The organism is Gracilibacillus oryzae (assembly GCF_009498735.1).
Classification (GTDB): domain Bacteria; phylum Bacillota; class Bacilli; order Bacillales; family Amphibacillaceae; genus Gracilibacillus; species Gracilibacillus oryzae.
In genome coordinates this window covers 25,195-82,865 of record NZ_ML762429.1, presented here as the reverse complement: position 1 = coordinate 82,865, position 57,671 = coordinate 25,195, and the positions used below count along the sequence as shown (strand labels likewise).

Below are 57,671 nucleotides of genomic sequence, written 5' to 3'. Positions count from 1 at the left end.
TTCCGATCCCCACACATTCACCAATTATTTCAACAGGTTCAGTGGTCATCTGCAATAATTGGCAAGCTTGCTTGATTCGGCGTATCGTTATATATTCAGTCAGACTGCTCCCAACCTCACGCTTGAAAACTCTCGAGGCATAAGATTTTGACAGATGAAGATCAGCAGATAATTGATCCAGATCAAACGGCTTTGTATAATTCTTTTCAATCCAGTTCATCATTCTCTCAGAGTGGCGAAGCGGACGGAGACTGTTACTGAACCTGTCTGTTTTCGATTCTTCAAGGTTTCTGCGAATACATGAAAGCATTTGCATAAGAAAGAGCTGGCTATCTTCCTCCCAGTGGCTTGTCTGCAATGAATTATTAAGTGATTCACATATTTCATAAACATATTCAAATTCTTTTTCTAAGTCAAATGCCTGTGGTTCCATTACGCCATTCTGCAGTCGGTGTAACAAGGTATGAAGACTTGAAAACAGATGCAGATGCGGTCCAAGTGTTTTCGGATCAAAGTGCATAATACTGCGTTCATAGGGAGTATGGGAGGATACTTCCACATTTATTTTGTGCAGCTGAAATGGCTGAAAAAAGAAAAGCATTCCTTTCTTTATTTCATAGGTTTGCTGATTTACAATTACTTGTCCTTTTCCTCTGTAGACAAATAGTAATTCACAGCCTTGATGCCAGTGGTAGAAACCGTTGAAATTCGCATCAGAAATCCTCCGGTAAATCCAGTGAAATGGCTTCAGGTCGATCTGTTCAAACAGTTTATTCATTTCACCCCTCCTTAATGAAACAATGATTTCAGGCGAAAATATACGAAGCATTTATAGAACAACAGAACGATATTATTAGTTATTATACAACAACTTTTATGCTGTAAGACCAGTTATAATAAAAACCTGTATAGAAAGCGCTTACCTATACTGCTACTTGTAGAAACTAAGGAAATATATTGATTAGAAGCAGGATTGAGTTATTTTACAAGTGAAAAATTGTGAAGGATGTGAACAAATGGCTTACACAAATGACCGGGAATTTTGGTTAACAACAATGCTCCAAATAGCGGACCCTGTTTTGCATTCTCTGGCAAATCAGCAGTTAAAACAGCAAATGCCTGTGGAAGCAATAATGGAAGATCGGGGAGAATACACTTATTTAGAAGCATTTGCCCGTTTAATATGCGGAATGGCACCATGGATAGAAAATGGACCGGATGAGGGAGAAGAAGGAGCCTTAAGGAAGAATTATGGCGATCTTATCAGGCAAGGAATGAAAGAGGCAACAGATCCCCAATCCCCTGACTATATGAATTTTTCCCATGGACTACAGCCTATTGTGGACACAGCTTTTCTTGCCCATGCGATAGTACGGGCCCCTAATGAACTGATGCATAAATTAGAACCAAATGTAAGAAATAATGTCATCAATGCATTAAAGCAAACACGTACACGAAAACCGATCTTCAACAACTGGCTATTGTTTGCAGCGATGATTGAGACAGCTCTATATTTGTTTGATGAAGACTATGACCAAATGAGAATTGATTTTGCATTAAAACAACATGAACAATGGTATTTAGGCGACGGCTTATATGGAGATGGACCTGCTTTTCATGCCGACTATTATAACAGTTATGTGATTCAGCCGATGATTGTTGATATAATTGACACTGTTGCTGAATTATCACCAGATTGGAAGATGTTACAATCTAAAATTCATGAACGGGCGATCCGCTATGCTGTGATTCAGGAGAGGAATATTTCACCAGAAGGTACATTTCCTATTGTAGGAAGATCAATTGCTTATCGCTTTGGAGCCTTTCAGCATCTTGCTCAAATGGCCTTGCAGCACAGGCTGGATGCTAGTCTGAAGCCTGCCCAGGTCCGGTGTGCTCTAACAGCTGTGATTCGCCGGATGATCGAGATTCCGGGAACCTTTGATGATAATGGATGGTTAAGAATTGGTTTATGCGGACATCAGCCAGAATTAGGCGAGCCATATATTTCAACAGGCAGCTTATATTTATGTGCGGCTGTATTCCTGCCGTTAGGATTACCTGCAGATGATACCTTCTGGCAAGGAGAGGAAGAATGGACAACAAAGAAGGCCTGGTCTGGAAAGAATATTTCTATAGACAGTGCATTAATATAACGGAATATATTTTTCAGAGACAGTAGGGATTCAAAGGGAGAACAAAATGATCTCTTTTAGCAAACAAGAAATTCTTCCTGTCTCCGTTCTTTTATTCCCCCCTTTTCGTCAGTTATCTTAAAAAAGTTTTTAAGTAAGGAGTGAGAGGATTGTTAAAATGTAAGCGCTTAAGTGAACGAACTGAAAAGATGAGTGAAAAACGGAAAACCGTTTTTATAAGATTTCTATTTTCCTATTTCATCATATTGCTTTTGCCTATTATTATTGGCATTATCCTATTTAACAGAGTGGAGTCAATATTAATCGATAATGCCAATAAGTCCAATACAGCACTGCTAGAACAAGTAAAGCAGGTAGTAGATAATAAATTGAAAGAAGTAGAACAATTATCATTACAGGTTTCCTTAAACCCGAAGTTAATTGAGTTAATAAATCAGCAGAATATGAGAAATTATAAGTATATTGAATTTATCAATGAGCTTAAAAGGTATCAAACGGTAAGTACAAACATTGATGATTATTATGTATACTTTTCCAACTCTGATGTATTACTCTCACCAACAATGAAAACAAATGCCTCCTTATTTTTTCATCATATTAAGCGTTATGAAGACACCTCCTATATTGAAATTATGAATAAAATGTCGGGTTTCCATTTAAGAGATTATTCTCCCTCAGAGAAAGTAATCACAAATGCGGGGGAAGATAATGTGATTACATTTCTTCAATCATTACCTTATGGAGAAAGGGATAATATTAAAGGGGCACTGATGGTTCACATTGATGAATGGCAGGTTCGGAATATGCTACACAAGATTGAGGGATTAAACAGCGGTGTTATGTATATAGCAGATCAAAAGGATAATATAATGATGTCTACAAGTGATGATACCAACTCCTTTGTAAATATAAAGCCTTTACTGAACAAGGAAGCTGGTTTTATTACAAAGAAGATAGATGGTCAGGAAATGATCGTATCCTTTACTACCTCAGAAGAAAATGGCTGGACTTACGTATCTATTGTCCCAAAGGAAATTGTCTTAACTCAGGTCAATCACGTTAAATCATGGGCGTTTGGAATGCTGCTTATTTCGGTTGTTATTGGAATTATTGTCTCTTATTATTTAGCAAACAGAAATTATCGCCCAATTCGGGATGTAGTGAATACGGTGATAGGAAATAATCAGCCAAAAGGCCCTTTTAAAAATGAATTGGATTTGATCAAACAGTCCATTGCTGGCTATATACATAAACAAAGCCAGTTAAATCGTCTTATCGCCCGGCAGGAACCTGTCATTCGATCTGACTTTATTTTGCGGATGGTACGTGGACAAGTAGATGTTACAACAATGTCGGAAAGAGAGTTACATTTCATGGGAGTTAGATTTACGCAAGATTTTTTTAGCACGGTCTTAATTCAGATTGATGATTATTGTCAATTTACCAAAGAAAATATTGATACGAAATGGGTGCTAAGCCGTTTTATTATCGCTAACCTTAGCGAAGAGTTATTTGATGGAGATGGTTACACCATTGAAATTGAACGTGATAAGCTCATCATCGTGAACAATCATCAAGATAATTCAAGTCAGGAAGAACGAAAGCAATTACGCTTTATCAAGGAATTGAAGGGTATTCTTGAAGAGAGGTTTCATATTAAGATTACAGTAGCTATCAGTCAAATTCACCATGGACTGCACAAGATTTCTGAATGCTATGGAGAATCAGTGATGGCGTTGGATTACAGGATGATAAAAGGGCCAAATTCAATTATTGCATATAATGATATTAAAAATAACAGCGGTTGTGACTATCACTATCCAACAGAGACAGAAGTTCAGTTACTCAATTTTGCGAAGAACGGTGACTATGCAAATGTAGAGAATACACTTGAACAGATTTTAGTTAACAATATGCGGCAACAGGAAATGACGCCAGAAGTAAGTAAATTTCTTGCTCATGATTTATTAAGTACATTCATCAAACTGCTCAGCACTTTAGACTTGGAAGAAAAGAAAAACTTTATCGAAGAAAACAAGCCTTTTCATGTTCTTTCAGGATGCAGGACAGTTCAGGAAGTGCAGGAAAATATTAAATCATTATATTCCAGCTTTTGTATTAAAATACAAAACAACCACAGTAATCAGGGGGAACGACTGTATCAGGATATAATCCATTTTATTGAGGATAATTATGGTGATAACATGCTCAGCCTCAGTATGATAGCAGACGAATTTGGGATGAACTCGTCATACTTGTCGACATTCTTTAAGAAACAGCGAGACCTTACTATCTCCGATTTTATTGCAAAAGTAAGGATAGAAGAGTCAAAAAGGATGTTGACTAATCAAAAGCTGACAATAGCCGAGGTTGCGAAAAGGGTAGGCTACGCAAACAGTGTTGGTTTGATTAGAGTATTTAAAAAAGTGGAGGGTGTAACTCCAGGTCAATACCGCAAAATCACTTCATGATTTCAATAGTTTACGCAAATTAATAATTAAGATTTGCTCTGCCAGTGTTATCAAATACGATGGCAGAGTTTTTTATTCAAACTGGCTGGATTGCTGTTTAGAAGGCGTAAGAACAATCATCTGTTAATGGAGACAATAATCAGATAACAGTACATCTAATAATTTGATAACAGATCTAAAAATTGTATTATATCCAGTTTGCTCAGGATAACTTATGATTGTTGTGAGCAAGTTTTCAGGCAGTAAACCGAAAAAAGGGGAGGATTAAAATGATCAAGAAAAATTTGAAAGCGTTATCAGTTTTGTTTTCGCTAATCGTAATTCTATTATTGGCTGCAGGGTGCTCTAATAATGAGGCCTCCAATGATGCAGAAGAGAGTGGAGCAGATGTAAGTAAGTCTCCTGAAGAAGTAGAATATCCAGATCAATTTACTTATTGGACTGCAATAGATCCCAATGTTGCCATTACTTCAGAAAGTTTGAACAGTGTAGGTGTATATCAAGAGCTTGAAAAAATTACAGGTACAAAAGTTGAATTTAAACACCCATCAGGTGAAGGAACACAGATTACAGAACAATTTAACTTAATGGTTGCTTCCGATCAGCTGCCTGATGCTATTGAATATAACTGGCGGAAGGTTCCAAAAGGTCCGGATAATGCGATAGAAAATGGAACGATTATTCGTTTAAATGAGTTAATCGAGAAATATGCACCGAATTTAACCAAATATTTAGACGAAAATCCGGAAATTAAAAACATGGTTACAACAGATGATGGCAACATGTATGCCTTTCCGTTTCTGCGCGGCGATCAATCCTTAATGGTTTTTATGGGTCCTATTATACGACAGGATTGGCTTGAGAATCTTAATTTAGAAAAACCGTCAACCATTGATGAATGGGAAACGGTGTTAACAGCATTTAAGAATGAAGATCCGAACGGGAATGGGGAGAATGATGAAATACCATTACTGTTAGAACTTAATCATATAAAATATTCAGGAGCTTTTGTCAGTGCTTATGGAATCACTCCGGAATTTTACCAGCAAGACGGCAAGGTAAAGTATGGCTCGATCCAGCCGGAATTTAAGGAATTTTTAACAAAGGTAAACAGCTGGTACGATAAAGGGCTGTTAGACCCTGACTTTGCTGCAATTGACTCTAAGCTGCTGGATGCAAAAGTAACAGGAGGGCAGCTAGGCAGTTTTTATGGCTTTACAGGCAGCGGAATTGGAAAGTATATGGGATTAATGGCAGAAAAAGATCCTGACTTTATTTTAGCTCCTTCTCCTCATCCTAGTCTGAATGAAGGGGAAAAAGCGGCAAGAGGACAATTGGATCCTGCCTATTCTGGTGTTCATAGTGTAGCGATTACTAGCTCTGCGGAAAATCCTGAGGAGCTTGTAAAATGGCTGGATTTTGCTTATTCAGAGGAAGGCCATATGCTTTTTAACTTTGGTATCGAAGGAGCCAGCTATGAAATGGTAGACGGCTACCCTGCTTATACAGAAGAAATTACGAATAATCCAGATGGTTTACCGATGACACAAGCATTAGGAAAATATGTGAGATCACCCTATGGTGGTCCTTTTGTACAGGATAAACGTTATGTAGAACAATATTTGACATTACCTGAACAGCAAGAAGCAGTACAGCTTTGGGGAGATTCAGCGGAGAACAATATTATTATTCCACCAGTAACACTGACAGCTGACGAAAGTGAAGAGTTCAACTCGATTATGAGTGATCTGAACACCTATTATGATGAAATGGTAATTAAATTTATTATGGGGGAAGAGCCTTTAGATAACTTCGATGAGTTTGTGGCAACATTACAAGGTATGGGAATTGAGCGGGCGATTGAACTTCAGCAAGCAGCATTAGACCGTTATAATTCAAGGTAATTTCTTGTCTATATGCTGTCGGGGTGGGGGGTTACCTTATCTCGATGGCATATTATCCATCTTGAGATAATGAAAAGAGGTGAAGGAAGTGGAAAACTTAGAAAAAGATGTGAAACTTCAAGATAAACCGAAAAGCAATTTCAGAAGGAAAGTAGGAAACTTCAGAAAAGATGTGGTGAAAGATTTTAAAAGGAATAAAATTATCTATTTGATGGTCTCACCAGTAGTGTTATATTATATTATTTTTCAATATGGACCGATGTACGGATTGCAAATTGCGTTTAAAGATTATTCTCCTGCACTTGGTTTTTCCGGGAGCCCTTGGGTTGGCTTTGATCATTTTATAGAATTTTTTAACAGTTTCTTCTTTTGGCGGCTATTGGTTAATACCATTCTCCTTAGCTTCTATACGTTACTATTTGCATTTCCTGCCGGGATTATCCTTGCACTGCTTTTAAATGAAGTAAGAGGAAGAATCTTTAAACGAACAGTCCAGACGATTACGTATATGCCTCACTTTGTTTCACTAGTTGTTATTGTCGGTATTTTATTCGATTTTCTGGCAAGAGACGGTGTAGTAAATGATATTCTGGTATTTTTGTTCGGTATGGAGCCAATTGCTTTTATGAGAGAGGCAGAATGGTTCAGGACCCTATTTGTAGGTTCTGATATCTGGCAGAATGTAGGCTGGAGTTCGATTATCTTCTTGGCCGCAATGTCAAACATTGATCCATCGCTTTACGAAGCTGCGAAAATGGACGGAGCAGGCCGGTTTAAACAGATGTTTCACATCACCCTGCCTGGAATCATGCCGACTGTTGTAATTTTATTAATTCTGTTAATTGGAAAATTCATGACTGTAGGGGAAGAGAAGATCCTCTTAATGTACAATCCAACCACATATGAGACAGCGGATGTAATAGGGACATATGTGTACAGAAAGGGTATCTTAGAAAGTAATTTCAGTTTCAGTGCGGCAGTAGGTTTGTTTAAGGCGATGATTGCCTTTACATTGCTAGTGATTGCTAATGGAATAGCCAGAAAAGTAAGTGACACAAAATTATGGTAAGGAGGGAAACATGATGAGAAGGTCGATAGGAGAGAGAATCTTTGATTACACAAATATCATCTTTTTAGTTCTTTTATCACTTGTAACATTGTACCCATTACTCTATATATTATTTGCCTCCATAAGTGACCCGACTTATGTTGCACAAACGAGAGGCCTTATGCTATTCCCAAAGGATCTGACACTTGAAGCATACAGAATGGTATTCAAAAATCCTATGATTATCACTTCCTATATTAATACACTGATTTATGTAGCTGTTGGAACAACGATCAATATTTTACTAACATCCCTGGGGGCATACGCTCTTTCCCGCAAGAAGGTAATGTGGGGCAACTTGATTATGTTTATGATTGTTTTCACTATGTTTTTCGAAGGAGGACTTATTCCTCTATATTTACTTGTGAGTGAGCTCAATTTAATTGATTCACGCTGGGCGTTGATTCTTCCTACAGCTGTCAGTGCATTCAATCTGATTATTATGCGTACAGCATTTCAGGGAATCCCTGACAGTTTAGAAGAGTCAGCCCGGATCGATGGCGCCAAGGATTTTACCATCCTTTTTAGAATCATTTTGCCGTTATCATTACCTGTAGTAGCTGTAATGATTTTGTTCTATGGAGTATTTCACTGGAATTCCTGGTTCCATGCCATGATTTTCCTGCAGGATAGAGAGTTGTTCCCTGTACAGTTGATTTTAAGAGAAATTCTGATCGCGAATGATACAAGCAACATGACGACTGGTGTCAGTTCAGTTGATGCAATGCCAATCGGAGAGACAGTTAAGTATGCCACAATCGTTGTCGCAACTGTGCCAATTCTTTGTTTATATCCATTTTTACAGAAATACTTTGTGAAAGGGGTTATGATTGGCGGGATCAAAGGGTAGAAAATTACCTGTAAAAAATGGATAGAGGCAGCACAGGAAGTATCTTTCCGTATTGTCTGGTTGTTTGAGACCAGGTGATTCGACGGAAGAGATACTTCTTTTTTAATGTTATCGAATCACTTTACTAAAAGTCAGATATAGCCGATATAGTAGGAGATGACTAGATTACATTCAAGCTTGGCGGATTATGTCATAATAAGCAGCACCCTGCATTGAGAGGAGACACAGCGTCTATTATTTTTAAGGTATTAAACTGTAAATAATCAAGGAAAAAACATCCTAAGAAGAAGGAGCAACAAGAGTTATGACAATAAGTAAGAAACTGTATATTTTAATAGCAATTCCATTTATAGCCGTAGTTCTATTATCAGCAATAGGCATCATAAGTCAAATGAATACAGTAAAACAGTCTGAGAGATTAAATGAGTTAATTACTTTATCTACTAATCTAAGCGCCTATGTCCATGAAATGCAGAAGGAACGCGGGGCAACAGGAGTGTTTACCGGAAGTAATGGACAAACATTCCAGGTTGAATTGAGTGAGCAGCGAGCGTTAACTGACGGTAAATTACAGGAGTTAAATACCTTTCTGAAAAGTTTTGATGCTAGCAGTTATGGAGCTGAATTTTACGAATCATTACAGGAAGCAATTGAACAAAAAGATCAATTACAGTCCCACCGTGAAGCAGTGGATAGTTTCAGTATTAATGATAGTGAAGCAACAGGGTATTATTCCACTCACAATTAAAAGATGTTAAATGTAATAAGTTTCGTCTCTAAGATCTCCACAAATGCTGAAATAGCGAATGATATAAATGCCTATGTGCTCTTTATGAAAGTAAAGGAAATCGCTGGGGTGGAGCGGGCATTAATGAGTACAGTCTTCTCAAGAGACAGTTTCCTGATTGGGGAATCCCAGAGATTGCATTCATTAATTACACAGCAGGACACCTATTTAGAATTATTTGAACTAAATCAAAGTAACAAAGAAGTTCTTGATCTATATGAGCAGCAAATGAATCTTCCAGTGAAAACTATTGTCCAGGAAATGCGTGATAACGCTTTAACTAATACTTCAGATTTCCAGGTTGAAAGCACCTATTGGTATGACCAAGTGACAGAAAAGATTAATCTATACAAAGAAATAGAAGATAAGATAGTTTCTGTTATTAAAGGAAAGTCAGTTAGTTTAAAAGATGAGGCACAATCACAGTTAGTTGTTTCAACAGTTACTATTATTGTATTGACTATTATTCTGATTGTTTTAGGGATAATTACTGCTCGTTCGATTTCAAAGCCAATTCAAAAAATAGTCCTATCCATTCAAAGAATTGCAAAAGGTGATTTGACAGGTGATAAGGTCAACTTCAAGGGTAAAGGAGAGATTGGCCAGTTAGCTGTGGCAACTAATGAAATGCAAGCAAGTTTACGAGATATTATTAACAGTGTGTCACAAGCTACCGTTAGTTTATCCAATCAGAGTGAGGAATTAAATCAATCTGCCAACGAAGTTCAAGAGGGCAGTGAGCAAATTGCTTCTACTATGCAGGAACTCTCTTCAGGGGCAGAGTCACAAGCAAATAACTCTACTGATTTATCAGAAATGATGGAGCAGTTCGTAACACAGATAGAAGAAGCTCACAAAGGCGGAGAAGGAATTGCTGCAAGCTCAGACCAAGTACTAAAGTTAACAGAACAAGGCAGCCAATTCATGAAAACGTCTGTTACACAAATGAAAACAATTGATCAGATTGTACAGGATTCCATTACTAAAGTCCAAGGACTGGATAGGCAATCACAAGAGATATCGAAGCTTGTACAAGTAATCCGGGATATTTCAGAACAAACCAACCTTCTATCACTAAATGCGGCAATTGAAGCAGCGCGGGCAGGAGAACATGGAAAAGGTTTTGCTGTTGTGGCAAATGAAGTAAGGAAACTAGCAGAACAAGTATCCAATTCTGTTGGAGATATAACAAAGATTGTAAGTACTATTCAGCATGAATCCGGAACGGTCGTTGTTTCATTAAAAGAAGGCTATAAAGAAGTTAATGAAGGATCTAAACAGATAGAAGTTACTGGTGAGACATTTGAATCTATTCATTCTTCTATATCTGATATGGTAACAAGGATTAAAGATATTTCCGTTAGTTTACGAGGTATTGCTAATAACAGCCATGAAATGAATACATCGATTGAAGACATTGCTTCTGTATCAGAAGAGTCTGCGGCAGGGATTGAACAAGTGGCAGCTTCTTCCCAACAAACAAGCAGTTCCATGGAGGAAGTTTCAATACGTGCTGATCAGTTAGCACAGCTGGCCGAGCAATTGTCACATCAGGTTAATAGATTTGAGCTTTAGGAGAAGACTGGTAAATAGGGGAATGGGACAGTAAGCCTGTCCCATTATCTTATATATCTAGCTTGATATACCTTTTTCGCTTCAAAAGATGGCATATCCTTATCAGTGAAAATCGGTACATTTATCGTTGAGTTCGTTATGTAGTCTTCAATATCAGTAATCAAAACCTGTTGCCATTTGTCTATATTGTAATAATCGTTAAAGGGAATGGAAAATAATATCTCATCAACTGCACCATTCACTTCTTGTTCTGGATAACTTTGTCCCCAAAATCTGGTATTACTTTTTATAACTCCCCCATATAATGATCGAAGGATGACATCAATCGATTCCGTTATTTTATTAGGACTTATCTCAATATCTGCTGTTAGATCTTCTTCCTTATAAAATCCATTACTCGTCATCTGAAATGAGAATTGCACATATTCATCAAAAATAAATTTAACATCCTGATAAAATTCTTTCATTACTTCTTTTTCCATATAAACCCTCCTAATTTATTATTGAAAGTAATTGCAATTAAATTAATAATAATACAAATGACCTAAATAAACAATGTGAAGTGGTAATATTGGTTTATACGAAAAAATATATGAATTTTGTTAATGCTTTCAACGTTGGATAATTTGTTCAAAAGGGATAAATGACCTGTTATTTCGGTATTTCCCTGGAGAAACGCCGATTATTGATCGGAAGGCCTTACTGAAATAATTCCCATTCGCGTACCCTACCTTCAGAGCGATTTCCTCTATAGTAAGTTCCTTATTTTTAAGTAGCTTTACTGCCTGCTCCATTCTGATTTTAACGACATAATTGAGTGGGGTAATATGCATGGTTGCATTAAATAATCTGGAAAAATGATATTTGGATACCCCGGATGCTTCAACAATATCATCTAATGCCAGGGGTTTTGAATAATTGTTATGGATAAATTCAATTGCTTTCTCAACCGGCTTTGGATATTTCTTTGATAATCCTGCTTTACCTTTAGATTTGATGGCCCGTTTTAACTCCATCAAAAAAGTATAAGCATTAGACGATGCTTGATAAACATCCGAAATGCCATTATTAACAGCTTCATTATAAAGATTAAAAATAATCTGAATTGGAGTGGAGTTCTTGTCCAGTGTTAGTATATGACCATCTGACCTTGTAATTTCTTCAAAACTCCTTAAAGCTTCCTGGCCGTACAATGTGATATGTACAAATTCCCATTCTTCACTGTCCTCGGGGAAATAGTATTGATGATTACTGGGGACAGTAACAAAAAATGCTTCACCAGCCTTTAATCGGGTTGTCTGATTATCAATAGTAATTTCTCCTTCTCCCTTTAACGTATACTGGAAAATGACTTTGCCCAATTCACTGCGTTCCAATCCATCCCAAAAGTAGCTTGCACTGTTTCGCTTTTCCCAACCTAAGGTATGAATACCCACAATACGGTCCTGAGAATTATCTGTGAAGTTAAAGAAATACGTTCCATTACTAGACAGCAATATTTTACCCACCTTCCTAATAATCTTACCATTGTCCTAGATTTCCTCAAAATCTATAATGATTATAGCAACAACAAATTAGCTTATAAAGGTGATTAATGTAAAGTTTTTGTAAGCAATATGTGAAGGGGGCATGTTCAATTATCTATTTTTAATTGGTAGATATATGGTGAGAATTTGTGATATCGATATCAGATTTTTATATGGAAGCTCCAATTCTACCACGATATATTAATCTGCTTGCAGCAAAAAGTACAAAGCTGATATAAATTTATTAATAATAAGGTGGGTGAAAAGATTGAATGAACAACCAGCAATGGAAAATATGACACTACCCACAAAGGTTAAGAGAAAAGGAAAGAAGCTTAAACGTATCCGTAAAAACTGGGATTTGTATTTGCTTATTCTACCTGTGATTATTTACTTTATTATATTTAAATATGTTCCTATGTATGGAGTGCAAATTGCATTTAAAGATTTTATCTCAGTTGAGGGAATACTAGGCAGCCCCTGGGTAGGGATCGAACATTTCACAAGGTTTTTTGAAAGCTTTTACTTCGAAAGGTTACTTTCTAACACATTACTTATTGGATTATATGAACTTGCAGTAGGTTTTCCGATTCCTATAATCCTTGCATTACTTATTAACGAAGTTCGAAACAGATATTTTAAATCCTTTATTCAAACAGTTACATATGCACCGCATTTTCTATCAGGTGTAGTAGTGGTGGCACTTCTCTTCTTACTTCTATCACCACAGACTGGTATTGTGAACCAAATCATTGTCTTATTTGGCGGAGAACCTATCTCCTTTATGACAGAACCTGAATGGTTTAAAACCCTCTATGTATTTTCAGGAGTTTGGCAGAATATGGGCTGGAGTTCGATTATCTATTTAGCCGCTTTAGCTGCAGTTGATCCTCAGCTGCATGAAGCAGCAGAAATAGATGGTGCAAGCAGATTACAGCGTATGTGGCATATTAATCTGCCAAGCATTAAACCTACTATTATTATCATGCTGATTTTGCAATGCGGAAGTATTCTCGGTGTAGGTTTTGAAAAGGTATTCTTAATGCAAAATAGTTTAAATATGAGTGCTTCGGATGTTATTTCAACCCATGTTTACCGTACAGGGATTCTAGGTTCGCAATATAGTTATTCGGCAGCCATAGGATTATTTGAATCTGTTGTAAATTTAATTATCTTATTAATGGTAAATTATATGGCACATAGGGTAAATAAGGTGAGCTTATGGTAAGCGAATGTGTGTGGGAGGTACAACCAGATGTTTAAAAAGTTAAGCTTAAGAGATAAGATGTTCACAATTTTTATATACTCCATCCTGATAGTAGTCGCTTGTCTGATGCTATACCCGCTGATTTATGTATTAAGTGCATCTTTCAGTAATCCAGAACGGACAGTGTTAGGAGAAGTATGGCTGTTACCGAAGGAATTTAATATAGAGTCCTATTTGACCGTTTTCCAGAATGAAGATGTGTTGATAGGATACAGAAACACTATCATTTATACGGTTTTTGGAACAGCTATTAATATATTGTTTACTATTCTGATTGCCTATCCTCTGTCACGCAGAGATTTCTATGGCAAGGAGGTGATTACAGGGTTCATTATATTTACCATGTTTTTTGGTGGAGGTATGATACCTACCTATCTATTAATCAAAGATCTGGGAATGCTGGACACTATCTGGGCTATCGTTTTGCCTGGAGCAGTATCTGTATATAACGTTATTATTATGCGAACCTTTTTCCAAAGTATCCCAGATGAACTGCGAGAAGCTGCTTCGATGGATGGTTGCAATAATATAACCTTACTGGTTCGAATTATTCTGCCGCTTTCTATGCCTATTATTGCAGTAATGGCATTATTCCATGGGGTTGGACACTGGAATTCGTATTTTGATGCACTGATTTATCTGTCAGATGAAGATAAATTCCCGCTTCAATTATTTTTAAGACAAATGCTGATTCAGGAAGACATGTCTGCGATGACAAGTTCAGGGACAGATGTTCTTGCCGAACACCTTCTCCAAATAGAAGGTTTGAAGTATGCCGTAGTAGTAGTTGCAAGTTTACCAATGTTAATCATTTATCCATTTCTACAGAAATTCTTTGTTAAAGGTGTAATGATTGGTTCATTAAAAGGATAATCAAATGGGAGGTTATTTTATGAAAAAAAATCACTTGCTTTACATTTCATTGTTAGTTTTATTATTTGTCTTAACAGCATGTAACAATTCAAGCGCCCAGGAACCAGAGGAGAATGAGAGTGGAACAGAGTCTTTAGAAAATGTGAACACAGAAGGATTTCCTATTGTGAAGGAACCGATTGATTTGACATTTTTCACAGGGAAGTATGAAGGAAATTTAGATGATTATGAAGAAACGCTTGTTTTTAAGACATATGCCGAAAAATCTGGCATTAATGTCAATTTTGATGAGGTACCGTTTGGAACGTTGACAGAAAAACGAAATCTGGCATTAGCGAGTGGGGATTACCCTGATGTGTTGTATTCTGCTCGTATTCCATCTGCAGACTTATACAACTATGGGAAACAAGGAGTATTTATCCCATTAAACGATTTGATCGAGGAATATGCGCCAAATTTCCAGGCAGTTATGGAGAAACATCCTGATATTAGAAAAGGACTTACGATGCCTGATGGAAATATTTATTCTTTGCCATCTTATTATAGCCCTGAATTTATGCCAATGCTGATTGGAAAACCAATTTGGGTCAAAGGGTCATGGCTTGAACAGCTGAATATGGAAGAACCTAAAACAATTGATGAGTTCTATGCTTATTTAAAGGCTGTTAAAGAAACAGATTTAAATGGGAACGGAGAGCATGATGAGATTCCGTTTAGTGCAACAAGTACAAATCAGATCATTGACTCGATTAAAGGATCATGGGGAATCGGTACAAGAGGTGTAGGAAATAAATATGTCGATGTAGCACCAGGTACTGATGAATTACGCTTTATTCGTACAGATGAGAGATTCAAAGAAGTATTGCAGTTTGTTAATAAGTTGTACAGTGAAGGATTAATTGACAGTGAAATTTATACAATGGATGACACCAAACTAAATGCAAAAGGTACAAATGGCGTATTGGGTTCAGCTATCGTGCCTAACCCTGAAACAGTATTCAGTGGCCAAGATGATTACATTGGTTTAGGAGCAATGGAAGGTCCGCATGGAGATAAGTTATACAGTCACCTGAAATCACCACTTGTCCATGTAGGAGCATTTGCCATTACAAATAACAATCAGCATCCGGAAGCAACAATTCGCTGGATAGATCATTTCTTTGGTGAAGAAGGAGCAACTCTTCAATTCATGGGTGTTGAAGGAGAAACATATGAAGTAACAGAAGATGGTTCTATGCAATTCTTCGAGGAGTTTACCAATAACCCAGATGGATTAACAATGGACCAGGCATTATCACCATATGTTACCTGGATGGGTGGAAGCTATCCTGGCTATGTACAAGAAAAGTATTTTAAAGGTTCTGAATCCCTGCCAAGTTCTCTTGCAGTTGGAGAAAAGGTGGCACCAAATGCACCAGAAGAAATTTGGAACAGTTTTAACTATACAGAAGAGGAATTACAGTTCAAGCAATCCACAGCTTCTGATATGCATACGTATATTAGTGAAATGGAAGCTGGGTTTGTATCGGGTGACATTCCTTTCAGTGAATGGGATAGTTATGTGGAGCAAGTAGAAAGTATGGGACTGGATCAATATATGGAAATTGAGAAAGCGGCATATAAACGATATCAAGAAAGCTGATACAACTATATTGGGGAGGAAGGATGTTTATCATCCTTCCTTTCTATAGTTGATGGTAATTACGTTTACTTGATTGTTCGAATAAAATTATATCACTCGAAAGTGTTTCTAAAATGCCGGGATTATTATAGATATAAGATAAAGGAGAGTATAGCATGGATGGTTGGTTTGCAAGTGTATACCGGGTAAGTGAATGGATTGCACGCCTTATATATGTGAATGTAATGTGGATAGTATGTACCATTATTGGCTTGGGTATATTAGGTTTGTTCCCTGCCACTTCTGCAATGTTTGCAGTTACCAGAAGATGGGTATTGGGGGAGAGAGATGTACCAATATTTAAGTTGTTCTGGCAGTATTTTAAAGCTGATTTTAAAAAATCAAACATTCTGGGATATATAGTAACGATAGTTGGTGTATTCATTTATGTGGATTTTAAATTTTTCCAGGGAATTACACACCCGGTTTACAGCTTGATAACTATGATCTTTATGGTACTTCTCTTCCTTTATTTTACTGTCACTCTATATATTTTTCCTATATTCGTTCATTATGACATGAAAGTGAGAGATTACATAAAATACGCCTTCATCATTGCAATCGGAAGACCGGTTCAGACATTGGCAATGCTGCTTGGGGTGATCGTCGTATATTTATTGTACAGTCATTTTCCTGGGATCATTCCCTTTGTTGGTGCCAGCCTATTGAGTTTTGTGTTAATGCAGGTTTCTTATTTTTCATTTGGTAAATTAAGTCTATCATAAACCAAAAAGGGGAAAAGTAAAATTAAAGTCCTGAAGTTAGTAGTTTTTAAGTTCGGGTGCAAGAACAAATGAAATCGATAGAGAGCAAAGCGTGAAGGACGGACCGGCTGAATCACTTTAATTAGAACCCCCGCATGAAAAAACATGCGGGGGATTTATCTTCCCATTCACTGCTGTCTTAGCAAATCTTAGACTTCTTCTTGTTTTTGCTTCTCTTGTTGAAAACCTTTGTTACGGTCTTTTCTGATAATATCTAAACTGTTTGCCATAATATCCTGACTGGTTGACAACAATCCATTTGTTACTGTATTTCTGATTATTCCAAATAGAATTTTTGGTGACTGGTTGGCCTCTTTGGCAGCATTATTCATATTCTTGCTCATTTGTGAAGCTCCATTGACTAATGCTTGTGTTATGATCGGCTTCGATTGTTCCTTCCATTCCTGAGCCAATTGTTTAAGGTCGGGCCTTTCCATTACTTAACACCCCCTTCCAAGAAGCATCCAAATATGAGCATAACTAACTACGTCTTCTCCTTCTACGTCTTTTGTTCAAGCCTCTTGGCTGGGGTTCGGGTTCTTCCGCTTTTTTCGGTTCTTCCTGTTGCTTGAACTGGTTTGCCCAGTATTGGAGTTCATTTCCCGTAACACGAGCGGCTTCACTTATCAGAATAGACATTGGTTTTTTTACTTCCGCTTCAGGTTCAACATAATCCTGTTCCTCTACTTGTGCTAACTTCATGTTAAGAAGACGTTGAAAATCACTATCGGACGTCTTGTTTTTTAGACTAGTCCAATAGTTTTTAGCTGTTTGTTTTTGACCTATCTTATAATACAGTTCACCAGTTTCATACATTAGCCGCAAGTAATCTTGGTGATCCAGAATCTGATTACCCAACCTTTCCTGATCAATAACAAATTTATAGTCTTCAATTGTAGTTGAGGATCTTTGAAATTGCTTTTCAGGTAATTTAAAAGAGGATCTGCCTCGTATAAGCCGGATTACAGCATTATCAGAATCAGCGTTCACTGCCTCATCCAGCAGCTTCAGTCCAGAGTCTGCCCATCTTAATCGATCAAGCGGTTTAGTTTCATCACGAGCCATCAACAGCATGGTACTGCCATGGTAAGCCTTCAAGATCGGATTATCAGGATTGGAGGATCGTGCCTCCTTTAAGAATTGAAGTGCGTCTTGAACAGCATTTGGCATACCTGCTACTGCTTGTTTGTGTAATAAATGAACTTTTCCAAATATACCACTGATTGGTCTATCACCAGTATCTGCCAAATTTTATACCCTCCTTACTTTTACGACGTTAGTTCACTTCGTCTAATTGCTGTAAAACCTTTTTTGCTTCTGCTTCATTGCCAGCATTTTGATAGGCTGTACTCAGATCCTTGATAATCTCTTGAACTTGGTTTTTTGGAAGGTAGTTAGCATCTTTTTTATACTGATCAAGTAAGAATGTAAAATCCTGAATAGCAATTTTGGAGCATTGAAAAAAGGATTCTGGCAAACGAAGGCACACTTTCCCGCGCAGCAATCGAATTTCCTTACTGTTGGGATCCATAGATATTGCCTGATTAAGAGAGTTCAGACCCTCCTCAGCTTTATCTGCTTTCTCGATAGGTTGAGCGGCATCACGGCCTAAAAGTGTCAGTGCACTTCCGTGATAGGCGACGACAATTGCGTTATTTGGTTCAGACCCTCGAAGTGCTGCGAAAATCTCATGTGCTTTCTTGACAGCTTGCTTATCTCCAGTCACACCTTTCATCAGAATTTTTCTTCCTTCTTCCAACTGTTTAGCAGCATTGTTTTTCATCAATAGCTTCCTCCTTTGAGAATGACAGGTGTAAAGAGTCACGCAACCACTAACGTGAGAGATCGTAATCTCTTATGAAAAAAGTTAACGATTGGTGCTAGTTACAATATGAACTTTCTATCAGAACAGTTTGGATCAAATGATTAGTTTTTTCATAAATAAATGTTTGTCCGAGTCAATTATTAGCATCCCTGCATTTTATAAAGAGTAAAGGAAGGAGAAGAGTTCTTACTCAATCACTTTCATTGAATTATCAACAAGAGGGAATGGAGGATGTACATGAAAGGACAAACGCATAAAATGACAGTTTCGATTGATCAGCATTCCTCTCATCTGGAACAGTTCAAGGACTTCTATGAGCAATTAGATGATGAAGGAAAAACAATCGAAAAGCTGCCTCGCCATCAGGTAGAGGAGTATCAGCTGAAAGCAGTTAATGCAACACTAAATCATGTGTGGGAACACAACGAATATTACCGATCAAGATTAGAAGAGGCTGGATTTCAAGATCCGGAAATTGATAATTTAACACAACTTTCAAAAGTACCTCAATTGAAAAAGGATGTTATCAGAGGGGATAAAGGAAAATTATTATGTGTCGAACCGAAGGAAATCGGCCAAGTTCACCTTACAAGCGGAACATCAGGCAAGCCGATCTACACCTCTTACACACTTGCAGATCAATATGTTTACGATTTGCTTCCAAAATATGAGGAACTTTTTAAAGAAAAAGAAGAGGACATTACTGCAATTGCCTTGCCATATGAATTTGCCTTGCCAGGTCTTGGCTTTCAGCGTTTATTTCAATTTGCATTTGGGACAACTGTGCTGTCTCTAGGAAAAGGTGGCTATATGGCACCTGTTGACAAGTCATTAGAATTGATGAAGGAATATCAGGCAACTGTTCTGACAACAACCCCCTCATATGCTGCTCTTTTAGCAGAAGAAAGTGAGAAATATGGCATCAAAATCGGGGAAGACATTCGTCTCAAGAAAATCTGGCTTACAGGGGAAGGTTGTTCTTCTACTTTCCGTGAACGATTGGAGAAATGGTGGGGGTGTGAAGTTTCCTTCTTTTATGGTTCAACAGAGTGTGGGGTTATTGGAGTGGAATGCAGTAACCATAAAGGGTACCACATCATGGAAGGTCACGTAAAAGTGGAAATTGTTGATCCAGCATCAGAAGAGGTGCTTCCATATGGCAAAACAGGAGAAATTGTTGTAACAACACTGCTAAGAGAAGGAATGCCAATGGTGCGCTATCGTACTGGCGATCTGGGGAAATTAACACAATCAATATGTGAGTGTGGAATCAACATGGATGTCCTTGAGTTAAGAGGACGGCAGGAACATATGCTTCGTTTAGGTGCAGAAGATTATTCCCCTTTCTTAATCGAACATTTCCTCATGGAAGTCCCGGAAGCAGGTCTGTGGTATCACCTTAAACTAGAGCAAGGAAACTTAACGATTGAGGCAGAGAAGTTCCGGACAAATTTAAGTAAAAGACAATTGGCAGCAAAAATCAAGAAGCATATGGCTGACCGTATTGGGGTCGAATGTAAAGTAGTGATTCGCGATGATATCCCAAGGACATTTGGAAAAGCAACAAGAGTTTTTACAGATTAAATAAAAGAATCAGATGAAAGGGGGTGTCATCGTGAGTGAAGGCAATGAGGAAAGAGAGCGTAAATTTCGGGAAATGTATACACATTTACAAAACTCCCCTTTGTATAGACGAAAGTTATCCGCCTTTCCCAGACAGGGAGTGGAATGGAGTCAGATCAGCACCCTCCCTTTAACAACAAAGCAGGATCTGAGAGAAGCAGGGATTTTTGGAACGCTGGCGGTAGATTGGACGGAAATTGCCCAATATCATGAATCAACTGGCACGACTGGTGAACCATCTGCTTCGTGGTTTACAAAGGAAGATTTACAAACAGGTGGAAGACAATTAAAGGAATGTGGTGTCAAGTTAACTTCAAGTGATCTTGTGCTGATCCGTTTCCCCTATGCAATGGCACTTCCCGCATTCTTAATGCAGGATGCAGCATGGCAGACAGGGGCAGGCGTTGTACCAGCAAGTGGACGCACTGTCGTTATGCCATATCCCAGGGTCTTAAGTCTGATCAAAAAGTTATCTGTCACTGTTTTGGCAGGATTGCCTCGGGAAATGGAGCTTTTGGCAGAAACAGCTCGGCTTGAGGGTATGGATCTGAGTAAAGATTTCCAGCAGTTACGTGCCATTTGTGTTGCTGGAGAATTAATGACCGACAAACGCAGGAAGCATATTGAGAAATTGTGGGGTGTCCCTGTATTTAATATGTATGGTTCTACCGAAACTGCCAACATTGCTACAATGTGTGAATATGGTCATATGCATATTGTGGAAGAGGATTTTTATGTGGAAGTACTTGATGAAGATGGATTGGGGCCTGTTGCCACTGGAGAAAAAGGATATGCGGCGATTACCACCCTTTCTCACAAAGCCTCTCCACTGCTAAGATACTTCAATGAAGACATTATTTCAGTAAAGCCTTCTGTATGCAAATGCGGGCGCTCTGGTTCGATATTGACTCATTATGGAAGAGCCAAGGACCGGATTGCTTTTGGTGGGAGAGTCATCGATGCTAAGGAGATTCAAGAAGCTGTATATAGTTTGTCGGAAGTTCCAGATGCATGGCAAGTGCTTGAACAGGAAGAGAGATTGCATTTTCTGCTGGATTCCCATAATGCCGGCAACTGGTCGGAAAATATAGTCACATATCAATTATCTTCTAAACTTCCCGTGCCGGTTAGTGTGGAATTTACCAGCTTGCTTGATCGAAAGGAGCTAGTGAGTAATATTCCATCAGTAAAACCTGTTTATATAAAAAAACGAAAAACATGAATGCTGTTATTAGTTATAAACAGAAAGGATTGTTTATATTGAGTGATAAATCAAAACAAGAGAGATCACAGCTCCTAATAAGCCGTGAGCATAAAAGTGAAGATACAATTATTGAGGTGAAAGGAACAAGGATTGGCGGCTCATCTCATACACTGATCGCTGGACCCTGTTCCATTGAGTCTGAAGGCCAGCTCAGGACGGTTGCAAAGACCTTAAAGCAAGCAGGAGTTACTGTATTGCGAGGAGGCGCATTCAAACCAAGAACATCACCATATAACTTTCAGGGACTTGGGGAAGATGGGTTGAAAATGCTAAAGAAGGTCGCAGATGAAGTCGGAATGGTAACGATCAGTGAGATTATGACACCAGAACAGATTGATGTTGCCGCAGATTATGTAGATATCTTTCAAATCGGTGCCCGTAACATGCAGAACTTTGATCTGCTAAGAGCCGTCGGGAAAACAGACAAACCAGTATTGCTGAAACGCGGACTTTCCGCTACATTGGAAGAATTTAAGTTCGCAGCAGAATATGTTCTTGATCAAGGAAATGACAGAGTAATGTTAATGGAACGCGGGATAAGAACCTTCGAGAAAGCGACACGTAATACGCTTGATATCTCCGCTGTCCCCATCTTAAAGCAGGAAACTCACCTTCCTGTCTTAGTCGATGTGACCCATTCAACCGGAAGAAAAGAGATCATGCTCCCTTGTGCCAAAGCAGGACTTGCGGCAGGTGCAGACGGGGTGATGATTGAAGTCCATCCAAACCCTCCTCAAGCTCTATCTGATGCAAAACAGCAACTGAATATGGAAGAGTTCCAAGTATTCTGGCAGGAACTTACTAATTCTGGCTTATATAATAAATGACAGCAATCTTGTTCAATGAACGAGTTTTCTAATGGAGGTGAGAGAATGAAAGGCTCACAGTTTAATAGAAAAACGCTGGATATTTTACAAGATATCATCTTCCGTATTCTGCTGGTAACAGATGGCCGTACAACAGATATATTAGAAACATTGCTGGGTGAAAAGCTGAAAGTACAGGTAATCCGTCAAGAACAGATCGGGGTGAAAGAGGCCGTTATGACAGGAGAGTCCCAAGGCGCTCCTTATTATATTCGTGAATCTGTTTTGATCGGGGAGAAGAGTGGCGTTATCGTGTCTTACAATATTGCACTTGTTTATTCAAAGAATGTACCGCCTGCATTGTTTGAAAGCATGGCGAATCGTCAAGAGGGGATCGGCAAAGTGATGAACTCACAAGGAATTCGCACATTAAGGGAAGTTATCGATTTTGGATTCATAGAGGAAACAGCAACTGTTGATCTTTTCAACAGGCCAGTGAATATCAACTTGCCAAGCAATGGTGAAAAATTCCCATACAAAAAGTATTTTATTTATTTTGGACGAAAACCAGGCATTCAAATGGTAGAATATTTCAACCCAGCTATTATTCAGCATCGCTTAAAACAGGAGGTTGCATACGAGCAGCCGCATGAGCTTGATGAATAATACTGGAGCAATGGTTGGCTTGACTTACGTTGGGTCAGCCATTGCATCAGTATCATAAGAAAGCAGGATAGTTTATTCCTTTTTCTGCTGTTCCTTCACTTGTTCCATAACTTCCAGGCAATAATTCACCATATATTCCATAGCGCAATGTATGCCCTTCTTGATTGCTTTAGATAATTTGACTATCCCAATATCATAGGATTGATCCCGTTTATCTACAGCATCGGCAATATCTGTTTTTGCTGTTTCAGCACCTTTTTTTACTGCGATCATGTAGGCTTCAACAAATTTTACAAATTCCAGTTTAATGCCGGCAAGTATGGACCGTGATTGATTATCCTCCTTCATTTCTTTTTCCTCCTTAATGCTACCTTATTCGCCGGAGACCTCTTCTTTAGGTTGGAATTGGCATGTAGTTTGGCTGGACCCTTCTGTTCTTGTCCTGTGGAGGTACGGATCTTTTCCGTCTGCTTTTGTTGGTTTTTAGGGATAAGCAATGAAACAATAACACCTGCTGCTATGACAAAGAGAATAACACCAAATAAGCTATAGCCCAAAACAGTTAAAATTCTGTCCCCATGTCCCATATCCTTCATTTTCATCCTGATGTCACCCCCACCCTAAGCGAATAGTCCAGTATATGAAAAAATGTCCAGATTCATATAGTTGCTTAACTATTTCTAATGAAATTCCACATTAGTCCAGTCAAACAGGAAAAGATTACATATATATAAAGAGTCACCATAGAGCATACATTTATTTTACAAAGGGAGGCTACAATTCATGGAGAACAATGAGAACAAACCAGAAGAAGTGACCGGAACAGAAGATGAATTGAAGACATTTATCCAAGAGGAATTAGATAAAATAGAAAGCACAGAAAAGGATGAAGGTACAGAGGACTCACCACAAGATACAACAGGGAAGATGTCCCGTGCAGTTAGTGCAGTTTTAGAGCAGCTGCCTTTAGAGGAGATAATGGAATCAGCACTCAGTACAGTGTATAATGCCCAGTCAAGCAGTAATAAGGAAAAAAGGCGTGTGCAATCCAAAAGACGAGTAAAAAAAGTAGAAAGATAATGAGAGAGTGAAGGAGTTTCAAAGGTTATGGCTGTCTCTTTACATTCCACCATTTTTAAAAATATAGCTTCATTATTTATTTTTAGTTCGCTTGTGGTTATTCTGCAATGGAATGATGATCAGCTGTTATTGTTATGGGGGACTGGAATCAGCCTGCTTTCTTTCGTAAAATCGATGAGATTATTTAGTATCACAACCGTTGCCTTTGGTGCAGGATTTTATCTGTACAGCCATGTGAATGATCTTTTGGCAACGATGATGGATGGTGGAACTTTTATCATTTGGAGCAGATTGTCATTAACTTTTATCCTCCTCTCCTTAATTATTGTTTCTCTTATCTATAAAAGAGTTATTTTCAGCAGCTTTCAAAAGCCCCAATGGAAAGAATCTGTTCATCTCCCTTTTATCCTGACAGGGAGACACAACACAACTGTTCGGCAGTTCCTTCTGGTTGCAATGATGATAAACTTGATCGTATGTATGCCCTTTATCTGGAATAGTGGCTGGGAATATATCAAGGAAGTCTGGCTGTTTCTGCTTGGTTTTTCTGTTATGAATACTGTGCTTGAGGAAACCATATGGAGAGGTATCCTTCTCGATCGTTTTTCTGAGTGTTTTGGCAATAGCTGGGCTGTATTGATCACAAGTGTCGGTTTTGGACTTCAGCATTATTCACTTGGATTTCCCTGGAGTGGCTGCGTTGTATTTATTCTAGGTGGGTTGTACTTTGGAGCCATAACGGTAAAAGCAAATAGTATTATTCCAGCGATCATATGGCATATGTTTCTGAATATATTAATGGTGTGGAGCGGGATGATCGTGTAACGCGGAATTGAGCACAAGCTTTTATACAAATTAAGCATCCTGGTAAAGGAAGGATCCATAAGGCTCCCACTGATCACTTTATTCATGAAAAAAAGGCAGTGATTACATGGAATCACTACCTTTTGGTAAAAACTTTTTATTCTGATAACATCTCAACAAGCTTAGAGCTGGAGATTTCAGTGCCTGCATTAATCCGCTTTAGCGCAAACAGGCTTGACGGGTCACCTCGTCTGATTGTATTCATCCCACTGTTTACACTAAGGGTGACATCATAGTCTAAATCCTTTAACATTTGCTCTGTCTGCAGAACATACTCACCATACGGATAAGCATAAGCAAACACATCATTTCCAACATTTTGCTCTATTTGTTCTTCTATTTTTAATGTATCTCCCATAAAAGCCCGGGCATAATCCCCTGTTGTTTCCCCTTCTTTAGGCAAAGCTGCAAATCTTTCCGCATCATTTCCTTCATGCATATCAAAGCTGTGATTTTGCAGTTCGATAAGACCGGATGCATGCATTTCCTGTGCCTGCTGCCAGGTGAAATGCGGATAGAAATCAGCACCCTCAATTCGGTGGGTATCCCGTCCTGCAGACCAGCCGATCATAAAGATTGTTGCCTTCATATTAAGTTCTTTCAATACAGGGTACGCATATTGGTAATTACTCAAGTAACCATCATCAAATGTGATAACAACAGGTTTCTCCGGCAGTTCGCCTTCCCCATTCACATATGCTGCAAGATCTTTTAAATGTATCGGATTAAATCCTGCTTCTTTAATTGCCGTCATGTCCTGCCTGAATTTCTCTGGAGAGATAATCATCCAATTAAGCAAGCTGGGATCTTCTGCAATATGATGGTACATTAATACAGGGACGTTTACGCCATCTCCATCTTCTGCTGTAATGTGTGCAGGTGGAGTAAATACTTTTTCAATATGTTCTTCCACATTATCCTTCGTTGTATAATGGCCGAATTCCTCAGGTACATAAACTTCTGGATCATCATAAATATAACCAAGCATCATTTCACCGACACTATTACGGTAATGCATAGAATCATAATAATATCTTGGGTCATTGCTCATAGAGGTATAGCCGCTAAAATCCCAAAAGTCTGTCACCTCCGCAAGTTTAACCCAGTATTCTTTTAATTCTTCCATGTTATATTTCTGTAATTCTGATTTATAGGTGGCACCTGTAATAAAGGTAAATGTGGCCCCATGTTCTTCCGCGTATTCTTTCATCCGCTTTAGTGACTCCACATTCTGATCAATGGCTTGTCCTTCTACTTTCCCGATGGGAAGTTCAAAGTTAGGATTGTTTTGCCAAAACTCGTCCAGGTTATCAATATCTTCTTTATCCCGTTCCACCTTATTATATACACCAGTTTCCGGGATAATTTGCGAATATGCCATTGGATCAATTGCATTCTCTCCGAATCCTGCCAGCTTGTCATAACCATAAGCAGGATTGAGCCATAAATATTTTAAATAAAACGGAAGAAGAGGCTCGTCGGTTACTTTTGCGTGCAGGCTTTGTTTGAAATCTGTTGCTTCTTCATGAAAATGTCCAATTTCCTGCAAAGACATATGCAGGACAATATTTTTTACCTCATAATTATCAATAAGATGATAAAGTGTCTTCTCATAATCATGGAAATCCCCGCCATACATCATCATACTGTAAAAACTGGCATCTCCGTAGTATTTATTTAACAGTTCTGGCGATATGGAGCTTGATTTCGAACCGCCAATAATATAGGAATCATACTCTTCATGGTGTTCATCAAGGTAGGCGATTTTTGCTACACGTGGATTGTTGACCATATTGTAGGAATCCCACTTTAATACCTTATCCCCGAAAACGCCGAATGGATCAACAATCATATTAAAACCGCCAAGCAACATTCCTATTAGCAGCAATCCTCCGATAAATGCCATTAACCACTTTTTGAATTTCATACTGCACCTCTAAAATTGAAAGTATAAAAAGTCTGAAACAGCCGTCATTTGCGATAATGCTAACCCAAGCAACAGTGCTGAGATCACTGCATTTTTCACACTTGGTTTAAACTCTTCTTTCATCTGATTCGAACTTTTACCAAAGAAGGCAATTCCCATCGCCACAAGTAAAATGACAATTGTAACAGAATTATTCATGGCAAAAGTATATATGTCATAACTGATTTCTGAAAAACTTAAGTTCGCAAACTGCTGAAAATCAAACATTTTCCCCATAACGGTAAACGCCTGGGAGGTATCTGTTGCTACAAATAATATACGTGTTCCAACAACACCGGCGAATGTCAGTACCCATGCTACTATGAAAGGAAGCTGCCATTTGCGGCGCCGCATAAAATGAGACATACAGACAAATACGCCGTTTATAATCCCCCATAACACAAAGCTCCAGCCTGCTCCATGCCAGAAGCCTGAGACGAAGAATGTGAACATGACGGCAAAATAAAAATTGAAGCTTCCTTTTCCTTTCCGGTAGACACTCCGGAATATGTAGGTAGAAAGGAACCGCGATAAGGTAATATGCCATCGTTGCCAGTAATCCCGGAAGTTTCTTGCTTTATATGGAGACATAAAGTTTTGCGGAAGCAATATATTAAAGAATAACCCCAATCCAATCGCCATATCAGCATATCCTGATAAATCAAAATAGTAAGACAATGTGTAGCTGAATGTTGCTAACCATGATGCAAGAACATCATATGATGCTACATCTGAAAAATAAGCTTCCCCATATAAAGTGAGTGGATCAGCCAGAACTACCTTCTTTGCAGCACCCATTGAGAATAAGAAAATTCCTAGCATTATATTGTATTTGTTAAACAGTGGTCGTTTTTCATCTTCAATTTGCGGCACGACTTCTTTGTGATGCACAATCGGACCTACAATTAATTGAGGGAAAAACGTAATGAATACAAGATAATTAATGAAGGAATACTCTTCTGTGTGCTCCTTGTAACAATCAACAAGAAAGGCAATAAGCTGGAATGTAAAAAAGGATATTCCCAGCGGCAGTAAAATATCCAGCAAATCATAGGAACTGCCTGTCACAAAGTTGAAATTCTCAATGGCAAAGTTCGCGTATTTATAGTAACCGAGTAACAAGATATTTTCTGCCAAACCAATGGTAAGCAGCAATCTTTTCTTCCACTTTTTATTACGCCCATTTGCCCGAATAATAGCTATTCCTATTATATAGTTGAAAATTACCGAAGCAATAAAAGCGAAAGTAAACATCCCGCTTCCCTGCCAATAAAAAACAAGTGAAGCCAGTACAAGCCACACCTTTGATAATTCATCCAAACGAAAATGTGCCAATAATCTGTATCCTAAGAACGTAATTGGCAGAAATACCAGAATAAAAAGGTATGTTGAAAAAATCACGAAAAGGACTCCTCTACTTCTATATAAAATGAAAAAGGCGTGAGAAACGCCATTAACACCATATTCCATTTTATCACTTTTTAAGTTGATCGCAAACTGAAATTTCACCTTCTCTCCAGATAGAATCTCAGGAGTAATTTATCAGCAATTGTGGAAAATAGATATAGTAATCTCGGATAATAAAATATACAGAAAAAGGTGAAGCAAATGAAAGATACTTATATTAGAGAAACGCTTGCTGTTAAAGTAAGTCATGTATTCCCGCCAGATACGAACAACCATGGGACGCTTTTTGGCGGTAAATTAATGAGCGATATTGATGATATTGCCTCCATTTCTGCTATGAGACATGCAAGAAGTCCTGTTGTCACCGCATCTACAGACTCTGTTGATTTTCTAGTTCCAATCCACACAAATCAATCAGTATGCTTACAATCTTGTGTTACATGGACAGGGACAAGTTCCATGGAAGTATTTGTGAAAGTATTAGCAGAAAATTTAATTACAGGAGAACGAGTAATAGCAGCAACTGCCTTTTTGACATTTGTAGCTGTTGATGAGAAAGGCGGTCCTGTTCCTGTATCGAAGGTAATTCCAGAAACAGAAGAGGAAAAATATTTATATGAAACAGCGAAAATCCGTGTTGAAGCAAGGAAAAAACGAAGAAAGGAAAGCAAAGAGTTAGCGAAGAACATCAATATGGACAAACCTTGGGAGTAAGAATTAAATACTACAAGATAGTTAGTTTAATTCGTGAAAAAATAATCACCGCAGATGACAAATTTTGATATATAATAGGAGGAAATGACTAACAAAAGAGGTGGCCCTCTGTGACTTCCGAGTTAACTGCTACGATTGCTCTTATCTGTACATCTGCTGTTTTAAACTTGTACTTGTGTTTTCTTGTCTATAGAAAAAGACATCTTTATTCTAATATTGCCGATTTCTTTATTGGATATGCGATGACCATTACCATCTATTGTTTCGCTGCTGCCTTTAGTTTGTTGGCTGAATCTATGGTGGAAGTAAAGATCTGGACAACAATCCAATACATCGGAATTGCTTTCTCTCCACCATTAGGTTTATTATTTACGTTAAAATATTTGGGAACAAAACTAACACCTGGAATTTATTTTTCACTTCTCATCATTCCTGTCCTGTCACTGATGATGGTGGCCACCAAGGACTTTCACCATGCTCATTACCGGGTTTTTCAACAGGATCCATCCTTAGGTCTGCCTTACTTATATCTTGAAATTGGTCCATGGTATGTTGTTCATGGTACCTTTACCTTTGCATGCATGTTTTTTGCATTCTCATTTTTACTCATACGTTGGAAGGATACAGCCCAAATCTATCGTCCACAATTAGTTGCGTTATTGTTGGGACAATTCATTCCTATGTTGACAGCATTTATCTATTTAATCGGCTTAACTCCTCCGGGGATTGACCCAGTTCCGATTGTCTTATGGATTACCTCTGTATTATATCTATGGGCGATAAATTCCTCACGTCTTTTTACAATTCTGCCAGTCGCGAAGGATGCTATTTTTAACAGTATGAATGACGGGGTAATTGTTTTGGATGAATCGAATCGTTTAATTGAGTTTAATCAGGCATACAAGCGAATGTTCCCGCAAATCAATAAAAAGATGACGGGGAAAGATATTGAAAAAGTCTGGAAGGATTTAACGGAAGAACCTTTACTGAAAAATATGGAAACGAATGTGGTGACAGAGATCACCATTAATCATTCCATCTACCAAGTTAGTTTTTCACGTTTGCGTAAAGCGAGCGGTTCCCTCATTATTTTTACAGATATAACCAAGTTGAAAACCTTGCAAATGAAGCTGGAACATCAGGCATATTACGATGAACTTACTCAAACATTGAATCGAAGGGCATTTTTTGAGAAGGGGGAACAGGCATACAGTGGTGCTATTATTCATGACGTTCCATTTATCGTTATGTTAATGGATGTTGACTTCTTTAAGAAAGTGAATGATACACATGGTCATGACATTGGCGATAAGGCACTTCAGCATGTTGCTTCAACTTGTAAGTCAATGCTTGATGAAGAGATGATTTTCGCGCGTTATGGCGGGGAAGAGTTTGTTTTATCAGTAAGCGGCTATTCGTTAGAGAAAGGGGAGAAGCTTGCTGATCAACTTCGGATGAAACTGGAGAGCAGCCCGTTAGTTACAGAAAATCTCACCATTACCATCACAGTAAGCATAGGAATGGCAATCGCCAATACAGATACTTTGGAGCAATTATTAATCAAAGCAGACAAAGCTTTATATACGGCTAAACGGAATGGACGTAATCAGGTTAGTACTTTTGAACGGGTTGAAATTATTTAGTCTATTATTTGTTGAGTACACTTTTGATATACTAGAAATGATAGACTTAGTCTTACTACTAATAATGTTAAAGATTCAGTAGAATGAAACAAGTTAGGGGAGGTATTATGGCAAGTGAAACAATATTAATAGTCGATGATGATCAAGATATTCGTTCTTTAATAGAATTATATATGAAATCAAATGGTTATAACGTACTAGTTGCCAGTGATGGTATCGAAGCACTGGCAATGGTGGAACAGCAATTACCAGATTTAATCATACTAGATGTGATGATGCCTAGGCTGGATGGTTATGAATTATGCCAGGAACTGAAGAAAATAACCGATATACCAATCATATTCTTAAGCTCGAAAAATGATGATATGGACAAAATCCTGGCACTGAGCGTCGGTGGGGACGATTTTATTGAGAAAAACACCAATCCGCCATTATTATTGGCAAAAATAAAAGCACATTTACGCAGATACCGGAACTTATCCGTGAAAAATAATCAAAATGATGAGTACGTAAAGGATACCTCTGTTATCGATTATCCAGGATTAGTCATTAACCTTGATAGTGCTGTCGTGAAATTAAACAGCGAAATTCTGCGATTGTCGGCAAAAGAATATCAAATCTTATGTTTGTTAGCGCAAAACCCTGAAAGAATATTCAGTGTTGAGAAGTTGTTCGAATTGATCTGGGATGAAAACAGTTTAGGAGATTACCGGACAGTCATGGTACATATCAGCAATCTGAGAAAGAAATTAGAGACAGACTCGAATACTCCCAAGTATATCGAAACAGTACGTGGAATAGGTTATAAATTTAATGAAATACAATCATAGTTTTTCCAGCTGCTGATCTGAATCGATAATCTTCTTTTCTTTTAGAAATTCCTTTACTTGTTGAACAGAGCAGCCATTGTGTTTAGCAAATAGAAGAAGAGCCAGCCACTCTTTATCTAATTTCTGTTCATTACCGGAATTATGTTGCACTGTATCCATCATACAGATCCTCCTTTTCTCTTACCAGAAAAAGTATAATCTTCAAAGTTAAAGTGGTGCTAAAGTGTAGTTAAATTTATTTTAAAATTTCATATTTAGGGATGATGGTGAATGAAGAAAGTATTGAATTACCAATTGACAGACAAACGGATTCTTTCTGATAAATGGGCACTGTACAATGCTGTTTCCATTGATGACAAAAGGAAAGTGCTCATTAAAACCATAAACAATAAGGCCTATCCAGACGCAAAAGCTGAATTGATTCATGAATACTATACACTAAAGGATAAAGAGCTTTATGGTGTACTTCTGCCGGTTCAATTGGAGAAAGATAAAGAACAGCCATATGTGATCCTGGAATATTTTAATGGGGAGCCTTTAACGGAATGGATAAACAAAAAGCAGCCATTTGATACAAATCATTTTTTGAAAATGGCAATGAACTTAACGACAGTTCTTTTCTCTATTCATCAAAATAATATTATCCATAAAGCAATTCAGCCAAATAACGTTTTGTATGATGAGAGTACTGACAAGCTGAGGATAACGGGCTTTCACCTGTCAACAATGCTTTCAAGTGAACTGTTGCAGGCATCTGCAGCAACTAACCAATTGGAAGGGCTTTATTATTTATCACCTGAACAAACAGGAAGAATGAATCGGTCAGTGGATTATCGCACAGATCTGTATTCACTAGGTGCTTTGCTTTACCAGCTTGCAACAGGCCAGGTTCCCTTTCATGACAAGAGCGACCCAGCTGAAATAATCCATGCCCATCTAGCTCAATCACCGAGACCTCCACATGAAATGAATAAAGCTATCCCCATTGTAATTTCCAATATTATTATGAAACTGTTAGACAAAATGCCGGAAAAACGTTATCAAAGTACAGATGGGTTAAAACGGGATTTAGAGAAATGCTTTTATCATTTTCACTCAACCCAAGGAATGATTCAGTTTCCACTTGGGGTATCTGATGCTCGCTCCGTTTTAGAAAAGCCGCATAAACTTTATGGGAGAGAGCAGGAACTTAATAAGCTGATAGAAATCTTTGAGCAAGTAAAAAATGGCCAACCGTCAATTGTACTTATACCAGGCTCATCAGGTACCGGGAAAACGGCACTTGTCCAGCGATTACAAAAACCACTGTTAAATAAAAGAGGTTACTTTACAGCAGGGAAGTTTGTCCAGTTTCAAAAGCATATTCCTTATGCACCGATAATAGAAGCATTTCGTTCTTTAATAAAGCAAATCTTAACAGAAAGCAACAGCAGTATAGAAATGTGGAGAAATAAAATAAACACAGCACTCGCTAACAATGCATGGATAATTTCTAATTTTCTCCCTGAGATTGAATGGTTAATTGGCAAGCAAGGAAATGGACCTGACTTGCCGCCGCAAGGGGTGCATAACCGATTTAGACTTGTTGTCAGAAATTTCATTGATGTTTTTGCAACCGGAACCCATCCACTTGTTCTATTCATCGATGATCTGCAATGGGCTGACCATGCAACAATAGACTTAATCAAACACTTATTGCTGAATCCTGGCAGAAGGAATTTACTGATAATTGGAGCATACCGTGATGATGAAGTGGAAGTGGGTCACCCATTTGAAATCCTCTTAAAGCAATTGAAAGAAAAGGATATCATATCTGCCAGTATTCCGGTTCACCCTTTGACCAAAACGGATATGGAACAATGGATTAATGAAGTATTCGGATTAAAAGCAGAGTCTCTCGCTTCCTTGACAGAATTGACCTGCCGAATAACAAAAGGAAATCCCTTCTTTATCAACCAACTATTTCTTTTGCTTTATCAGGAGCAAGTTATTCGCTTTGATCTAAGCACGGCATCCTGGAAGGTAAATCTTGCCGAGTTACACCAGATTCCGCTGACTGATACGATGCTTGAGTTTATTATGAAACAGATCAATAAATTGCCAGCACAGACAATGCGTTTGTTACAGATCGCCGCATGTATCGGAATTAAGTTTGATCTTAAACTTTTAAGTACGATAACAGGAGAAAGCTATGAAACGATGGCAAAGCAATTGTGGGATGGATTGGAAGAGGGCGTGATTCTGCCAATGGACATTCATTATAAATGGGTTTACCCAAAGGAAAATGAACAATTGCTTAAACAGCATCCGCCAATGTACTGTTTCCTGCATGATAAAATTCAACAGGCTTTTTATAACTCCATGTCAAAAGAAGAGCAGGAGCTCACCCATTTGAAAATTGCGGAGGAACTATTAAGAAATTATACAGATAAGGAAATTGAGTTTCATATCTTCGCACTCGTCAACCATTTGAATATATGCCGATCGAGATTATCTGAAAGGCAACTAAGTGATCTAATTAAATGGAATCGGATAGCAGGTGAGAAAGCGAAGACTGCTGCAGCATATCAAACAGCTTGGAATTATTATCAGAGGGCGTTCCGGTTATTGCCAGATGATAAGTGGAACCTAAATTATAAAGAGACTTTTAAAGTAATGATGGGATACGGGGAGTCACTATATTTAAATCAGCATTTTGAAGAGGCTGAAATTATTTTTGAAGAGATGTTGGCACATGCGAAAACAAAGCAAGAGAAACTATCTATTTATAATTTAAAAATTACTCTGTATATCCATATTCACAAGGTGGAGAAGGCCACAGAAGCGGGCCTTGCAGGTGTGCGATTATTCGGTTTAGATATAAGAAACAATCCAGGTAAACTAACAGTGGCGAAGGAATATATGTTAACTAAACTCGCTTTAGGTAACAGGCGGAGTGAAGATTTGCTAAAGATTACACCTGTAGCTGATTCTTACCAAAGGGAAGTTTTGCGTACATTAATTAATACGAATGCACCAACCTATCACTTCAATCAGAATCTTGCGACAATTTTAATGCTGCGGGCATTGCGCCTGACATTAAAGGTTGGGGATATGGATTTATCTGCGCTTGTCTATAACAATTATGCCTTAACACTGAGTGCAGGCTTTGGCGATTATAAGGGAAGCTATCAATTTGGGAAGCTTGCTATTGAACATGTGAAAAGATCCGGTGAGCGGGCTTTACAAGCACGGGTATTTTTTGTTTTCGGTACATTTGTTAATCATTGGAAAAATCATATTCGCCATAACCTGGAGTATTTAGAACAATCCCAGCAGATCTGTATTGAAACAGGGAACCTGCACCTGGCTGGTGCCAATGGAGCTTTTATCGTTTTGGCCCAATATATAAAAGGGGATCATTTAGAGCTGGTAGAAGAAGGTATTGAACGACAGTTAATGTTTGCACGAAAGAATGAATATGCTATAACCAGTGATTATCTTGCAGAACTATCTGAGTGGATTGCTGTTCTAACTGTGCAGGATAAACAACCAACATGGAACTTTCCTGACTTTACTGATGATAAGTCAGCAGCAATTATTCATAAGACAACAAGATTGCAGGTAGCGTATTTATTAGATAATCAAACAAAAGCGCTATTACTAATGGAGGAATTAGAGCCACTAGTTGATAATACACTTGTCCTCAGTGTGGCGCCTGAATATTTTTTCTATCATTCATTATGGCTGATAAAGCTGATGGATAAAAATATTATTGAGAAAAGAATGAATTTAAAAAAATTGAAAAAGAATATTGCAAAATTAAAAAACTGGGCAGAGCATGCACCTGCTAATTATTTACATAAGTACTTATTGGTTCAAGCGGAATTAGAGAGGTTTAACCAAAAGGAACAAAAGGCAATGGCGCTTTATCACGAGGCAATTGAACAAGCGGAAGCGAATGGATTTTTGCAGGATACAGCGATTGCGAATTACTGTGCAGCTAATTTCTATCTGGCATCAGGTCTCTCCCAAAATGCTAAGTCTTTTATGACAGAAGCCTATAACGGATTTTTGAATTGGGGTGCAAAACATATTGCAAGCAAGATAAAACAAGATTATCCTCAATTACTGCTGCAGATAAAAGACAGTGTGCTAAGTGGAATGGTACCAATGGAACACCTTGATAGGAATGCTTTTATTAATGCAGCCCAAATTATTTCAAGTGAGGTAGTGTTAGAAGAGTTAATTAACCGTTTAATGGAAATTGTGCTGTCATATGCTGGTGCGGAGCATGCCTCCTTTTTATTACATACAGATGGGGAGCTTGACTTAGTTTCTTATCACCATTTTAATGGGCTATCCATGAAGGGCGAAAATAAACAAAGATTTTGCCAGGCAATTGTTTCTTATGTGAGGAATAGCAAAGAAGTCGTAGTGTTAGATAATGCCGGAGAGCAGGGCAATTTCACTGAAGACAGCTATATTCAAGAAACAAAAGCCAAATCTGTATTATGTCTGCCGGTTATTTATCAAGATAAGCTTGTTGCCGTACTGTATATGGAAAACAATCAATCAACAAATGTCTTTACCCGTGAGCGGTTGAATTTCCTGAATTTAATCGCCTCACAAGCGGCTGTATCGATAGAAAATGCGTATCTTTATTCAGAACTAGAAGAAAAGGTAAGAATGCGGACAGAACTTTTGAATGAATCGAATCAATCGTTAAGTGATGTCAATCAGCAATTAACGAATTCAAAAGAGAAGATGAAGCATTTATTATCAAATATATCCCATGATCTCCAGTCACCTGTTACTGTTGTCCAAGGATATGTCCGTGCATTACTTGATGGAATAGTTCAGGATCCTGCCAAACAAAAGGACTTTCTCCAGACAATCCAAAATCGGTTGAGCGGTTTAAATACATTGATGAAAGATTTATTTGATTTGTCAAAACTGGAAACAGGTAATATGCAATTTTCGCTGGAAGCCATCCCTGTTGATCAGTTATACTACCATTTCTGCAGTGTATTTGCATTGGAAGTAGAGCAGAGTGGACTAGAGTTTCATAATCGATTGTTAGTAGATTCAGAGAATGAATATCCATTGATTGAGGTTGATGTGGGGAGGCTGGAACAGGTCATGGCTAACCTGGTATCCAATGCAATTAAGCATACCGATAAAGGGACAATCGAGCTAAGCTTAGCCATTTCAGAAAAAAACCAGGCGATTTTCACTATTAGAGATGAAGGGGAAGGCATTTTACCAGCAGATATTCCTTATGTTTTTGACAGATATTATACGAAAAGAAAAACAAGCGGAAATGGATTAGGTCTTGCTATCAGTAAAGAAATTATACACTGCCTTAATGGGGAAATATGGGTGGAAAGTATTGTGAACGAAGGCACTGCTTTTGCTTTCTCTATCCCGATTATTGATGAAAGAGAATATGATCAAGTAGCAGAAGTGAATGAGAGCATAACTCTATAATAGATATTAGGAAAATCCAGCAGCTTCGCTGGATTTTTTCTATTTTAGGAAGTCGCAAGAAGGAGCGGGAAGTCGCAAGAAAGGAGCGGGAAGTCGCAAGAAAGGAGCAGGAAGTCGCAAGAAAGGAGCAGGAAGTCGCAAGAAGAGAGCAGGAAGTCGCAAGAAGGGAGCAGGAAGTCGCAAGAAGGGAGTGGGAAGTCGCAAGAAGGAGCGGGAAGTCGCAAGAAAGGGGCGGGAAGTCGCAAGAAAGGAGCAGGAAGTCGCAAGAAGAGCGGGAAGTCGCAAGAAAGGAGCAGGAAGTCGCAAGAAGAGAGCAGGAAGTCGCAAGAAAAGAGCTTTTCTTTTTACTATTACTCTACTATAGTAGTGAAGAGTTGGATGAAATTATAAAATAATTATTAAATTGTCAGAATGATAAAAATTTTGCTTTAGAATCGATAGTGTGAGAGGAGTAGTTACCATGGTTTCTATTTTACTTGTAGAAGATGATAAAGAGATTGCCCGGATTTGCCGAGATCATCTTCTTCGTCAGGGGATGCGGGTTACATGGGCGTCGACTGGAAAGGAAGGCTGGGAGGATTTTAATCAAGCTACGTATGACTTGGTGCTTGTTGATCTCATGCTCCCGGAAATGGATGGATTTCAACTTTGCAAGAATATCAGGCTGAATAGTGATATTCCATTGCTCATTATTAGTGCAAAGTTAGAAGAGGAAGCAAAGATCAAGGGATTGGATCTGGGTGCAGATGATTATATTACCAAGCCGTTCAGTCTTGAGGAATTAGTCGCCAGAGTAAAATCACATTTACGAAGATACCAGCGATACCAAGGGATTGAGCCACAATCAAATCAGATAAATTTCAATAATGGACTGACAATCAATATGGAACAGCGGCTTGTCGCCACTTATGATACAGAGATTCCTTTAACATCGAAAGAGTTTGCTTTACTGCAACTGTTTGTTCAGCACCCGAACAGAACGTTTACCAAAGCCGAATTATACGAGCATGTATGGGGTGAAGTTGAAGGGATCGGGAATAACACGATTAATGTCCATATCAAAAGCCTTCGTAATAAGCTTGATGAGCAAATGAAAGAGCCCAAATGGATTGAAACCGTTTGGGGAACAGGTTACCGGTTTATTGGAGAACAGATAGTATGAAAATCCGGGCATGGCTGATGATTTCTTATTTGATTGTAATGCTTCTTCCGCTTGTCGCAGCATATGGTTTCTTTATTTTAGTTCAGGAATGGGATCAGTCAAAAGCTCTGGCCGACTCGTTTGAATTATATGAGCGGATGGAATCAATGGAAGAACAGCTCCAGTCACCACAACTATATCAGATTAGACCAAGAGATGAAATGGAAAAACTGCTGCCTGAGGAAATCCATAAAGAAAGTATTATTGTGGAACTTTACCGGTATGATGGGATGGGAATCTATCAGTCTAATACGGAAGAGCAGTCATTATTTAAGATGGACCGATCACTCCTTTTTAAAAACCTTTATCAATATGATATGTCCTATGATGCTTTTACAGTAAAAAAGCCTGTCTATCAGAATGATCAAATTGTAGGAATTTATCAAATCAGCATTGACCGTTCAGAGTGGGTAGAAGGAGTGCAAAACAGACGCAATATCATGATAGCTGTTTCACTCACCCTTTTTCTTATCACCTATGTTGTAGTTATCTTTATGCTACACAGAAAACTGAACATGCCGCTGAATAAATTGATGAAAGGGATGTCCAATTTCTCATCAACTCAAAAGCCAACCTATTTTGAGCATAAGAAAAAAGATGAAATTGGCCAGCTGATGCAGCATTTTGAACAAATGCAGGATGAAATCAAGGAAGCTCAAAACAAGGCTAAACATGAGCAGGAGGAAAAGCAATTAATGATGGCTTCTTTTTCTCATGATATAAAAACGCCCTTAACTTCTCTTCAGGCATACGCAGAAGCACTGCAAAATGAACGCAACCTTTCCGATACAGAGCAGGAGGAATACCTGCAGATTATAAAAAGCAAATCAGTTCATATCAAAGGAATGATTGAAGATCTCACATTATATGCGAAGCTTCAGTCAGCTCAATATGATATGGAATTAGTAAAAGTCGATGCAGAAGAGTTTTTTGATATGTTGTTTGAAGGCTATGATGAACTTGCCAGAAAGCATCAAGTCCATTTTAAGAAAGATAACTTAGTCAGTGGAACTTGTTATATGAATGATCGGCAGATGGTGCGCTATCTCGATAACTTGATGAGCAATGCGTTAAGATTTACAGAAACAGACAAAACTATTGGGGTTGCAGTGATAGATACTTCCAACGGTTTACCTGACTGGACTTTTGCTGAAGCAAGAGCAGATCTAGACCAGTTCAGAAAAGGACAGGCAATACTTATCGTCCAGAATGAGGGACCAGCTATCCAGGACAAACAATCAATTTTTAAGCCATTTTTTCAAGGGGAAGAAGCAAGGACTTCCTATCAGTCCAAAAATACTGGTCTTGGTTTGAATATTGCCAAACGGATAGCAGAGAAGCATAGAGGTGAGTTGAAGTTGTGGTCATTCGAGAATAAAGGAACCATTATTGCAATGAAATTTCAAATAGAGAAGGGAAGCGAATAAGATGAAGAATATTTGGAAAATGTTAATGATCGTAAGTCTTGGATTATTTTTAGCAGCATGTTCATTGGAGGGTCTAGATCAGTATTCCCCTGATCAAATTGTCGCAAAAGCAGTAGAGGATAATGAAAATATTACTGGATTTTATATGAAAACAGATTTTGACGTTTACAAAGGGGAGGAAAAGATAGAAGATTCTATTATCGAACAATGGACAGATAAAGAAAATAAACGAATCAAGTCTATGTCTGAAACAGCGAAAGGCGAAGTATCCATGAGTGTAAATGATGGAGAGAAGATTATTCACTATTCAAGTTTACAGGGAGATGCAGTTGTAATGGATACATTAGAAGAAAATGATCAATTCATTGGCCAATCACCTAAGGATGACCTGAAATTCACATTAGAGAATTTAAGAGAAACCCATAACATTGAGGTAGTTGGCGATGAAGAGATAAATGGTTTCGATACTTATCATATTAAAGCAACACCGAAAAAGAAAGACAGTCTAATGGGAGAAGAGGAGTACTGGATCTCCAAGAATAATTGGTTTATTATCAAGTCTATTTCTAAATCTGATGATTTAACGATCGAATATACTGTCACAGAATTAGAGATTAATCCTGTTTTTGATGAAGAAACATTTACAATAGACCTTCCTGAAGGAGTAGAACTGAAAACAATGGAAGAAATGGATCCAGCGGAGAAAACAACCTTAGCAGAATTAGCAGAAAATTATGGTCAGCCGATTTTAACGAGTAAAAATTATGATTTAGTTAGTGCAGAAAAATTTTATATGGAAGGCTTTGACCGTACAGAAGCAACACAGGAATTTATGAAAGATGGCTATAAGCAATTCATATTAACGTCATTTGAAGCGCCAGAGGAAGAATTATCTGTAGGTTTAGAAGAAAAAGAAGAGATAGAAGTTCGTGGTGTGAAGGCGATTTATATGAATGATGTGATTCAGAACCTGGTCTGGGATGAGGATGGCATGAGTTATTCCCTGCTATCAATGAATCCAGAACTAACGAAAGAAGATTTAATTGAAATTGCTGAAAACCTGGAATTTGTGGAGAAATAAAATGTTTCTCTCATTTATGAATAAATTCATTTTCAAAGCAATTGTAGAAAGAAATCAGGCAAAAGTCTATCAATTGTGTTATCTGTTAACAAATGAACGTCCTTTAGCAGAGGAAATAACATGCCAGGTTTTCAATAAAATCTATGAGAAAGGAAATTTTCGAAAAATAGATCACTTAATGCTTTACCAACAGGTGATTGATAATCTACAAGATTCCTTTCTTGTTAAAAGAAAGGAAAAGATAAACAGAAAGAAAAGTGTGGGACAGGAGCTGCCATTAATAAATGAAGCGATTCTGCATCTGCCGGTTAGGGAAAGAATGGTTTTAGGCTTAGCGCATGTCTGTTTATTACCTGTAGAAGTCATCAGTTCACTATTAGATGTCCCAGCACAGGATGTAAAGAAAAGCTTATATCACAGCAGAGAGTTTCTAACCGCTTTTCTGAAGGAAAGAGAGAGAAGAGATTACAAGTTGCTAATTTAAAAAAAAGGAGTTTACTTATGAACAGTTCTGTTTTATTTCTTATTGCTATGGCAACCATCGTTATATGGATTGCTCAGTCTCGAGAGCTTATGAAGCCTTCCAAAGAACAGAGTGGGAAAACAATAGTAACTTTAACATCTGCAGGATCCTTATTAACTCTTGTTCTGACCATCTCACTTTTTCAAAGTCTCTCATTTTAAGTTTTTATGCTGCTTCAAAGAAAAAGACCTAAAGGTTCCTATGCCAATAGGTCTCTTTTTTATTTCTAATTCATTTTTGTGCTCCCAGAATTACGATTAGTTCTTAAAACAATCATAAAAAGAAATAAGTGCAAGTGCAAACTTATTTCTTTTTATCTTTTATACCTACAAGATGATGTGCAGTAATAGCAGAAGCTATCGGTATGACGATGGCAACTCCCATTCCTGCTGTCAGAATCGAGATCAATTCACCATTAAGAACTTTGGAATTAACAATTTCTCCAAAGGAATATTCGAGATCTTTAAACCATATCAGCAGACCTAAATAGCCGCCGAAAAAAGCGAAAAACAATGTGTTGCTGCTTGTGTTAAGAATATCTCTGCCAATTCGGATTCCGGACATAAAAAGATCTTTTCTTGTAATACCAGGGTTGTGCTGGTGGATTTCCCGCATTGGTGATGTAATCGAGATAGCTGTATCGACAATTGCTCCGATCGTACCCATTATGATCCCGGATGCAGCAATTTTCACAAAATCAATACCAATATAAACAGAGAAGATCGTTAATCCATCTGACTCTTCTTCACTAAAACCATAAATCATCGACTTCTCTGTGATGAAGAAGATAAACAGCAGCAAAAGCAAGGTTGTAAAAATTGTCGCGATAAATGCCAATGTTGTTTTGTTATTAATATCATTAATATAAAAAAGACTAATCGCACCTATAAAAACACATGCAACTAATGTCAGCAAAACAGGATTTGTATTTGGGTCATTCATAATCAGTACAGTAACAATCAGGACAAGAAAGTTAAGAAACAAAGCGATAAATGATTTGATCCCTTTTTTTCCACCGACTAAAGCCATCAGAATAAACAGGATAAGTGCTAATAATAGTAAAACATTCATTGTTTCGCCTGCTTTCTTTTTATAAAGTAAATCGAAATATAGAGTGTAATCGGAATGGTTAAGACAATCCCGATTCCCCCTGCTAAGGCGCGTGCCAATTCAATGGAAAGATTGGTTGTTAAAGTAAAGCCGATTGGTGATTCATTTTTAAAGTATAATAACAAATTCGGGATCGATCCACTGACATAAGCAAAAAACAAAATGTTCGTCATTGTCCCCATAATGTCTTTGCCGATTTCAAGACCAGACTTTTTCAACACATCACTGTTAATCTTGTTATTCTTCTCATATAATTCAAACATGGATGATGACATCGTTATCGCTACATCCATTACGGCGCCTAATGATCCGATCAGCAAACCTGCCATAAAGATAACTTGTGGATGTCTGCTGAGTAAGGACATCTCTTCATAGCGCAAGCCCTGTTCTCCTGTGAAAAAAAAGGCAAGGAAAGCAATGGCCAGTGAAGTTGCTGTTCCAAGGAATGTAGCGAGAATCGCAGTGTACGTTTTTTCATGAAGCCCGCTGACCATTACTAAGGACAATACAGTAAAGAAGATTATACTGATCCCGCATATAATGAGTAAACTGATATCCGAATTATGGATATAAATATCTAAAGCAATCGACAGTATAATCGCATTAACGGCAAGACTAAGAACAGATAATGCTCCTTGTTTTTTGCCAACAAACAACAGGATCAAGACAAACAGCCAGATAACCAATATCAGGTACTGATCCCGCTTTATATCACCAACTGAAATACCGTCATTGGCCAGGAAAAATTCTGTGCCTTCTTTCAGGTGAAAATGGATCGCCTGTGATTCGGAATATTGATTTTCAATCTCCATCGTTTGTCCTTTATCTGCTCCATTTTTGATCACCGCTGTAATCTGCTGGGTTACAGTAACATCTTTATTGTCATATTGATCGACTATCTCTGTCCGTTCCAACTCATCTGTTTCAGTAATCTGGACAATCGTTCGGTCATAAAATTCATAATTATTATTAACAAAAATGATTGAGCTGATAAACGCAATTAATACAAATATATATATCAGATATTTCTTCTGAAATTTTCTTTTCATTTCCCTCACTCCAAAAACTAGATTGACATGAAACAATAACTACTATATCATAGGATAGAATTGAATACCCGATCGGGAGAGGTTCATAGCTGTAAACCCTCTATAAAAAACTATGGATACATGATAATCGAGCCATGTCCATAAGGATGTGGTTTTTTTGTTCTATAGATTGTTTTGCCTTGCTATGATCTCTTTCCTGGGGTCTTTTTCTAATCGATAAAATAAGGAGAGAAATCATATGTTACGAGTATTTTTATATTTACTATCAATTGTTACAGCAAATGTGGTAACAGCAGCGTTTATGCCATTACAGTTTGGCGTGTTTATTATTCCAATGGGGACACTTTTTATTGGAGCAACTTTTATCTTCCGTGATTTGGTGCAGAATAAGTTCGGAAGAGGCAAAACCTATGCATTTATTTTTACTGCATTGTTTTTATCAGCACTTGTTTCCTCCCTGCTTGGTGATACACTAATGATCGTTGCAGCATCTGCTCTTTCATTTATCATCTCAGAAACAGCTGATACGGAAATCTATACAAGATTAAAATTACCGATGGCCTGGCGCGTTTTTTACAGTGGGATTGTTGGCGGGTTCTTTGATTCAGTTGTATTTGTGATTGTCGGCTTAAGCCCGCTTGGAGCAGGAATGCTGCCATGGGAAGCTGTACCTGCAGCAATATTAGGCCAGATAATCGCAAAAACGATTGTTCAGATGATTGGGGCAATTGTATTGAATCAAGTGTATGTAGTCAAAGAGAAGCGTGTCTTGGCTGAATAGAACGGAAAAAGCTATTTTCATATGAAGATGGCTTTTTTTTACTGGGTGATAGAATTATTGGTATAATTAGAGAAGTCTACTTAAATTATTTATAAAATAGAAAGGAGTGTGAAAAAATGCGTGAGCAATGGTCATCAAGAATTGGTTTTATTATGGCATCAGCGGGCGCTGCGATTGGGCTTGGTGCAATATGGAAGTTCCCTTACGTAGCAGGTAATAATGGTGGTGCAGCATTTTTTCTGATTTTTATTATTTTTACACTTGTGATCGGTCTTGCCATGCTGATTTCTGAATTTATTATTGGGCGTGGTGCAAAAAAAGAGGCAATCACTGCTTATAAAACATTGGCTCCAGACAGTCACTGGAAGATCATTGGCCAGCTTGGTGTGCTCGGCTGCTTCTTATTGTTATCTTTCTACAGTGTTGTAGGAGGATGGGTCCTGATTTACAGTGCAATGTCTGTAACTGGACAAGTTATCAAAGAGGGTGCTGAATACTCGGCATTATTCGGCAGTGTGACAGGTTCACCTGCTATTACATTAATCGGTTTAGCTATCTTTCTGTTAATTAATGTCCTGGTCATATCCCTGGGAATCAAGAATGGGATTGAGAAAGCAAATAAATATATGATGCCATTATTATTTATCTTTTTCCTTATTCTTGTCGTACGTTCACTGACATTAGAAGGAGCGATGGAGGGAATTTCCTTTATCCTGAAACCGGATTTCTCAAGCATTACGGGTGAAGGGGTGCTTTATGCTTTAGGACAATCCTTTTTCGCATTAGCTGTTGGCTTTTCTTGTATGGTGACATACAGCTCCTATTTAGGAAAAGAAGTGAGCATACCGGGATCTGCCTCCTCTGTTGTTATTATGAATATCCTTGTCTCCTTGCTGGCAGGTTTAGCGATTTTCCCGGCTGTTTTTGCATTCGGAATGGAACCGACAGAAGGTCCTGGCTTATTATTTATCATTCTGCCAACCGTCTTCAGTCAAATCCCGCTTGGGGAAGTGTTCTTTAGTCTGTTTTTGCTTTTATTCTTGTTTGCGACATTGACTTCTGCTTTTAGTTTGTTGGAAATTATCGTATCTGCATTCACAGAAAGCGGAAAGCGTTCCAGAAGAAAGGTGACATGGATTGCTGGTCTTGTCATGTTCATTGCAGGTATTCCGGCAGCATTATCGATGAGTACATTGAGTGAATTCATGATTTTTGGCAAAACCGTATTTGATGCAACAGACTATTTAGTCAGTAATATTCTGTTACCGCTTGGGAGTCTGCTGATTGCATTGTTTATTATGCACAAGATGGATAAAGCAGTTGTAAAGGAACAGTTTAAGCTTGCAAACGGCTTGTCAGACACATGGTATAAGAGTTGGAGAGTTGTAATGACATGGATTGTGCCTGCAACGATTCTAGTTGTATATGTGAATTTATTAGGCTTATTAAGTAATTAACATATATTTCAAAATATTGTTGTATATTATCGATAGACAGACAGCCCTTATTAGTGGTGAGGATACCATTAATAGGGGTTATTTTATTAAATGGGGAACTTATTAATAGAGAAGCAGTTGCTCGTCTAAACAATATTACCTCAATTAGATAAATATTCCTGATTAATTAGTCAGAATTTTCTTAATATAATCTTTACCATCTATTAACAGTAGGTAAACATTCATTTGATAGATTGTGGAGTGTAATAAAAACTATGAAGGAGTTGGTAGAGAATGTTTAAGAAAATTAGTGCGATTGCATTAACTACAGGTTTAGTATTATCAACTATGAGTTTACCAGTTATGGCTGATAAGCCTGATAATCCAGGAAAAGGAAATGAAAATAGTAATGGTGGTAAGAAAGTAGAAAATATTATTTATATGATTCCTGATGGATTCAGCTCTACATATGCAGCTAACTACCGAGTATACAAAGGAGAAAATGCTATCTGGGATGAGCATTTAAAAGGAATGTACACTACTTTATCTGCTGATGCCGATATTACAGACTCTGCAGCTGCTGGTACTGCAATGGCAACTGGTGTGAAAACAAACAATGGTGTTGTTGGTCTTGATCCAGAAGGTAATGAACTGACTTCCATTCTTGAAGCAGCTGAAGCTGACGGTAAATCATCTGGTTTAGTAGCTACTTCCAGAATTACACATGCAACTCCTGCAGCATTTGTAGCAAATGTAGACAGCAGAAACAACGAAACAGAGATTGCTAGACAGTTTATTGAAAGCGAAGTAGATGTTCTTCTTGGCGGCGGACAGGATATGTTTAAGCTAGAAGAAGATAACGGAAAACAAACAGACAGAGATCTAATTGAAGAGGCTGATGAAGAAGGCTTCACTTATACAGAAGATAGAGATGAATTACTGGATCTTAAAGAAGAAATTGATGTAGAAGATGATGAAAGATTAATTGGTCTATTTGCTGAGGCTGCACTTGCACCTGAATTGCACCGTGGCGATACAGAAGAACCTAGTATAGCAGAAATGACAGAAGCATCAATTGATATTTTAGAAGAAGATAAAGATGGATTCTTCCTTATGGTAGAAGGAAGCCAAATCGACTGGGCTGGACATGCAAACGATGCAGCTTGGGCAATGTCAGATGTGGAAGCATTTGAAAAAGCAGTAGAAGTAGCAATGGAATTTGCAGAGAAAGATGGTAACACATTAGTGGTTGTTGGTGGAGATCATGATACTGGTGGTATGACAACAGGATCAGGTGCTTCTGATGGATTAAATGCTGATCTTTTAAAAGAAGTAACTGCAACTGGTGAAGGTATTGCTGCTCAGTTAAATGAAGACCGCTCAAATACAAAAGAAGTAGTAGAAGAAAATACTAAATTCACATTAACAGAAGAAGAAGTAACAGCTATTCAGGAAGCTGAAGATGCAGCTAGTGCAATTAATAAACTTATCAGTGACCGTGCTGGAATCGGCTGGACAAGCACAAACCATACTGGTGCAGACATTCCTTTATATGTTTATGGTCCACAATCTGACAAGTTTATCGGATTCCATGATAATACAGACCTTCCGAAGTTATTAGCTGAAGTTATCAAAGTAGAACTAGATAACACGGTAGAAGAATCAGACGAATCAGACGAGACTGAAGAAGAATAAAACAAAGGGAAGAGCCTAACGAGAAGTTGGGCTCTTTTCTTTCCATAGTTTCTGTTTATCACAGCGCTAACCGTCTGTAATCCCCCCACTGATCAAAGTCTCACTTTATTAATGAATGGAAAGAATGAAGACCCCTTATGATTATTCTATCGATAAGGGGTTTTCATATTACTATAGTCATGGAAGCTAATCTGGGTTCAATTATTTATCATCAATATCAATTACCTGCCCATTTGGCATATGCAATTCAATATTCATCTGCTCAAGATCTGTCGGTAATGCCTCAAACTTTAATTCAAAAGTAGTGCCTGTGAGATCAGTACTGTAGCCACTCCCTAGCTGACTGATTTCTTCTCCATTTATGATTAATTTGATTTTACTGAAATCCAGGTTTTCAACAACTGCTTTACTTCCTGTCCCACTTATTCTCGTTAAGGTTGGGGAGGCTGTGATTGATTGGAAGGCAAGTTGATCATTATCAAGCTGCACCTTTTCATTGATGGATTGTTTGATACTATGACCTAATGCTTTTACTGGATCATAAGCGAAAGTGATCGATTTACTTGTATTAAAAAATTCGACAGTTAATTCTTTCGCAAATCCGTTGGGCGGTTCAAAGCTGTGCGTCCCTTTCACAACTTTTCCGTCTTCGCTAACTTCTCCCATGCCGCTCTCATGGTTAGAATCTGTTAAGAAACCGGAAATTTTATTCGGGGTATGGTCAAATTCAGGATTTTTCTCGATTGATTGCGGGCTTTCTAATGTATAGAACATAACCAGTTGATTATCGTCAACAATTATTCCGTCTATTGTAAAAGTTGCTCCATCTTCAAAAGTGATGCTTTTATTAATGGTCTGCCCCATCCCGAGCTCATTCAAGTGCTGCAATGTATCGGAGACAACATCGTCATACCCAATAATCTTTTTGCCATAATAGGCAAGACTTTGGTAATTGTAGCCGATCAGTATACTGACAACCAAAAGTGCAGCGATACTTTGCCATATTTTCATATTCCAGTTCGTATGACGACGTTTTGGCTCCTTGTTTAAGGCTTGACGCAGCCGGAATTCTGTTTCCTCTGGTGCCTGATGCCCATCTAATTGCTCTTTTTTCTGATGTATCAGTTGTTTTATCCTACTCATCTTGTTCACCCCGATTTAAATGATGTAGTTTCTTCAAACCATAGTAAATCCTTGATTTCACTGTTCCTATCGATGTATTGGTCATTGTTCCAATCGTTTTTAAATCCAAATCATGCAAGTACTTGAGCCTGATCATCTCTGCCTGCTGTGGGTTTAACTGGGCAAGTAGATGATCAAGGTCAAGCTGTGTATTTTTTTGATCCACTGCATTACCGGAACTCGCAAATTCTAATTCATTATCTTCTATCGAAATAGTTTTCTTTCTTTTACGAAAGGCATCATAACAACATCGGACGAGAATTGTTTTACTCCAACTGTAGAAGGAATCGCGATTTTTCAATGTATGAATTTTCTCATAGAGAATAACAATCATATCTTCCATCATGTCTAATGCATCGTCTTTGTTCTTCATATAAGAGAAAGCGAGACGGTAATATTCATCCTGTTTTTTCATAATAAGTTGTAACAGCGCATCTTTATCGCCTTTTTGCGCCTTTTTCACAAGTTTGCCAGTCAATTGTTATCCCCCTTTCTATAGGTAAGAGGCAACGTGATAGTAAAAAGTTCATTTTATTTTTTATTCAAATAGTTTACCATTAAGGGGAAAATATCCTGTTTCTTTACTATTCTTAAGCAATTACATTTAAGATGGCAGAATTATAGTATACTTGCATTATCTCACTGAGGTTGATATATAACCCAGTATTCTTGGTTAGAGGGTGAATTTATAATGAATATATTATTTTACTTTATACTATATATAATCCCTGCTTCACTTTTTATTTTTATGGCAGGTATGATCTATGCGAATAACCGTTATAGCAGAATGCACAAAACATGCAGTCTATTGTACATTTTTGCTTCATTATGGTTTTTTGGTGTATTCACCGCTCTTATAACTTTTCCGCAATCTATTAATGAAATTATTATTTATTGGATCAATGGGTCGATCACGGTTACTTCATTACTATCTGTCCATCTTTGGTTTATGACGGCCGGAATGTATGAGAAGAAGAATGGTAAATTTCTTAAACTGGCCTTTATTCCAGGTGTTTTGCTAATCTTAATGCTCCCGATTGAGTCATGGATGGTGGAAAATCCGCTAACATCTCAAAATAAAACATTTATTCCTGGGCCTGGTTTATATTTGCTGTGGATTGTTGATTTTCTCTATCTTTTGATTAATTTTGTTATCATAATAGTAGAAATGAGAAGAGGCAGAAGTGCTGCCAGATTGTGGTTTATTGGCCATTTGTTGTTTTTTGTATGGACCATCATTATGTTAACAGCAGCTTTAACGTTTCAGGATGTCTATATATTTTTCTATCTCATCCCGTACGGATCTTTATTTTGGGCGATAGCCATTTACCTTAGTATGACACGGTTTGATTATTTATCGTCTTATGAAAAAAGGTATCATATTCTATTCAAACGATCTCCTTTAGGGATCCTTCTGCTTGATAAAGATGCAAAGGTGGTGGAGGCAAGTCCTCAAGTGCCTCAGTATTTAGGTGTGAAAAGGGAGGAACTTGTTCATTCCCCTATCGTGTCACTTTTAGATGGGATAAACAAGCAGACGTACATGAAGGAGCATCAGAAGGTTTTTGAGAAGAATCGAAAGCTAGTAAATGTTGAACTATCTTTTGAAAATAGGTTAAAGGAACGCAAAACGTTACTGGTTGATTCTGAGTTTATTACGGTAAATGGGAAGAAACTTCTGTTTGTTATGGCGAAAGATATCACAGAGGCGAAGGTTAAAGCGGAGAAAGTACAGTATCTTGCATATCATGATGTATTGACAGGCCTGTCCAACCGAGCTGCATTTGAAAAGAAAATAACAGAACTGTTAAACAAAAATGCGAAATTTAATTTTCTGCTGCTTGACTTAAATAAATTAAAACAAATAAATGATACATTTGGACACCAGGCTGGAGATTATGCCATACAGCATGTTGCTAAAGTTATTCAAACAGCAGTCAATGAAGATGATCATACAGCCAGATTGGGCGGTGATGAATTTGTCCTTCTGCTCGATCTGGAGGAGACAAATGAGATTGTCAACAAAATTGAAAAGCAGTTGGCCGTGCCGCTGCAGCTCCCTGATAATGAGCAAATAACTCTGTCTGCAAGCATTGGTATTAGCAGTTATCCTGCTGATGGAGAGACATTAGAGCAATTATACAGCATAGCAGATAAACGGATGTATAGGCAGAAGAGGCAAGAGGATAAGCCTTCCATAAAAAAGAGATATTGAAATGTCCAACAGGGAATTGGAAAAGGGTTTAAAAAATATAATAAAAGGTTTAGAAGACTTAAAGAAGGATCAAATGAAAAAAGAGAATATTAAGTATTGGTCACCTGTAAAAGTGATGTTTACATTATCTGAACAATAAGAGGAGAGCTTTCTTTTTTGCAATGAAACGGACATCTATCCTGTGCCCTTGCCGAATGAGAAAAATACACACCCAGTATGGCATTGAAAGGCCTCTTCACCGCTATGCTGGGGTTCTTTTGCATGCTTTTTAAAAGCCGAAAAAGGTTCTACTCATAAAATGACCTTTCTAATCCCTCGTCAGTACCCTCTCTTCCGTAACGTATCCATACAAACGAAAATGATGATATCGAAAAACCCTGTCAAGATATATAACGCAATCTCACTATCCGAGAGATGTTCCTATTAAAATTGAGATGTAGATGGCAAAGTTAAGAAAATAGGAGTGGAGGTGGCTTAATCTGTTTTGTGCAGCAGATTTCCAAACGAAAGAGGTGGCTTGTAGATGTCGGAAGTCATTAACAAATCTGTGAAATTGATACAGGCACTGAAGCCAGATGAATTTGAATATGAATGGAGTGCCACAGAGATCAGTAAAAAGGTGGATATGCCAGTCCAGACTGTTCATCGCCTGCTATCATCCTTAGAAAAGAATGGTTTTGTTTACAAAAATAAAGAGAACCGGAAATTCAGGCTGGGCCTTGGGTTGATGCAATTAGGTCTGTCTATTTGGGAAGGATTATCCATTTTAAACATCTCCAGACCTTTAATGGAGAAATTAGCGGACAAAACGCAGGAAAGTGTTTATTTAACTGTTAGAGAAGGGAATGATGGCATATTTGTTGAGTGCATTAATTCCCCGCAAATGCTGCGAATTGCAGAACCATTGGGAATGAGGCTGCCTTTATGTCATGGTGCATCGAAAAAAGTAATTCTGGCTTATATGAAACCATCCGCACAGGAACGAGTGATTAAAGGTTTAATTAGAACGGGGATTTTAAAAACCGAAAGAGAATTAGATTTATTGTTAGATGAGCTGACATTGATTAAACAACAAGGTTATTCGATCAGCACAAGTGAAACAACACATGGTACGAGTGGCGTAGCGGCACCTATCTTTGCATGGAATGGCCAGGTGGAAGGGGCTGTAAGTGTCGCAGGACCGGAAATAAGGTTTCGGGCCAATTATTTGAATCGGATCATCAACGCTGTAAAGGAAACAGCATTTGATATCTCAGATAAGATGGGCTGGGTTGACACAAGCCATAAATAAAAAAATGTAAGATCTTCTAACATACTTTTTCAAGATTTCCCACTATGTAGGATGACCGCCTTTGATTTTGAGAAAAGATAAGGCAAGATAAAGGTATGAAAGGAAAGAACAAAACTAAACAAGAAAGGGGAATTTTCTTGCAAAAGGCCATTGCCAAAACCAAGATTAACAGAGAACGTTTAGCAAGGTCTATTGAAGAGTTATCTATCTTTGGACGCAATGAAAATAACGGGTTAGATCGGACTACATTCACTCAGGCCGAATTACAAGCAAGGGACTGGTTGAAAGGGGAGCTGCATAAGCTCCATCTTCAAGTGAGGCTCGACCAGGCAGCTAACATCTGGGCAACAAGAGAAGGAACAGATAAGGCATTACCTTCTATTACTTTTGGTTCTCATATTGATACAGTCCCAAATGGCGGGAAATATGATGGGGCATTGGGGGTGCTAATCGGCTTGGAAGTAATGAAAGTACTGGAAGAATACAATATACCGACAAGACACAGATTTGAATTAGTATCCTTCAGTGCAGAAGAACCGAATCCCTTTGGTTTATCCACCTTCGGAAGCAGGGCAATCACAGGAAAATTAAAGCAAGAAGATATTTTAGATGTAAAAGACGCAGACGGAACATTGCTAACAGAGGCATTTAATAAAGCAGGAGGCGATTCAGCGAATTTTGAAGCATGTGTACGAGATTCTGATGAAATAAGTGCCTATCTCGAGGTTCATATCGAACAAGGAAAAAGATTATTAAATAAATCCATTCCTATTGGGATAGTGACCGCAATTACCGGAATCTATCGGGAAAAGGTGACAGTGACAGGGGAAGCCAATCATGCGGGAACAACCTTAATGAAAGATAGAAAAGATGCTTTGGCAGCCGCTTCGGAAATGGTGCTTGCATTAGAAGATATTTGCCGTAAGTATCCTGAAGATGAAGTTGTCGGAACAGTAGGTAAGCTAGACATTTTGCCGAATTCCGCCAATATTATCCCGGCACAGGTTGAATTTATGTTAGAAATAAGAGGCAAGTCACCACAAGAAATAAAGGAAGTTTTATCACAATGGAATCGTAGAATCGAAGAAATGAATCGTCCAGTAAAAGTCCAGCGAAAAATAATATTAGACCAGCTGCCCGCACCAATGGATCAGCAGATTATTCAGGAGATGGAGGAACAAGCAACTCAGTTAAATTATTCATCCTTACAATTGGGCAGTATGGCAGGGCATGATGCAACACATATGGCTTCGATAACAAAGAGCGGGATGCTGTTTGTGCCAAGTATCGAAGGGAAAAGCCATTGTCCGGAAGAAGAAAGTCTGATAGAAGATATCGAAAAAGCAGCAAATGTGTTATTGCATACACTGCTAGCTTTAGATAAAAGATTAGATTCATTATAAAAAATCTGAATATTCAGAAAATATGTGTAAAGGAGAATGAACATGTGTGGCATTGGAGGACTTATTTACAAAAATTCTGTTCATGAGAAAAAAACGGGCGAAATCGTCATTAAAATGCTGGAGAGTTTATGCAGACGAGGACCTGATTCCACGGGAGTTGCCCTTTTGCATCCTAAAACAGCAGACAGTTTATATATGGATGTGAATTATGAAAAGGAAGGAAATGGCGCAAAAGTTATCAATCTGTTAACAGAGTTTGCGACGATCGTCAGCACAACGGATCATGGCAGTTATGTTCGGGCACTGATTAAAGATGTTAGTGACGAAGAATTGTTAATAAATGCAGTAAACAATATTGATCATGATGTATCTGTCTCAAGTTATGGAGAACAGCTGGAAGTATTAAAGTTTTTAGGAGGAGCGGAGAATTTAGAAAGGCAATTCAGAATCTCTGATTATGACGGGAAAGTCGCGATTGGCCATACAAGAATGGCAACAGAAAGTAAGGTGGATATTTCTCACTCGCAGCCATTAAGTTGTCATCAAGGAAAAGATTTAACAATCATTCACAATGGCCATATTACCAACTACATCAAACTGCGCAGCAAATTTGAGAAAAAGGGCTACCATTTTATTACTGGAAATGATTCCGAAGTGATTGCCGTTTATTTAGTTGATAAGTTAAAAAGTGGCTATGACTTAAAAGAAGCGATGGAACTGTCCTTAAATGAACTAGATGGATCGTTCAGCTATATTGCGATTACACCGGAAAATGTCGGGTTAGCGAAAGAGCCATTTGGAATGAAGCCAATGGTTATTGCCGAAACAGATGATTTTGTTGCTTTTGCTTCAGAAAGTATGGCAATCACTAATGGATTTGGCAAAAACCTGAGCGTATTTGAACCTGATTCTGAGGAGGTTATGATATGGAAGCTGTAAAGGCTCATATGACGATTGATTGCAATGAAGTCTCTCAAAAAGACCTGAATAAAATAATTGCTGATTCAGCCAAGCAAGGCATAAAAGAAGTGCTGATAAAAAATCCGCAGGCAAAGCATAATCTTGGTGTCGGGATTACCGATCCAATCCATATCGTCTATGAAGGAGATGTCGGCTATTATGCCTGCAGCTTATCTGACCATATTTCGGCTGTTGTGCACGGCACTGCGGGCTGGGCGATCGGTGAGAACCTGATGAATGGCGAAATTGTTGTCGAAGGCAATGCGGCATCTTCTACTGCAGCATCCATGCGAGGCGGAACAGTTGTAGTAAAGGGCAGTTCTGGTGCAAGAACAGGCATTGGGCTAAAAGGCGGTACACTGATTGTCGGCGGAAATGTCGGCTATATGACCGGCTTTATGATGCAAAAAGGAAGAATGATCATATGTGGAAATGCCGGCAAGGCGTTAGGTGACTCGATGTATGCAGGCACGATCTATGTTGCAGGAGATATTGCTGAGTTAGGAAATGGAGCCGAAATTGTCGAGCTTCCTGCTGAAGAATATGAGGAAATCAGAAGTACAATGGAAGGCTATGGTATGAAGGCACCAGCCAGCTTTAAGAAAATTGTCTGTAACGGAATGCTTCATAACTTTAATAAAAAGGAGTTTGGCGTATGGAAAACAGTACTATAAGAAAAAGCAAAGTATGGAGTCCAGAGAAAATTGATGAAATTCAAGAAAAAGCCGAACTAGGCAGATACCGGATCAGAGGTCAGGCGACGAAAAGACAGGATTTGCCGTCATTTGATGATCTTGTTTTCACACCAGCAGGGTTGTCGCGTGTCGCTTTGGAAGGTTACAGGGAAAAATGTGATACACAAGTAGTGATAGGAGCAGGCAGGGTCAAACGTCCGCTTGTTCTGGAAACCCCGATTATGGTTGCAGGGATGAGTTTTGGGGCAATCAACTCTAATGCAAAAAAAGCTTTAGGAATTGCGGCAACACGCTGCGGGATCAGTACATGTACTGGTGATGGCGGGATGCACCCAGTGGAACGGGAAGCCTCCGAGAAACTAGTTTATCAGCTTCTTCCCAGCCGTTATGGATTAAATCCATATGATCTGAAACGTGCGGATGCGGTGGAAATTGTTGTTAGTCAGGGAGCGAAACCAGGTACAGGCGGAACATTGCTTGGACAAAAGGTATCAGAAGAAGTTGCGAACATGCGTGATCTACCACTAGGTGTGGATCAGCGCAGTCCGTGCCGCCACCCTGACTGGATGGGCCCGGATGATCTTGGTGTCAAGATAGATCAGGTTCGGATTGCGACAAATTATGAGGTGCCTGTTTTTATTAAAATTGGGGCAGGAAGAGTCTATGATGATACGAAACTTGCAGCAAAAGCTGGTGCTGATGCGATTGTGATTGACGGAATGGAAGGCGGAACAGCCGCTTCACCGGAAATTCAACTGGATCACACTGGAATTCCGACAATAGCAGCTGTCGTGGAAGCGGCAGAAGCTTTACACGAAATTGGAATGAAAGATGAGATTAAACTGATCATCGGCGGAGGAATCAGCAATGGGGCAGATGCTGCAAAAGCAATTGCACTAGGAGCAGATGTTGTCTATATCGGTACAGCAATGCTTGTTGCCCTGAATTGTAATAAATCATTATATGTAGAAGATTATGAAGCACTTGGAACGGTACCATCTGCATGCCATCACTGTCATACAGGGAAATGCCCTGTTGGAATAGCTACACAGGACCCTGCTTTAATGGCTCGCCTTAATCCAGAGGAGGCAGCTGACCGTGTGGAAAACTACATTAATTCGATCACAATGGAAATGCAGATCTTTGCAAGGTCTTGTGGCAAGAGTAAGGTAACTGACTTAGATCCAACTGATCTACGCTCGTTAACCATGAGTGCAACAATGATTACAGGTGTGCCAATTGTAGGAATGGGCACAACCCGTAAACCATATTGGGCAAATTACGACCACTCAACCGAAATGACCGAAATGGCATTAAGGTAACCATTTAAATGAAAGGGGAATGTACAGTGAATGGAGTAATGACAAGAAATACCGAGTTGTTGGAAGCTGTTGAGAAAAAGCTTGCCGAGGAAAAGGTCCAGTTTCTGTTAGCATCTTTTTCAGATATTAATGGAACATCCCGAGCAAAGTTAGTTCCTTCCAAACGGTTAGCATCCGTTTGTGAGAGCGGGGCAGGGTTCGCAGGCTTTGCTGTTGGAGATCTGGGTCATGGACCAACTGATCCAGATATTCTATGTATACCAGACTTAAGCTCCTTGACGATTCTGCCATGGCAAAAAGACCTGGCATGGTTTGCCGGAACGTTAACAGAAGACGGAACCCCTTGGTCTTATTGCCCCAGAACGATCTTGTTGAATGTAATGGAAAGAGCAAAAGGTATGGGCTATGAGATGAAAACAGGAGTTGAGCCGGAGTTTTTCCTTTTGAATCAGGATGAAAAAGGGGAGATCTCCCCTTCAGATCCATTTGATGTAGCCAAAAAGCCTTGTTATAACCAGCAAGCCTTAATGAGAAATTATGACTTTTTAAGTACACTGATCAAATATATGGATGATTTAGAATGGGGAGTTTCTCAGGCAGATCACGAGGATGCAAACGGCCAATTTGAGGTGAATTTCAATTTTGCTGATGTTCTTACATCTGCCGACAGGTTGACGTTTTTCAAATATATGATTCGCAATATGGCTGAGGAACGGAACTTAGTAGCAACCTTTATGCCGAAACCTTTTTCTCATTTAACAGGAAATGGCTGTCATATGCATTTAAGTCTCTGGAACGGTGAACAGAATTTATTTGAATCAGATGGAGACTTAAGAGGGTTATCTGATACAGCTTATTATTTTATTGGCGGAATTTTGAAACACGCTCGCGCTCTTGCAGCGATTGTTTGTCCAACTGTTAACTCCTATAAACGGCTCTCCGCTTTATCCACAAGTTCTGGTGCGACATGGGCGCCGAACCATATATCTTATGGAGGCAATAACCGAACACAGCTTGTGCGTATTCCAGAAGCAGGGAGAATCGAATTCCGCGCAATGGACAATAATGCCAATCCGTATTTAGCAGCTGCTGCCATATTATCAGCAGGTCTTGATGGAATTGAAAATGAAATCGATCCGAATTTGATCATTTCCGATAATTCTGTTTTAGTAGAAAGCATT

52 protein-coding genes, 1 pseudogene and 1 riboswitch (1 of these 54 running past the window's edge) are annotated in these 57,671 nt (G+C 38.4%); of the genes and pseudogenes, 38 read left to right on the top strand and 15 right to left on the bottom strand.

The window, feature by feature from the left end:
- Positions 1-778 carry the 5' portion of an AraC family transcriptional regulator gene (locus tag F9U64_RS09695; protein ID WP_194287330.1) on the bottom strand. 98 nt of this gene lie to the left of the window's left edge, so 778 of the gene's 876 nt are visible here — the first part of the coding sequence; the start codon lies at positions 776-778; its stop codon lies off the left edge, out of view.
- Positions 779-1,016: 238 nt separating this feature from the next.
- Between F9U64_RS09695 and F9U64_RS09690 the strand changes: the two genes are divergently transcribed.
- From F9U64_RS09690 to F9U64_RS22950, 7 genes and pseudogenes are all read left to right on the top strand, one after another.
- Positions 1,017-2,156 carry a DUF2264 domain-containing protein gene (locus tag F9U64_RS09690; RefSeq protein ID WP_153402868.1) on the top strand — a complete coding sequence of 380 codons (1,140 nt, stop codon included), beginning with the start codon at positions 1,017-1,019 and terminating at the stop codon, positions 2,154-2,156.
- Positions 2,157-2,305: 149 nt separating this feature from the next.
- Positions 2,306-4,627: an AraC family transcriptional regulator gene (locus tag F9U64_RS09685; RefSeq protein WP_153402867.1), complete on the top strand. Its 2,322-nt coding sequence runs from the start codon at positions 2,306-2,308 to the stop codon at positions 4,625-4,627.
- 269 nt (positions 4,628-4,896) lie between these two features.
- A complete protein-coding gene (locus F9U64_RS09680; RefSeq protein WP_153402866.1) occupies positions 4,897-6,531 on the top strand; it encodes an extracellular solute-binding protein in 1,635 nt (544 codons plus the stop codon).
- Positions 6,532-6,640: 109 nt separating this feature from the next.
- Positions 6,641-7,600 (top strand): ABC transporter permease, encoded by a 960-nt coding sequence (locus F9U64_RS09675; protein WP_407647312.1) that lies wholly within the window; start codon positions 6,641-6,643, stop codon positions 7,598-7,600.
- 10 nt (positions 7,601-7,610) lie between these two features.
- On the top strand, positions 7,611-8,489 hold the full coding sequence (locus F9U64_RS09670; RefSeq protein WP_407647309.1) for a carbohydrate ABC transporter permease: 879 nt from the start codon (positions 7,611-7,613) through the stop codon (positions 8,487-8,489).
- 304 nt (positions 8,490-8,793) lie between these two features.
- Positions 8,794-9,912, top strand: a pseudogene (locus tag F9U64_RS22955) (nitrate- and nitrite sensing domain-containing protein); the annotation flags it as partial.
- A complete protein-coding gene (locus F9U64_RS22950) occupies positions 9,904-10,851 on the top strand; it encodes a methyl-accepting chemotaxis protein (RefSeq protein WP_323125837.1) in 948 nt (315 codons plus the stop codon). The pseudogene F9U64_RS22955 and the gene F9U64_RS22950, both read left to right, overlap by 9 nt.
- 44 nt (positions 10,852-10,895) lie before the next feature.
- On the opposite strand, the gene F9U64_RS09655 is transcribed toward F9U64_RS22950, so the two are convergent.
- Both F9U64_RS09655 and F9U64_RS09650 read right to left on the bottom strand, forming a co-directional pair.
- Positions 10,896-11,333 (bottom strand): hypothetical protein, encoded by a 438-nt coding sequence (locus tag F9U64_RS09655; RefSeq protein WP_153402861.1) that lies wholly within the window; start codon positions 11,331-11,333, stop codon positions 10,896-10,898.
- Positions 11,334-11,462: 129 nt separating this feature from the next.
- Positions 11,463-12,347, bottom strand: a complete 885-nt coding sequence (locus F9U64_RS09650) for an AraC family transcriptional regulator (protein ID WP_153402860.1) — start codon at positions 12,345-12,347, stop codon at positions 11,463-11,465.
- Positions 12,348-12,672: 325 nt separating this feature from the next.
- Here F9U64_RS09650 and F9U64_RS09645 point away from each other — a divergent pair, with 325 nt between their 5' ends.
- The 4 genes from F9U64_RS09645 (at position 12,673) to F9U64_RS09630 (ending at position 16,923) form a co-directional block, all read left to right on the top strand.
- Complete coding sequence (locus tag F9U64_RS09645) at positions 12,673-13,605, top strand: ABC transporter permease (protein WP_228275659.1); 933 nt, start codon at positions 12,673-12,675, stop codon at positions 13,603-13,605.
- Between the two features lie 27 nt (positions 13,606-13,632).
- Positions 13,633-14,517, top strand: coding sequence for a carbohydrate ABC transporter permease (locus F9U64_RS09640; RefSeq protein WP_153402858.1), 885 nt, complete (start codon positions 13,633-13,635; stop codon positions 14,515-14,517).
- Positions 14,518-14,536: 19 nt separating this feature from the next.
- Positions 14,537-16,159, top strand: a complete 1,623-nt coding sequence (locus F9U64_RS09635; protein WP_153402856.1) for an extracellular solute-binding protein — start codon at positions 14,537-14,539, stop codon at positions 16,157-16,159.
- A gap of 155 nt (positions 16,160-16,314) precedes the next feature.
- On the top strand, positions 16,315-16,923 hold the full coding sequence (locus F9U64_RS09630) for a YesL family protein (RefSeq protein WP_153402854.1): 609 nt from the start codon (positions 16,315-16,317) through the stop codon (positions 16,921-16,923).
- 188 nt (positions 16,924-17,111) lie between these two features.
- Here F9U64_RS09630 and F9U64_RS09625 read toward each other — a convergent pair whose 3' ends face one another.
- From F9U64_RS09625 to F9U64_RS09615, 3 genes are read right to left on the bottom strand one after another with little or no spacing between them, the layout of a single operon-like run.
- The gene (locus F9U64_RS09625) at positions 17,112-17,399 is read right to left on the bottom strand and encodes a hypothetical protein (protein ID WP_153402853.1); all 288 of its coding nucleotides are present in this window, start codon (positions 17,397-17,399) and stop codon (positions 17,112-17,114) included.
- Between the two features lie 43 nt (positions 17,400-17,442).
- Positions 17,443-18,210, bottom strand: coding sequence for a hypothetical protein (locus F9U64_RS09620; RefSeq protein WP_153402851.1), 768 nt, complete (start codon positions 18,208-18,210; stop codon positions 17,443-17,445).
- Positions 18,211-18,238: 28 nt separating this feature from the next.
- Positions 18,239-18,745 (bottom strand): hypothetical protein, encoded by a 507-nt coding sequence (locus F9U64_RS09615; RefSeq protein ID WP_228275652.1) that lies wholly within the window; start codon positions 18,743-18,745, stop codon positions 18,239-18,241.
- A gap of 279 nt (positions 18,746-19,024) precedes the next feature.
- Between F9U64_RS09615 and F9U64_RS09610 the strand changes: the two genes are divergently transcribed.
- From F9U64_RS09610 to F9U64_RS09595, 4 genes are read left to right on the top strand one after another with little or no spacing between them, the layout of a single operon-like run.
- Positions 19,025-20,371, top strand: a complete 1,347-nt coding sequence (locus F9U64_RS09610; protein ID WP_153402849.1) for a phenylacetate--CoA ligase family protein — start codon at positions 19,025-19,027, stop codon at positions 20,369-20,371.
- 31 nt (positions 20,372-20,402) lie between these two features.
- Positions 20,403-21,632, top strand: coding sequence for a phenylacetate--CoA ligase family protein (locus F9U64_RS09605; RefSeq protein WP_153402847.1), 1,230 nt, complete (start codon positions 20,403-20,405; stop codon positions 21,630-21,632).
- Positions 21,633-21,670: 38 nt separating this feature from the next.
- Entirely contained in the window at positions 21,671-22,501 is an 831-nt protein-coding gene (locus F9U64_RS09600; protein ID WP_323125833.1) for a bifunctional 3-deoxy-7-phosphoheptulonate synthase/chorismate mutase, read from the top strand.
- A 45-nt stretch (positions 22,502-22,546) separates the two neighbouring features.
- The gene (locus tag F9U64_RS09595) at positions 22,547-23,146 is read left to right on the top strand and encodes a chorismate--pyruvate lyase family protein (protein ID WP_153402842.1); all 600 of its coding nucleotides are present in this window, start codon (positions 22,547-22,549) and stop codon (positions 23,144-23,146) included.
- Between the two features lie 72 nt (positions 23,147-23,218).
- Here the strand turns inward: F9U64_RS09595 and F9U64_RS09590 are convergent, their stop codons facing one another.
- Both F9U64_RS09590 and F9U64_RS09585 read right to left on the bottom strand, forming a co-directional pair.
- Positions 23,219-23,494, bottom strand: a complete 276-nt coding sequence (locus F9U64_RS09590; protein WP_153402840.1) for a hypothetical protein — start codon at positions 23,492-23,494, stop codon at positions 23,219-23,221.
- The gene (locus tag F9U64_RS09585) at positions 23,491-23,748 is read right to left on the bottom strand and encodes a hypothetical protein (RefSeq protein ID WP_153402838.1); all 258 of its coding nucleotides are present in this window, start codon (positions 23,746-23,748) and stop codon (positions 23,491-23,493) included. The genes F9U64_RS09590 and F9U64_RS09585 overlap by 4 nt, the downstream gene beginning before the upstream one ends.
- Positions 23,749-23,929: 181 nt before the next feature.
- On the opposite strand from F9U64_RS09585, the gene F9U64_RS09580 reads away from it, so the two are divergent.
- Complete coding sequence (locus F9U64_RS09580) at positions 23,930-24,226, top strand: hypothetical protein (RefSeq protein ID WP_153402836.1); 297 nt, start codon at positions 23,930-23,932, stop codon at positions 24,224-24,226.
- A gap of 27 nt (positions 24,227-24,253) precedes the next feature.
- A complete protein-coding gene (locus tag F9U64_RS09575; RefSeq protein ID WP_153402834.1) occupies positions 24,254-25,051 on the top strand; it encodes a CPBP family intramembrane glutamic endopeptidase in 798 nt (265 codons plus the stop codon).
- A 136-nt stretch (positions 25,052-25,187) separates the two neighbouring features.
- Here the strand turns inward: F9U64_RS09575 and F9U64_RS09570 are convergent, their stop codons facing one another.
- Both F9U64_RS09570 and F9U64_RS09565 read right to left on the bottom strand, forming a co-directional pair.
- Positions 25,188-27,017, bottom strand: a complete 1,830-nt coding sequence (locus F9U64_RS09570) for a polysaccharide deacetylase family protein (protein WP_153402833.1) — start codon at positions 27,015-27,017, stop codon at positions 25,188-25,190.
- Positions 27,018-27,026: 9 nt separating this feature from the next.
- Positions 27,027-28,457 (bottom strand): MBOAT family O-acyltransferase, encoded by a 1,431-nt coding sequence (locus F9U64_RS09565; protein WP_194287329.1) that lies wholly within the window; start codon positions 28,455-28,457, stop codon positions 27,027-27,029.
- Between the two features lie 207 nt (positions 28,458-28,664).
- Here F9U64_RS09565 and F9U64_RS09560 point away from each other — a divergent pair, with 207 nt between their 5' ends.
- The 3 genes from F9U64_RS09560 to F9U64_RS09550 all read left to right on the top strand — a co-directional run bounded on the left by F9U64_RS09560 (position 28,665) and on the right by F9U64_RS09550 (position 31,650).
- Positions 28,665-29,177: an acyl-CoA thioesterase gene (locus tag F9U64_RS09560; RefSeq protein WP_153402831.1), complete on the top strand. Its 513-nt coding sequence runs from the start codon at positions 28,665-28,667 to the stop codon at positions 29,175-29,177.
- Positions 29,178-29,287: 110 nt separating this feature from the next.
- Entirely contained in the window at positions 29,288-30,820 is a 1,533-nt protein-coding gene (locus tag F9U64_RS09555) for a histidine kinase N-terminal 7TM domain-containing diguanylate cyclase (protein ID WP_153402830.1), read from the top strand.
- 107 nt (positions 30,821-30,927) lie between these two features.
- Positions 30,928-31,650: a response regulator transcription factor gene (locus F9U64_RS09550; RefSeq protein WP_194287328.1), complete on the top strand. Its 723-nt coding sequence runs from the start codon at positions 30,928-30,930 to the stop codon at positions 31,648-31,650.
- Here the strand turns inward: F9U64_RS09550 and F9U64_RS22620 are convergent.
- A complete protein-coding gene (locus F9U64_RS22620; RefSeq protein WP_194287334.1) occupies positions 31,645-31,809 on the bottom strand; it encodes a DNA-binding anti-repressor SinI in 165 nt (54 codons plus the stop codon). The two genes, F9U64_RS09550 and F9U64_RS22620, sit on opposite strands and share 6 nt — an antisense overlap.
- A gap of 111 nt (positions 31,810-31,920) precedes the next feature.
- Here F9U64_RS22620 and F9U64_RS09545 point away from each other — a divergent pair, with 111 nt between their 5' ends.
- The 7 genes from F9U64_RS09545 (at position 31,921) to F9U64_RS09515 (ending at position 41,512) form a co-directional block, all read left to right on the top strand.
- Positions 31,921-37,119, top strand: a complete 5,199-nt coding sequence (locus F9U64_RS09545; RefSeq protein ID WP_153402829.1) for an AAA family ATPase — start codon at positions 31,921-31,923, stop codon at positions 37,117-37,119.
- Positions 37,120-37,309: 190 nt separating this feature from the next.
- Positions 37,310-37,483, top strand: coding sequence for a hypothetical protein (locus tag F9U64_RS09540; RefSeq protein ID WP_153402828.1), 174 nt, complete (start codon positions 37,310-37,312; stop codon positions 37,481-37,483).
- A 96-nt stretch (positions 37,484-37,579) separates the two neighbouring features.
- Positions 37,580-38,281 (top strand): response regulator transcription factor, encoded by a 702-nt coding sequence (locus F9U64_RS09535; RefSeq protein WP_153402827.1) that lies wholly within the window; start codon positions 37,580-37,582, stop codon positions 38,279-38,281.
- Positions 38,278-39,747: a sensor histidine kinase gene (locus F9U64_RS09530; RefSeq protein ID WP_153402826.1), complete on the top strand. Its 1,470-nt coding sequence runs from the start codon at positions 38,278-38,280 to the stop codon at positions 39,745-39,747. Before F9U64_RS09535 ends, F9U64_RS09530 begins: the two co-directional genes overlap by 4 nt.
- Position 39,748: 1 nt before the next feature.
- The gene (locus F9U64_RS09525) at positions 39,749-40,828 is read left to right on the top strand and encodes an outer membrane lipoprotein-sorting protein (RefSeq protein ID WP_153402825.1); all 1,080 of its coding nucleotides are present in this window, start codon (positions 39,749-39,751) and stop codon (positions 40,826-40,828) included.
- Position 40,829: 1 nt separating this feature from the next.
- Positions 40,830-41,312, top strand: coding sequence for an RNA polymerase sigma factor (locus F9U64_RS09520; protein WP_153402823.1), 483 nt, complete (start codon positions 40,830-40,832; stop codon positions 41,310-41,312).
- Between the two features lie 17 nt (positions 41,313-41,329).
- Complete coding sequence (locus F9U64_RS09515; protein ID WP_153402821.1) at positions 41,330-41,512, top strand: hypothetical protein; 183 nt, start codon at positions 41,330-41,332, stop codon at positions 41,510-41,512.
- 142 nt (positions 41,513-41,654) lie between these two features.
- Here the strand turns inward: F9U64_RS09515 and F9U64_RS09510 are convergent, their stop codons facing one another.
- Together F9U64_RS09510 and F9U64_RS09505 are read right to left on the bottom strand one after the other, a co-directional pair.
- Positions 41,655-42,422, bottom strand: coding sequence for a YibE/F family protein (locus F9U64_RS09510; protein ID WP_153402819.1), 768 nt, complete (start codon positions 42,420-42,422; stop codon positions 41,655-41,657).
- Positions 42,419-43,510, bottom strand: coding sequence for a YibE/F family protein (locus F9U64_RS09505; RefSeq protein WP_153402818.1), 1,092 nt, complete (start codon positions 43,508-43,510; stop codon positions 42,419-42,421). The genes F9U64_RS09510 and F9U64_RS09505 overlap by 4 nt, the downstream gene beginning before the upstream one ends.
- Positions 43,511-43,582: 72 nt before the next feature.
- A riboswitch (PreQ1 riboswitch) is annotated at positions 43,583-43,630 on the top strand.
- Positions 43,631-43,748: 118 nt separating this feature from the next.
- On the opposite strand from F9U64_RS09505, the gene F9U64_RS09500 reads away from it, so the two are divergent.
- From F9U64_RS09500 to F9U64_RS09490, 3 genes are all read left to right on the top strand, one after another.
- Positions 43,749-44,291: a VUT family protein gene (locus tag F9U64_RS09500; protein WP_153402816.1), complete on the top strand. Its 543-nt coding sequence runs from the start codon at positions 43,749-43,751 to the stop codon at positions 44,289-44,291.
- Positions 44,292-44,407: 116 nt separating this feature from the next.
- Positions 44,408-45,748, top strand: a complete 1,341-nt coding sequence (locus F9U64_RS09495) for a sodium-dependent transporter (RefSeq protein WP_153402813.1) — start codon at positions 44,408-44,410, stop codon at positions 45,746-45,748.
- Between the two features lie 273 nt (positions 45,749-46,021).
- Positions 46,022-47,422 carry an alkaline phosphatase gene (locus F9U64_RS09490; RefSeq protein ID WP_153402811.1) on the top strand — a complete coding sequence of 467 codons (1,401 nt, stop codon included), beginning with the start codon at positions 46,022-46,024 and terminating at the stop codon, positions 47,420-47,422.
- Between the two features lie 201 nt (positions 47,423-47,623).
- Here F9U64_RS09490 and F9U64_RS09485 read toward each other — a convergent pair whose 3' ends face one another.
- Positions 47,624-48,565, bottom strand: a complete 942-nt coding sequence (locus F9U64_RS09485) for a DUF4179 domain-containing protein (protein ID WP_153402809.1) — start codon at positions 48,563-48,565, stop codon at positions 47,624-47,626.
- Positions 48,558-49,082 (bottom strand): RNA polymerase sigma factor, encoded by a 525-nt coding sequence (locus F9U64_RS09480; RefSeq protein WP_153402807.1) that lies wholly within the window; start codon positions 49,080-49,082, stop codon positions 48,558-48,560. Before F9U64_RS09480 ends, F9U64_RS09485 begins: the two co-directional genes overlap by 8 nt.
- Positions 49,083-49,295: 213 nt before the next feature.
- Between F9U64_RS09480 and F9U64_RS09475 the strand changes: the two genes are divergently transcribed.
- From F9U64_RS09475 to glnT, 8 genes are all read left to right on the top strand, one after another.
- Positions 49,296-50,819, top strand: a complete 1,524-nt coding sequence (locus F9U64_RS09475) for a diguanylate cyclase domain-containing protein (protein ID WP_153402806.1) — start codon at positions 49,296-49,298, stop codon at positions 50,817-50,819.
- 1 nt (position 50,820) lies between these two features.
- The gene (locus F9U64_RS09470) at positions 50,821-50,958 is read left to right on the top strand and encodes a hypothetical protein (protein ID WP_153402804.1); all 138 of its coding nucleotides are present in this window, start codon (positions 50,821-50,823) and stop codon (positions 50,956-50,958) included.
- A gap of 384 nt (positions 50,959-51,342) precedes the next feature.
- Positions 51,343-52,110: an IclR family transcriptional regulator gene (locus F9U64_RS09465; RefSeq protein ID WP_153402802.1), complete on the top strand. Its 768-nt coding sequence runs from the start codon at positions 51,343-51,345 to the stop codon at positions 52,108-52,110.
- 137 nt (positions 52,111-52,247) lie between these two features.
- Positions 52,248-53,513, top strand: a complete 1,266-nt coding sequence (locus F9U64_RS09460; protein WP_228275651.1) for a Zn-dependent hydrolase — start codon at positions 52,248-52,250, stop codon at positions 53,511-53,513.
- Between the two features lie 42 nt (positions 53,514-53,555).
- Entirely contained in the window at positions 53,556-54,452 is an 897-nt protein-coding gene (locus tag F9U64_RS09455) for a class II glutamine amidotransferase domain-containing protein (protein WP_194287327.1), read from the top strand.
- Positions 54,440-55,147, top strand: coding sequence for a GltB/FmdC/FwdC-like GXGXG domain-containing protein (locus tag F9U64_RS09450; protein WP_153402796.1), 708 nt, complete (start codon positions 54,440-54,442; stop codon positions 55,145-55,147). Before F9U64_RS09455 ends, F9U64_RS09450 begins: the two co-directional genes overlap by 13 nt.
- Complete coding sequence (locus F9U64_RS09445; RefSeq protein WP_153402794.1) at positions 55,129-56,490, top strand: FMN-binding glutamate synthase family protein; 1,362 nt, start codon at positions 55,129-55,131, stop codon at positions 56,488-56,490. The genes F9U64_RS09450 and F9U64_RS09445 overlap by 19 nt, the downstream gene beginning before the upstream one ends.
- Positions 56,491-56,516: 26 nt before the next feature.
- A partial coding sequence (gene glnT / locus F9U64_RS09440; protein WP_194287326.1) for a type III glutamate--ammonia ligase occupies positions 56,517-57,671 on the top strand: 1,155 nt, incomplete at its 3' end.

Bases quoted from the DNA above. Each gene is read 5' to 3' on its own strand.
- F9U64_RS09585 (WP_153402838.1), bottom strand. From the start codon at position 23,748: ATGAAAATGAAGGATATGGGACATGGGGACAGAATTTTAACTGTTTTG.
- F9U64_RS09610 (WP_153402849.1), top strand. From the start codon at position 19,025: ATGAAAGGACAAACGCATAAAATGACAGTTTCGATTGATCAGCATTCC.
- F9U64_RS09570 (WP_153402833.1), bottom strand. From the start codon at position 27,017: ATGAAATTCAAAAAGTGGTTAATGGCATTTATCGGAGGATTGCTGCTA.
- F9U64_RS09470 (WP_153402804.1), top strand. From the start codon at position 50,821: ATGTCCAACAGGGAATTGGAAAAGGGTTTAAAAAATATAATAAAAGGT.
- F9U64_RS09535 (WP_153402827.1), top strand. From the start codon at position 37,580: ATGGTTTCTATTTTACTTGTAGAAGATGATAAAGAGATTGCCCGGATT.
- F9U64_RS09550 (WP_194287328.1), top strand. From the start codon at position 30,928: ATGGCAAGTGAAACAATATTAATAGTCGATGATGATCAAGATATTCGT.
- F9U64_RS09500 (WP_153402816.1), top strand. From the start codon at position 43,749: ATGTTACGAGTATTTTTATATTTACTATCAATTGTTACAGCAAATGTG.
- F9U64_RS09445 (WP_153402794.1), top strand. From the start codon at position 55,129: ATGGAAAACAGTACTATAAGAAAAAGCAAAGTATGGAGTCCAGAGAAA.
- F9U64_RS09640 (WP_153402858.1), top strand. From the start codon at position 13,633: ATGTTTAAAAAGTTAAGCTTAAGAGATAAGATGTTCACAATTTTTATA.
- F9U64_RS09490 (WP_153402811.1), top strand. From the start codon at position 46,022: ATGTTTAAGAAAATTAGTGCGATTGCATTAACTACAGGTTTAGTATTA.
- F9U64_RS09560 (WP_153402831.1), top strand. From the start codon at position 28,665: ATGAAAGATACTTATATTAGAGAAACGCTTGCTGTTAAAGTAAGTCAT.
- F9U64_RS09475 (WP_153402806.1), top strand. From the start codon at position 49,296: ATGAATATATTATTTTACTTTATACTATATATAATCCCTGCTTCACTT.
- F9U64_RS09655 (WP_153402861.1), bottom strand. From the start codon at position 11,333: ATGGAAAAAGAAGTAATGAAAGAATTTTATCAGGATGTTAAATTTATT.
- F9U64_RS09615 (WP_228275652.1), bottom strand. From the start codon at position 18,745: ATGAAAAACAATGCTGCTAAACAGTTGGAAGAAGGAAGAAAAATTCTG.
- F9U64_RS09485 (WP_153402809.1), bottom strand. From the start codon at position 48,565: ATGAGTAGGATAAAACAACTGATACATCAGAAAAAAGAGCAATTAGAT.
- F9U64_RS09515 (WP_153402821.1), top strand. From the start codon at position 41,330: ATGAACAGTTCTGTTTTATTTCTTATTGCTATGGCAACCATCGTTATA.
- F9U64_RS09670 (WP_407647309.1), top strand. From the start codon at position 7,611: ATGATGAGAAGGTCGATAGGAGAGAGAATCTTTGATTACACAAATATC.
- F9U64_RS09680 (WP_153402866.1), top strand. From the start codon at position 4,897: ATGATCAAGAAAAATTTGAAAGCGTTATCAGTTTTGTTTTCGCTAATC.
- F9U64_RS09625 (WP_153402853.1), bottom strand. From the start codon at position 17,399: ATGGAAAGGCCCGACCTTAAACAATTGGCTCAGGAATGGAAGGAACAA.
- F9U64_RS09465 (WP_153402802.1), top strand. From the start codon at position 51,343: ATGTCGGAAGTCATTAACAAATCTGTGAAATTGATACAGGCACTGAAG.
- F9U64_RS09520 (WP_153402823.1), top strand. From the start codon at position 40,830: ATGTTTCTCTCATTTATGAATAAATTCATTTTCAAAGCAATTGTAGAA.
- F9U64_RS09525 (WP_153402825.1), top strand. From the start codon at position 39,749: ATGAAGAATATTTGGAAAATGTTAATGATCGTAAGTCTTGGATTATTT.
- F9U64_RS09495 (WP_153402813.1), top strand. From the start codon at position 44,408: ATGCGTGAGCAATGGTCATCAAGAATTGGTTTTATTATGGCATCAGCG.
- F9U64_RS09645 (WP_228275659.1), top strand. From the start codon at position 12,673: ATGACACTACCCACAAAGGTTAAGAGAAAAGGAAAGAAGCTTAAACGT.
- F9U64_RS09580 (WP_153402836.1), top strand. From the start codon at position 23,930: ATGGAGAACAATGAGAACAAACCAGAAGAAGTGACCGGAACAGAAGAT.
- F9U64_RS22620 (WP_194287334.1), bottom strand. From the start codon at position 31,809: ATGGATACAGTGCAACATAATTCCGGTAATGAACAGAAATTAGATAAA.
- F9U64_RS09690 (WP_153402868.1), top strand. From the start codon at position 1,017: ATGGCTTACACAAATGACCGGGAATTTTGGTTAACAACAATGCTCCAA.
- F9U64_RS09455 (WP_194287327.1), top strand. From the start codon at position 53,556: ATGTGTGGCATTGGAGGACTTATTTACAAAAATTCTGTTCATGAGAAA.
- F9U64_RS09510 (WP_153402819.1), bottom strand. From the start codon at position 42,422: ATGAATGTTTTACTATTATTAGCACTTATCCTGTTTATTCTGATGGCT.
- F9U64_RS09505 (WP_153402818.1), bottom strand. From the start codon at position 43,510: ATGAAAAGAAAATTTCAGAAGAAATATCTGATATATATATTTGTATTA.
- F9U64_RS09595 (WP_153402842.1), top strand. From the start codon at position 22,547: ATGAAAGGCTCACAGTTTAATAGAAAAACGCTGGATATTTTACAAGAT.
- F9U64_RS09530 (WP_153402826.1), top strand. From the start codon at position 38,278: ATGAAAATCCGGGCATGGCTGATGATTTCTTATTTGATTGTAATGCTT.
- F9U64_RS09545 (WP_153402829.1), top strand. From the start codon at position 31,921: ATGAAGAAAGTATTGAATTACCAATTGACAGACAAACGGATTCTTTCT.
- F9U64_RS09450 (WP_153402796.1), top strand. From the start codon at position 54,440: ATGGAAGCTGTAAAGGCTCATATGACGATTGATTGCAATGAAGTCTCT.
- F9U64_RS09575 (WP_153402834.1), top strand. From the start codon at position 24,254: ATGGCTGTCTCTTTACATTCCACCATTTTTAAAAATATAGCTTCATTA.
- F9U64_RS09635 (WP_153402856.1), top strand. From the start codon at position 14,537: ATGAAAAAAAATCACTTGCTTTACATTTCATTGTTAGTTTTATTATTT.
- F9U64_RS22950 (WP_323125837.1), top strand. From the start codon at position 9,904: ATGCAAGCAAGTTTACGAGATATTATTAACAGTGTGTCACAAGCTACC.
- F9U64_RS09630 (WP_153402854.1), top strand. From the start codon at position 16,315: ATGGATGGTTGGTTTGCAAGTGTATACCGGGTAAGTGAATGGATTGCA.
- F9U64_RS09590 (WP_153402840.1), bottom strand. From the start codon at position 23,494: ATGAAGGAGGATAATCAATCACGGTCCATACTTGCCGGCATTAAACTG.